General features: G+C 42.8%; 53 protein-coding genes (1 of these 53 cut by a window edge). 43 read left to right on the top strand and 10 right to left on the bottom strand.

Translation table 11 applies throughout. The features are described from left to right. Window positions 1-141, bottom strand: the 5' end (the start) of a protein-coding gene (locus K5R16_RS04385; RefSeq protein WP_220736320.1) for a pseudouridine synthase. It extends 513 nt beyond the left edge of the window; only the first 141 of its 654 coding nucleotides appear in the window; the start codon lies at window positions 139-141; the stop codon falls past the left edge of the window. A 225-nt stretch (window positions 142-366) separates the two neighbouring features. Continuing rightward, a complete protein-coding gene (locus K5R16_RS04380; protein ID WP_220736319.1) occupies window positions 367-960 on the bottom strand; it encodes an ACP phosphodiesterase in 594 nt (197 codons plus the stop codon). A 154-nt stretch (window positions 961-1,114) separates the two neighbouring features. Between K5R16_RS04380 and K5R16_RS04375 the strand changes: the two genes are divergently transcribed. The 11 genes from K5R16_RS04375 to K5R16_RS04325 all read left to right on the top strand — a co-directional run bounded on the left by K5R16_RS04375 (window position 1,115) and on the right by K5R16_RS04325 (window position 10,402). Next, complete coding sequence (locus K5R16_RS04375) at window positions 1,115-1,276, top strand: hypothetical protein (protein ID WP_220736318.1); 162 nt, start codon at window positions 1,115-1,117, stop codon at window positions 1,274-1,276. Window positions 1,277-1,415: 139 nt separating this feature from the next. Continuing rightward, window positions 1,416-2,453 (top strand): tRNA preQ1(34) S-adenosylmethionine ribosyltransferase-isomerase QueA, encoded by a 1,038-nt coding sequence (gene queA / locus K5R16_RS04370; protein WP_220736317.1) that lies wholly within the window; start codon window positions 1,416-1,418, stop codon window positions 2,451-2,453. Between the two features lie 183 nt (window positions 2,454-2,636). Continuing rightward, a complete protein-coding gene (gene tgt / locus K5R16_RS04365; protein ID WP_220736316.1) occupies window positions 2,637-3,770 on the top strand; it encodes a tRNA guanosine(34) transglycosylase Tgt in 1,134 nt (377 codons plus the stop codon). Window positions 3,771-3,800: 30 nt separating this feature from the next. Further along, window positions 3,801-4,133 carry a preprotein translocase subunit YajC gene (yajC, locus tag K5R16_RS04360; protein WP_220736315.1) on the top strand — a complete coding sequence of 111 codons (333 nt, stop codon included), beginning with the start codon at window positions 3,801-3,803 and terminating at the stop codon, window positions 4,131-4,133. Window positions 4,134-4,150: 17 nt separating this feature from the next. Continuing rightward, window positions 4,151-6,001, top strand: a complete 1,851-nt coding sequence (secD, locus tag K5R16_RS04355; protein ID WP_220736314.1) for a protein translocase subunit SecD — start codon at window positions 4,151-4,153, stop codon at window positions 5,999-6,001. Window positions 6,002-6,013: 12 nt separating this feature from the next. Further along, a complete protein-coding gene (gene secF, locus K5R16_RS04350; RefSeq protein ID WP_220736313.1) occupies window positions 6,014-6,961 on the top strand; it encodes a protein translocase subunit SecF in 948 nt (315 codons plus the stop codon). A 289-nt stretch (window positions 6,962-7,250) separates the two neighbouring features. Beyond that, window positions 7,251-7,568 carry a putative signal transducing protein gene (locus K5R16_RS04345; protein WP_220736312.1) on the top strand — a complete coding sequence of 106 codons (318 nt, stop codon included), beginning with the start codon at window positions 7,251-7,253 and terminating at the stop codon, window positions 7,566-7,568. Next, the gene (locus K5R16_RS04340) at window positions 7,568-7,927 is read left to right on the top strand and encodes a rhodanese-like domain-containing protein (RefSeq protein WP_220736311.1); all 360 of its coding nucleotides are present in this window, start codon (window positions 7,568-7,570) and stop codon (window positions 7,925-7,927) included. Before K5R16_RS04345 ends, K5R16_RS04340 begins: the two co-directional genes overlap by 1 nt. Before the next feature lie 45 nt (window positions 7,928-7,972). Next, window positions 7,973-8,884, top strand: a complete 912-nt coding sequence (locus tag K5R16_RS04335; protein ID WP_220736310.1) for a bifunctional precorrin-2 dehydrogenase/sirohydrochlorin ferrochelatase — start codon at window positions 7,973-7,975, stop codon at window positions 8,882-8,884. Window positions 8,885-9,001: 117 nt separating this feature from the next. Next, window positions 9,002-9,547 carry a YaeQ family protein gene (locus tag K5R16_RS04330; RefSeq protein WP_220736309.1) on the top strand — a complete coding sequence of 182 codons (546 nt, stop codon included), beginning with the start codon at window positions 9,002-9,004 and terminating at the stop codon, window positions 9,545-9,547. A gap of 612 nt (window positions 9,548-10,159) precedes the next feature. Then, on the top strand, window positions 10,160-10,402 hold the full coding sequence (locus K5R16_RS04325) for a YecH family metal-binding protein (RefSeq protein ID WP_220736308.1): 243 nt from the start codon (window positions 10,160-10,162) through the stop codon (window positions 10,400-10,402). Between the two features lie 88 nt (window positions 10,403-10,490). On the opposite strand, the gene K5R16_RS04320 is transcribed toward K5R16_RS04325, so the two are convergent. Then, entirely contained in the window at window positions 10,491-10,895 is a 405-nt protein-coding gene (locus K5R16_RS04320) for a phosphate-starvation-inducible protein PsiE (RefSeq protein WP_220736307.1), read from the bottom strand. A gap of 513 nt (window positions 10,896-11,408) precedes the next feature. After that, a complete protein-coding gene (suhB, locus tag K5R16_RS04315) occupies window positions 11,409-12,212 on the bottom strand; it encodes an inositol-1-monophosphatase (protein ID WP_220736306.1) in 804 nt (267 codons plus the stop codon). A gap of 158 nt (window positions 12,213-12,370) precedes the next feature. On the opposite strand from suhB, the gene trmJ reads away from it, so the two are divergent. From trmJ to K5R16_RS04250, 13 genes are all read left to right on the top strand, one after another. Then, complete coding sequence (gene trmJ, locus K5R16_RS04310; protein ID WP_220736305.1) at window positions 12,371-13,135, top strand: tRNA (cytosine(32)/uridine(32)-2'-O)-methyltransferase TrmJ; 765 nt, start codon at window positions 12,371-12,373, stop codon at window positions 13,133-13,135. A 15-nt stretch (window positions 13,136-13,150) separates the two neighbouring features. Then, on the top strand, window positions 13,151-13,972 hold the full coding sequence (gene cysE / locus K5R16_RS04305) for a serine O-acetyltransferase (RefSeq protein ID WP_220736304.1): 822 nt from the start codon (window positions 13,151-13,153) through the stop codon (window positions 13,970-13,972). Between the two features lie 197 nt (window positions 13,973-14,169). After that, window positions 14,170-14,631: a Fe-S cluster assembly transcriptional regulator IscR gene (gene iscR, locus K5R16_RS04300; RefSeq protein ID WP_020911844.1), complete on the top strand. Its 462-nt coding sequence runs from the start codon at window positions 14,170-14,172 to the stop codon at window positions 14,629-14,631. 83 nt (window positions 14,632-14,714) lie between these two features. Further along, entirely contained in the window at window positions 14,715-15,929 is a 1,215-nt protein-coding gene (locus tag K5R16_RS04295) for an IscS subfamily cysteine desulfurase (RefSeq protein WP_220736303.1), read from the top strand. 40 nt (window positions 15,930-15,969) lie between these two features. Further along, window positions 15,970-16,353, top strand: coding sequence for a Fe-S cluster assembly scaffold IscU (gene iscU, locus K5R16_RS04290; RefSeq protein WP_020911846.1), 384 nt, complete (start codon window positions 15,970-15,972; stop codon window positions 16,351-16,353). 14 nt (window positions 16,354-16,367) lie between these two features. Continuing rightward, window positions 16,368-16,691 carry an iron-sulfur cluster assembly protein IscA gene (iscA, locus tag K5R16_RS04285; protein WP_220736302.1) on the top strand — a complete coding sequence of 108 codons (324 nt, stop codon included), beginning with the start codon at window positions 16,368-16,370 and terminating at the stop codon, window positions 16,689-16,691. 17 nt (window positions 16,692-16,708) lie between these two features. After that, a complete protein-coding gene (hscB, locus tag K5R16_RS04280; protein WP_220736301.1) occupies window positions 16,709-17,233 on the top strand; it encodes a co-chaperone HscB in 525 nt (174 codons plus the stop codon). A gap of 72 nt (window positions 17,234-17,305) precedes the next feature. Continuing rightward, on the top strand, window positions 17,306-19,168 hold the full coding sequence (hscA, locus tag K5R16_RS04275) for a Fe-S protein assembly chaperone HscA (protein ID WP_220736300.1): 1,863 nt from the start codon (window positions 17,306-17,308) through the stop codon (window positions 19,166-19,168). 8 nt (window positions 19,169-19,176) lie between these two features. Then, complete coding sequence (fdx, locus tag K5R16_RS04270; RefSeq protein ID WP_220736299.1) at window positions 19,177-19,515, top strand: ISC system 2Fe-2S type ferredoxin; 339 nt, start codon at window positions 19,177-19,179, stop codon at window positions 19,513-19,515. Window positions 19,516-19,653: 138 nt separating this feature from the next. Further along, on the top strand, window positions 19,654-19,851 hold the full coding sequence (iscX, locus tag K5R16_RS04265; RefSeq protein ID WP_220736298.1) for a Fe-S cluster assembly protein IscX: 198 nt from the start codon (window positions 19,654-19,656) through the stop codon (window positions 19,849-19,851). 198 nt (window positions 19,852-20,049) lie between these two features. Continuing rightward, window positions 20,050-20,220, top strand: coding sequence for a hypothetical protein (locus tag K5R16_RS04260; RefSeq protein WP_220736297.1), 171 nt, complete (start codon window positions 20,050-20,052; stop codon window positions 20,218-20,220). Between the two features lie 214 nt (window positions 20,221-20,434). Then, the gene (gene ndk / locus K5R16_RS04255; RefSeq protein WP_020911854.1) at window positions 20,435-20,866 is read left to right on the top strand and encodes a nucleoside-diphosphate kinase; all 432 of its coding nucleotides are present in this window, start codon (window positions 20,435-20,437) and stop codon (window positions 20,864-20,866) included. 1,531 nt (window positions 20,867-22,397) lie between these two features. Further along, window positions 22,398-25,157 (top strand): TonB-dependent siderophore receptor, encoded by a 2,760-nt coding sequence (locus tag K5R16_RS04250; protein WP_220736296.1) that lies wholly within the window; start codon window positions 22,398-22,400, stop codon window positions 25,155-25,157. Window positions 25,158-25,241: 84 nt separating this feature from the next. Here K5R16_RS04250 and K5R16_RS04245 read toward each other — a convergent pair whose 3' ends face one another. Beyond that, window positions 25,242-25,598 (bottom strand): TraR/DksA C4-type zinc finger protein, encoded by a 357-nt coding sequence (locus tag K5R16_RS04245; RefSeq protein ID WP_220736295.1) that lies wholly within the window; start codon window positions 25,596-25,598, stop codon window positions 25,242-25,244. A gap of 115 nt (window positions 25,599-25,713) precedes the next feature. Continuing rightward, a complete protein-coding gene (gene dusC / locus K5R16_RS04240; RefSeq protein WP_220736294.1) occupies window positions 25,714-26,670 on the bottom strand; it encodes a tRNA dihydrouridine(16) synthase DusC in 957 nt (318 codons plus the stop codon). Between the two features lie 384 nt (window positions 26,671-27,054). Between dusC and K5R16_RS04235 the strand changes: the two genes are divergently transcribed. The 14 genes from K5R16_RS04235 (at window position 27,055) to K5R16_RS04170 (ending at window position 41,973) form a co-directional block, all read left to right on the top strand. Continuing rightward, window positions 27,055-27,492: a hypothetical protein gene (locus K5R16_RS04235; RefSeq protein ID WP_220736293.1), complete on the top strand. Its 438-nt coding sequence runs from the start codon at window positions 27,055-27,057 to the stop codon at window positions 27,490-27,492. A 78-nt stretch (window positions 27,493-27,570) separates the two neighbouring features. Then, on the top strand, window positions 27,571-28,407 hold the full coding sequence (locus K5R16_RS04230; RefSeq protein ID WP_220736292.1) for a DUF692 domain-containing protein: 837 nt from the start codon (window positions 27,571-27,573) through the stop codon (window positions 28,405-28,407). Beyond that, window positions 28,407-29,168: a DUF2063 domain-containing protein gene (locus K5R16_RS04225; RefSeq protein WP_220736291.1), complete on the top strand. Its 762-nt coding sequence runs from the start codon at window positions 28,407-28,409 to the stop codon at window positions 29,166-29,168. Before K5R16_RS04230 ends, K5R16_RS04225 begins: the two co-directional genes overlap by 1 nt. 62 nt (window positions 29,169-29,230) lie before the next feature. After that, a complete protein-coding gene (locus tag K5R16_RS04220) occupies window positions 29,231-29,380 on the top strand; it encodes a hypothetical protein (protein WP_220736333.1) in 150 nt (49 codons plus the stop codon). 71 nt (window positions 29,381-29,451) lie between these two features. Beyond that, window positions 29,452-29,820 carry a YbaN family protein gene (locus K5R16_RS04215; RefSeq protein ID WP_220736290.1) on the top strand — a complete coding sequence of 123 codons (369 nt, stop codon included), beginning with the start codon at window positions 29,452-29,454 and terminating at the stop codon, window positions 29,818-29,820. A gap of 250 nt (window positions 29,821-30,070) precedes the next feature. Beyond that, window positions 30,071-30,622: an adenine phosphoribosyltransferase gene (apt, locus tag K5R16_RS04210; RefSeq protein WP_220736289.1), complete on the top strand. Its 552-nt coding sequence runs from the start codon at window positions 30,071-30,073 to the stop codon at window positions 30,620-30,622. Between the two features lie 429 nt (window positions 30,623-31,051). Then, a complete protein-coding gene (gene dnaX, locus K5R16_RS04205) occupies window positions 31,052-33,898 on the top strand; it encodes a DNA polymerase III subunit gamma/tau (protein WP_220736288.1) in 2,847 nt (948 codons plus the stop codon). A 100-nt stretch (window positions 33,899-33,998) separates the two neighbouring features. Further along, window positions 33,999-34,328, top strand: a complete 330-nt coding sequence (locus K5R16_RS04200; protein WP_020911867.1) for a YbaB/EbfC family nucleoid-associated protein — start codon at window positions 33,999-34,001, stop codon at window positions 34,326-34,328. A 270-nt stretch (window positions 34,329-34,598) separates the two neighbouring features. After that, entirely contained in the window at window positions 34,599-35,198 is a 600-nt protein-coding gene (recR, locus tag K5R16_RS04195) for a recombination mediator RecR (RefSeq protein WP_220736287.1), read from the top strand. Between the two features lie 171 nt (window positions 35,199-35,369). Next, window positions 35,370-37,286, top strand: a complete 1,917-nt coding sequence (gene htpG, locus K5R16_RS04190) for a molecular chaperone HtpG (protein ID WP_220736286.1) — start codon at window positions 35,370-35,372, stop codon at window positions 37,284-37,286. Window positions 37,287-37,347: 61 nt separating this feature from the next. Continuing rightward, complete coding sequence (locus tag K5R16_RS04185; RefSeq protein ID WP_220736285.1) at window positions 37,348-38,193, top strand: tetratricopeptide repeat protein; 846 nt, start codon at window positions 37,348-37,350, stop codon at window positions 38,191-38,193. A 188-nt stretch (window positions 38,194-38,381) separates the two neighbouring features. Then, the gene (adk, locus tag K5R16_RS04180) at window positions 38,382-39,026 is read left to right on the top strand and encodes an adenylate kinase (RefSeq protein WP_220736284.1); all 645 of its coding nucleotides are present in this window, start codon (window positions 38,382-38,384) and stop codon (window positions 39,024-39,026) included. A 394-nt stretch (window positions 39,027-39,420) separates the two neighbouring features. Next, window positions 39,421-40,416 (top strand): ferrochelatase, encoded by a 996-nt coding sequence (gene hemH / locus K5R16_RS04175; protein WP_220736283.1) that lies wholly within the window; start codon window positions 39,421-39,423, stop codon window positions 40,414-40,416. A 252-nt stretch (window positions 40,417-40,668) separates the two neighbouring features. Continuing rightward, window positions 40,669-41,973 (top strand): inosine/guanosine kinase, encoded by a 1,305-nt coding sequence (locus K5R16_RS04170; RefSeq protein ID WP_220736282.1) that lies wholly within the window; start codon window positions 40,669-40,671, stop codon window positions 41,971-41,973. Between the two features lie 317 nt (window positions 41,974-42,290). Here K5R16_RS04170 and K5R16_RS04165 read toward each other — a convergent pair whose 3' ends face one another. Further along, on the bottom strand, window positions 42,291-43,607 hold the full coding sequence (locus K5R16_RS04165; RefSeq protein ID WP_220736281.1) for a dicarboxylate/amino acid:cation symporter: 1,317 nt from the start codon (window positions 43,605-43,607) through the stop codon (window positions 42,291-42,293). A 218-nt stretch (window positions 43,608-43,825) separates the two neighbouring features. Here K5R16_RS04165 and K5R16_RS04160 point away from each other — a divergent pair, with 218 nt between their 5' ends. Further along, entirely contained in the window at window positions 43,826-46,249 is a 2,424-nt protein-coding gene (locus K5R16_RS04160; protein WP_220736280.1) for an Ig-like domain-containing protein, read from the top strand. Between the two features lie 383 nt (window positions 46,250-46,632). On the opposite strand, the gene astB is transcribed toward K5R16_RS04160, so the two are convergent. Next, complete coding sequence (astB, locus tag K5R16_RS04155; RefSeq protein WP_220736279.1) at window positions 46,633-47,970, bottom strand: N-succinylarginine dihydrolase; 1,338 nt, start codon at window positions 47,968-47,970, stop codon at window positions 46,633-46,635. Between the two features lie 334 nt (window positions 47,971-48,304). On the opposite strand from astB, the gene topA reads away from it, so the two are divergent. Then, on the top strand, window positions 48,305-50,998 hold the full coding sequence (gene topA / locus K5R16_RS04150; protein WP_220736278.1) for a type I DNA topoisomerase: 2,694 nt from the start codon (window positions 48,305-48,307) through the stop codon (window positions 50,996-50,998). 1,119 nt (window positions 50,999-52,117) lie between these two features. Here topA and K5R16_RS04145 read toward each other — a convergent pair. Then, a complete protein-coding gene (locus K5R16_RS04145) occupies window positions 52,118-52,894 on the bottom strand; it encodes a hypothetical protein (RefSeq protein WP_220736277.1) in 777 nt (258 codons plus the stop codon). Window positions 52,895-53,120: 226 nt separating this feature from the next. On the opposite strand from K5R16_RS04145, the gene cysB reads away from it, so the two are divergent. Continuing rightward, window positions 53,121-54,095, top strand: a complete 975-nt coding sequence (gene cysB / locus K5R16_RS04140) for an HTH-type transcriptional regulator CysB (RefSeq protein ID WP_020911894.1) — start codon at window positions 53,121-53,123, stop codon at window positions 54,093-54,095. Window positions 54,096-54,161: 66 nt separating this feature from the next. Here the strand turns inward: cysB and K5R16_RS04135 are convergent, their stop codons facing one another. Further along, window positions 54,162-55,538: an L-serine ammonia-lyase gene (locus K5R16_RS04135; RefSeq protein ID WP_220736276.1), complete on the bottom strand. Its 1,377-nt coding sequence runs from the start codon at window positions 55,536-55,538 to the stop codon at window positions 54,162-54,164. A gap of 403 nt (window positions 55,539-55,941) precedes the next feature. On the opposite strand from K5R16_RS04135, the gene nagZ reads away from it, so the two are divergent. Continuing rightward, window positions 55,942-56,955 carry a beta-N-acetylhexosaminidase gene (gene nagZ, locus K5R16_RS04130; protein WP_220736275.1) on the top strand — a complete coding sequence of 338 codons (1,014 nt, stop codon included), beginning with the start codon at window positions 55,942-55,944 and terminating at the stop codon, window positions 56,953-56,955. Between the two features lie 78 nt (window positions 56,956-57,033). Further along, entirely contained in the window at window positions 57,034-57,573 is a 540-nt protein-coding gene (gene ycfP, locus K5R16_RS04125) for an alpha/beta hydrolase YcfP (RefSeq protein WP_220736274.1), read from the top strand. Window positions 57,574-57,671: the final 98 nt, after the last annotated feature.

Genomic DNA, 57,671 nt, shown 5'->3' with positions numbered 1-57,671 from the left:
CAATGCACAGTCATGGGTATAATCAGCTATGCCGGGGTTAGACAGTAAACCTGAAGGTTTATTTATGATGATAATGTCCCGATCGACATAACGAAGATCTAACCAAGGAATAGTAGGGGGCTGATAAGTAAATATTTGCATGGGTTCTCCTGTTACGCCGCGATTTTAGCAAAATGATGGTCTAAGACAAGCCGTTATTGCATTAATGGTTCATATGCAATCGATTTGAGTCTGTATCTTGAAAGGAATACGGTTAACGTAGGGTTTCGAGTGTTGTAGGTGATGGAGTCAAACTATGATACAGCGCCTTTTAACAAGTCATGTTATATAAGACACTGCTACAAATAGTTATTTCATTGCTTAAGGTTAAAGATACTCGGTTGGTGTATTACGTGTCCACAGACGACTATATGCCATCAGTTGAGGATAAAAAGTACGGAAAGCTGTCTCTATTTCGATATCTAACTTTTTTACCGTTTCTTGCGCACCATTAAATATTTCAGGCTTTGAAACACGTTTAGCCACAGAAGCTAGGGTCTGATTTAGACCTTTACGGCTTTGGTAGGCAACCAGCCAGTTCTCTTTGCGTATCTTTGGCGCTATCGATACCAATCCTTCGGGCAAATCGTCACATTCGTCAATTGCATTATAGGCTTTAGTCGCAAATGCTTCGAGGCTTAGATGATGATACTCATCCCAATACTTCGCCAACATATGATCAAAACAGATATCAATGATAATTGGCGCTGCTCGAGTGAGTGATTTTGGGAATTTTTGTAACAACTCTTTGGTGAGCTCATGAGAATCGGTTAGTTGATCTATTTGCCTGTGTAACCAGATCCCCTGCTGTAGGTGTTTTGGAAAGTGTTCGATACTGCCTTTGGCGAAATCGCCAGCAATGTTTGCTGCTAAAGAGGTCTGACTGACGTCAGCTAAATGTAGGTGGGCAAGAAAGTTCATATTTTATACTTGGTGATATGAGTACTTTCACGGTAACATGCAGCGCGATGCGAAGGAAATTCTTTATTACAAATTTTAATTTGAAGAGTGATTTCATGGATGTGCATCGCTTTATAGCAATTTTCCCTTTCTATTAACGGTTTGAGGATCAAGGATGATGTGGAACTGGTTATCAAAAAAGATCGCTCGTACTGAGCGGCCACAGCGTAGAAAAGTAGACATAGATATACCCTTTGAGCAGCATAGCTATCGTATTGAGGATTTTGATATAGATTCTGAAACAACAGTTGAAGAACCTAAGCAGGATAAAGCTTAAAGAGCTAACAAAATACCAGTAAAAAACGTTAGCAGTTCTACATTAGCAGAATTATGCGGAATAAATGTACTTCAATTGTTGATCTTCATTCTCTCTAGTCATAGACTGGCCGCCGATTTAGAGACAGTAGAGACTTTCCATGCGTGTTGCAGATTTTTCTTTTGAACTTCCCGATGAGCTTATTGCGCGTTATCCGACGGCAGAGCGCACAGCTTCGAGGCTTTTATCGTTAGATGGTAATAGCGGCAGATTAGCCGATTTGCAATTTACCGCAATACTAGAAAAAGTACAGCCTGGTGATTTAATGGTATTTAACAATACCCGAGTTATCCCTGCGCGCTTATTTGGTAAAAAACAGTCTGGTGGTAAGTTAGAAATGCTCGTAGAGCGGATGCTTGATGACAAGCGTATTCTTGCCCACGTCCGTTGCTCTAAGTCACCCAAAGTCGATAATATCATTTGTCTTGATAACGGTTACGAAATGAAGATGTGTGCCCGTCACGATGCTTTATTCGAACTCGAGTTACAATCAGATAAAACTATTTTAGAGGTATTGGAAGAAGTAGGGCATATGCCACTACCACCTTATATAGATAGACCTGATGAGGATGCAGATAAAGAGCGTTATCAGACGGTCTACAACCAAACCCCAGGCGCAGTGGCTGCACCAACCGCGGGGTTGCACTTTGATGATGCGATGCTAGCAGCACTTAAAGACAAAGGTGTAAACACGGCGTTTGTTACCTTGCATGTCGGCGCAGGCACTTTTCAGCCTGTACGAGTTGATGAGATCCTAGATCATAAAATGCATTCTGAGTGGGCTGAAGTTTCGCAAGATGTCGTTGACCTCATTGCGTCAACTAAAGCGAAGGGGCATCGAGTGATTTCTGTTGGTACAACATCAGTGCGTTCACTAGAAAGTGCCGCGAGAGCATCAGCTGCAGAGTTAGAGGCATTTAGTGGTGATACTGATATCTTTATCTATCCGGGTTACCAGTTCCAAGTAGTCGATGCAATGGTGACAAATTTTCATCTGCCAGAGTCGACGTTAATTATGTTGCTTAGTGCATTCGCTGGCTTCGATGAGGTAAAAAACGCCTATCAGCATGCGATTGCTCAAAAATACCGCTTCTTTAGCTATGGCGACGCCATGTTTGTGACTAAAAAAGCGAACTAATCTTTAAATATGCTTTAAAATACCCACCCAAACAGATGAGGTGGGTATTTTTTTATCCTCATTTTGGTACTTATTTTATTGATAAGGGTTGATACTTAATCTGTCGCCCTTATCTCTAGTGTTAATCTACAACTCATTTGATGAGTTAACTCAGGTCAGACTGTTTCTCTGGCGAGGTGAATAATGAAATTTGAATTAGATACAACCCAAGGTCGTGCTCGTCGCGGCCGTTTAGTGTTTGAGCGCGGAACCGTTGAAACTCCAGCGTTTATGCCTGTAGGTACCTACGGTACAGTTAAAGGGATGACGCCTGAAGAAGTACGTGAAACCGGCGCTGATATACTACTCGGTAATACCTTTCACCTGTGGCTACGTCCAGGTGAAGAGATAATGCGTAAGCATGGCGACCTACATGACTTTATGAATTGGCAGCGTCCGATTTTGACCGATTCAGGTGGGTTCCAAGTGTTCAGCTTGGGGGATATCCGTAAGATCACCGAAGAGGGTGTGCATTTCCGTTCACCGATTAATGGAGAAAAGGTTTTCCTCGACCCAGAAAAATCGATGCAGATCCAAAACTCTTTGGGTAGTGATGTGGTGATGATTTTTGATGAGTGCACACCTTACCCTGCAACAGAAGACGAAGCGCGTAAATCGATGCAGATGTCACTGCGTTGGGCGCAGCGTTCACGAGATGAATTCGACAAGCTTGAAAATCCGAACTCTTTATTTGGCATTATTCAAGGCGGTGTTTATGAAGACCTACGTGACGAAAGCCTTGATGGCCTAGTTAACATCGGTTTTGATGGATACGCGGTCGGTGGACTCGCTGTTGGTGAGCCTAAGGAAGATATGCATCGTATCCTCGAGCATGTTTGCCCTAAAATCCCAACGGATAAGCCACGTTACTTGATGGGGGTCGGTAAACCTGAGGATTTAGTTGAAGGCGTACGTCGCGGCGTAGATATGTTTGACTGTGTTATGCCAACACGTAATGCTCGAAACGGTCACTTGTTTACCAGTGAAGGTGTTATCAAGATCCGTAATGCACGGCATCGCGATGATACTTCAACACTCGATGATAAGTGTGATTGTTATACCTGTAAAAATTATTCACGGGCATACCTTTACCACTTAGATCGTTGTAATGAGATTCTAGGCGCTCGATTAAACACTATTCATAACCTTCGTTATTACCAAAGATTGATGGAAGGTTTGCGTGGTGCGATTGAGACAGGTACATTAGACGACTTTGTTACAGAGTTCTATACCAGCCAAGGCCGGGAAGTACCTGAAGTTCCTGAATTAACCGATTAATTTTTACTCAGACAATAAGAAGAGACAACTATGTTTATTTCAAATGCATATGCAGCAGATGCACCTGTAGGCGGCGCTGGCGGCACTATGGAACTTATTTTCATGTTGGTCATTTTTGGCCTTATCTTTTACTTTATGATTTTCCGCCCGCAATCTAAGCGTGTAAAAGAGCATAAGAACCTGATGGGCTCTTTGAGCAAAGGTGATGAAGTGCTAACCAGCGGTGGCATTTTAGGTAAGATTGCTAAGATCAGTGATGAGAACGACTACGTTTTGTTGGCGATTAACGAAACTAGCGAAATCACCATTAAAAAGGATTACATTGCGGCGGTATTGCCTAAAGGCTCTATTAAGTCACTTTAAGCCAAGAGGGCTATGGCGTGTTAAATAAATACCCAATGTGGAAAAACCTTATGGTGGTGATAATCATCGCCATAGGTGGATTCTATGCGATACCAAACCTTTTCGGTGAGGACCATGCTGTGCAGGTGGTTGCAACCCGTGGAGCTGAGGTGACAGCGTCGACTCAGTCGGCAGTAAATGATGTATTAGTAAGCCAAGGTATTGCTGTTAAGCGATCTGAGCTTGAAAATGGTCAATTATTAGTTCGTGTTGGCAATGGTGAAGATCAATTGCTTGCTAAAGAAGCTATTGCCGATGCTCTTGGCGATAAGTTTACTGTAGCGCTAAACCTTGCACCTGCAACACCTGAGTGGCTAGAAGCCATGGGCGGTTCGCCTATGAAACTTGGTCTTGATTTACGTGGTGGTGTTCACTTCTTGATGGAAGTCGACATGGGTGAAGCCGTGCGTAAAATGACCGAAGCTAAAGTCGCTGATTTCAGAACTGATTTACGCGCTGAGAGAATTCGCTATGCGGGTATTCGTAACGGCGCCAAAGGCATCGAAATCAAGTTCCGTGATGCAGAAACGTTAGCGAATGCTGAGCGTTTCTTAAAATCACGTAGCGCTGACATGGTCTTTACCGATCGCTCTTCTGGTAGTGATTATTTTCTTGTTGCAAATCCTAGTGATGTTTATTTAAAACAGATCAAGGAAGAAGCACTGCAGCAAAACATTACCACTTTACGTAATCGTGTTAATGAACTTGGTGTTGCCGAGCCAGTAGTACAGCGTCAAGGTGCTGAGCGTATTATTGTAGAACTTCCTGGTGTTCAAGACACAGCTCGTGCAAAAGAGATTTTAAGTGCGACGGCGTCAATTGAGTTCCATATGGTTGATCAAAATGCTGATGCTCAAGCCGCAGCAAGTGGTCGTGTTCCTGCTGGTTCTGAAGTTTATCAGCGCCGTGAAGGTGGTCCGGTCGTGCTTAAAAAGGCAGTGATGCTAACGGGCGATCACATCCAAGGTGCACAACCAAGCTACGATGAGTACAGTCGCCCACAAGTGTCTATTAACTTAGACTCTAAAGGTGGCTCTATCTTTTCAAATGTGACTAAAGACAACATAGGTAACCCTATGGCGACTTTATTCATTGAGTATAAAGATACTGGTGAGAAGAACGCTGATGGCAGCGTTAAAATGAAGAAGATTGAAGAAGTAATTTCAGTTGCTACGATTCAAGCTCGTCTTGGTCGTAACTTCGTCATCACTGGTCTTGGTCATGCTGAATCACAAAATCTTGCGTTACTACTGCGTGCTGGTGCGCTGATTGCGCCAGTATACATTGTTGAAGAGCGTACTATTGGTCCAAGCCTTGGTCAGGAAAATATTGAAAACGGTGTGCAAGCTATGATTTGGGGAATGGCAGTCGTGCTTCTCTTCATGTTGGTTTACTACCGTGGTTTTGGTCTTATTGCTAACCTTGCATTAACAGCTAACCTAGTGATGGTTGTGGGTGTTATGTCGATGATCCCAGGCGCGGTATTAACGCTGCCAGGTATTGCAGGCATGGTGCTAACTGTTGGTATGGCGGTCGACGGTAACGTGCTTATTTACGAACGTATTCGTGAAGAGTTGCGTAATGGTCGTAGCGTTCAGCAAGCTATTCATGAAGGTTACGGTAATGCGTTTTCAACCATTGCCGATGCTAACATTACGACCTTTATGACTGCACTTATCTTATTTGCGGTTGGTACGGGTGCTGTTAAAGGCTTTGCGGTTACCTTAATGATTGGTATCGCCACGTCGATGTTTACCTCTATTGTCGGAACTCGTTCTATTGTGAACGCGATCTGGGGTGGTAAGCGCGTGAAGAAACTGTCTATCTAAGGGGAAGTTGAAATGTTTCAGATTTTAAATATCAAAGGCTCTATCAACTTCCTGCGCCATGCTGTACCTATTAGTATCCTTTCTGCGATATTAGTGCTTGGATCCCTCGGGTCTCTAGCGACAAAAGGTATTAATTGGGGCTTGGATTTCACTGGTGGTACGGTTGTTGAACTCGAGTTTTCTAAACCAGCTAATTTAGTGGCAATCCGTGAAGGACTTTCTACAGAAGAAACTGACGGTGCAGTGGTTCAAAACTTCGGTTCGAGCCGCGACATACTTATCCGACTTCCAGTTAAGGAAGGCGTAAAAAGTGACACTCAAGTTGCTCATGTGATGGAAGGCGTGACTCAACTCGACCCTGCTGTAATTCAAAAGCGTGTTGAGTTTGTTGGTCCTCAAGTCGGTAAAGAGCTTGCTGAACAAGGTGGTTTAGCGGTTCTAGTGGCGTTGATATGTATTCTTATATATGTCTCTTTCCGCTTCGAATGGCGCCTAGCGTTAGGTTCTGTGGCGGCGTTGGCTCATGACGTAATCATTACGCTTGGGGTATTTTCAATATTCCAACTAGAGTTTGATTTGACCGTACTGGCTGGTTTGTTAACCGTTGTCGGTTACTCACTCAACGATACCATTGTTGTTTTTGACCGTATTCGTGAAAACTTTCTCAAGTTACGTAAAGGTAGCCCTGAAGAAGTGGTCAATACCTCAATCACTCAGACTATGAGTCGAACGATTATTACTACGGGTACCACGCTTGTCGTTGTTGTTGCGTTGTTCCTTAAGGGCGGCACAATGATCCATGGCTTTGCAACTGCTCTGCTTATGGGTATTTTCGTTGGTACGTTCTCATCAATCTATGTCGCAAGTTTCTTAGCGATTAAACTTGGGATCAATCGTGAACACATGATGCCAGTAGAGATTGAAAAAGAGGGCGCAGATCAAGACACCTTGATGCCATAAAGTACTGCTATTATCTGCAAAGGCCACCTAATATAGGTGGCCTTTTTGTTTTTTGTGCTGGATGCTTATTGTTTATGAGTTGAAGTTGCTAACGAATCTAGCTGATTGTGGTGATTTGTATTAAAGCTTAAAACAGCGCTCGACAGTGATAATGTTTTAGCAGTAGCATGGAAGGCTATTTTATGACGATCTAAAATAGCGAAACCTGACTAATAATAACCACTAATCTGGGTGTTATTAGCCGTTGTAGTTATTAGATGCCAATAGAGCAATTGCAGTAGGAAATAACATGGATGACAAAATGCGGTTACTTGCAGCTGGGAATTTATTAGAAGCCCACACTTGGAAAGGCATGCTTGAATCAAGTGGCATGGCAGTAGAGCTAAAAGGTGAGGCGCTGTTAGGTGGTGTAGGAGAATTACCGACAGGGATCCAAAATGTCGAGCTTTGGGTAGCAGAAATTGACTACGTGAATGCTAAAACGCAGATGGCTTCTATTAATGCAGAGAGACCACAATGGAAATGTGTGAATTGCCATGAAGTTAATGAAGCCAGTTTTGAGCTTTGTTGGAATTGCAGCGCAGAAAGAAGTGAGAAATACAGCTGATGAAACATAACCCCGCATTTTTAGCTTTAGTTGAGAGTATTCTTCCTCAGATCACTGAAGTAACGATTGAGCATTACCAGGCTAATCAAAAATATACGCTTATTGATGTTCGTGAAGATCATGAATGGAATAAAGGTCATCTACCAAAAGCTCACCATTTGGGGAAGGGGATTATCGAAAGAGATATTGAAACTCGATTTCCAGATAAGGATATGCCACTAGCACTATATTGCGGAGGAGGTTATCGCTCTGCGATGGCAGCTTTAAACTTGCAAGTTATGGGTTATTCCGAAGTCGTCTCAGTAGCGGGTGGTTATAAAGCTTGGCTTGAGAGACAATTGCCGCTTGAAACAGATTAACTCTTCCACAAACCTATCACATCGCCCCTGAGGTATTTTAGTTAAATGCAGTATTTTCCATTGTTTGTAGATACCCAGTCTTTAAAAGTTTTGATTGTTGGCGCAGGAGAAGTGGCTAGTCGCAAGCTTGATCTACTGTGTCGGACTGATGCAGACATTCATGTGATAGCAAGAGATTGCAGCAATGAAGTGCTGGCATATCAGCATAAGGGGCGTATTAGCCTTGAGGAGCGCGAAGTTAACTCTGAGGATGTTAATGGCTGGGACTTAGTCTATCTAGCGACTGCAGATAAGGCGCTAAATGAACAGTTAGCAACATTGGCACAGCTGCGCGGTATATGGGTAAACGTTGTCGACAACCCTGAATTTTGTCGGTTTATAACACCGTCAATTATAGACAGGGGTCGTTTACAGATAGCAATCAGCACCGCTGGCGCTGCGCCCGTTTTTGCTCGAGAGCTTAGATCTAGGCTTGAGTCATGGTTACCGCAATCTATTGCACCGCTATTTGATTTTATCGCCGAGCGTCGCAGCGATGTTCAGCAACGGTTACCCGTGTTTAAAGAAAGACGAGTATTTTGGGAACGTTTTTTCAAGCTTAACCAGTCTCGTTTTGATGCTGAAACCGCAAAGCATTATCAAGATAGTTTTTCTCTATCTAAGGTAAAAGGAGAGCTGATACTGCTAGACTCAGAAATAGAAGCCGAGCTGCTTCCTATCGCTGCGATGCCATATTTACAAAAGCTAGACACCATTTTCAGCAGTGTTAGGTTACCCGATGCGCTTAATGAGTTGCTTCGACGTGACGCAGCAAGAGAAACGGCAGTTAAAGATAGAGAACTTGCACAAACTCTAGATAATGGGGAACATTGCTTGGTGTATGCAGATCCTGATGAAATCAACCGATTATCAGTATTATTTCCACAAGCAATACGTTTTAAAATGGGATCTATTTAACGGTTACAGTGTCCGAGTAATTAATTACTATCTCAAAGGCTACAGAGTCTTTATGTTTAGTCCATTAAGGCTAAATATAAGGTACACTTAGTCGCAAATATCTCCTCGAAAACTCTCATGGCCTTAAAAGCAACCGTATTCAAAGTCTCTATTCAAATCGCCGATATAGATCGTGGCTACTATAATGATCATCAACTTATGCTCGCGCAGCACCCGTCAGAGACTGACGAGCGCATGATGGTGAGGTTGCTTGCTTTCGCGATGAATGCCAGCGAATCACTCGCTTTTAGTAAAGGCATGTGTGTTGAAGATGAGCCTGAGCTTTGGGACAGAACACTATCTGGAGAAATTGATCTTTGGGTCGAGTTTGGTCAAAGTGATGAAAAATGGTTACGTAAAGCTTGTGGTCGCTCTAAACAGGTTTTGCTTATTACTTATGGTGGCCGAAGCGTACCAATATGGTGGAAGCAAAACGAAGCCGCATTCGAGCGTTATGATAATCTAACGGTAACCAATATTCCCGAAGATGCAGTTAAAGCAATGGGGCAACTAGTGGGTAAGAATATGGCTTTGCAGATCAATATCTGTGAAGGGCAAATTTGGATCTCAGATGATAATGATAGCGTGTTAGTTGAACCTGAATGGTTAAAAGGCGAACTGTAGTGGACTAATTAGTCACTCCTTTCCAATAAGAAAGCCAGTCATATGATTGGCTTTTTAATGTCTGAAGTACTCCGGCTTATCGAGTGGCGACGATTCATCGGTATCTAATACCAATCGGTATAAAGATTTGCTCGCTCAGCGAGAGTTTAGCGGTTTTGAGGCAAGGTCATTAAATGCTCCTCGGTAACCGCTCCTGCGTTACTCTACCTCCTATATCAATATAGTCGTGCATGAATGACATTCACCACATCTGACCTCCAAGGATGGAGGGAATGCCTTAAGCATGTCAGGAACATGCTAGGCCATGTGGTTTGCAATGAGTGAAAGTAGATAGTTATTCTACGTTCAAGCTCATTAACGCAGCATCAGAGCTGCTAAAACTCGCCTGTAAGGAGCGTTTTTGGCTCCCTATTTCGGTGTTGGATAAAGGCAAAAGGGAACAACCATTCTGTCAATTATCCGCCTTGAATGAGTTCGCCAAAAACACTCAGAGTAGACCACCTACTTATGTCGATTAATATAATGACTAAACATTGTTACTTAGATCAAAGTTTGCTGGTAAAACTTCGCGTATAAAGTGCTTTATAAATACAGCTTAACTGTCGGAGAATTATGTCAGAGTCAATACACGGTCACCAAGTGATGGAAATGATGCTAGAGCATGGCGAGTCGTTAACGCCACAGGCATTAAAGGAGTTAATGCATGCTAAGTTTGGTGCAGACGCCCATTATCATACTTGTTCAGCTCAAGAGATGGATGCGGACGCGCTCATTGCATTTCTAGAAAAGAAAGGTAAGTTTATTCACTCTGAAGCGGGGATTGCAACTGCTGCCGATCGCATTTGTAGTCATTAAACTAGCAGGCTAGACCTTATATGAGTGTATAAAAAATGCTCAAAGCGGAAGCTTTGAGCATTTTTGTATCAAAAGTGTAAGGTGAAGACTAAACATCATCCTTTGGGCGTGGATAAGGTAACTTCAATTGCCCCCAACGGATCACGATAACGGTGGACGCTAAAATAAGCGTAGAGAATGAGATTGCTGCTATACGCCAATCATCCATCGCTTTCATATCTAAAATGAGATAGCGGGCTAACGCAACAATAGCAATATAGAGTGGCATCCTGATCGGTAGTTTGCCAGACTCAGCGTAATGAGACACCATTGCTAATACTTCTAAATAGATAAACAGCAATAGCAAATCTGCTAATGCTACTTCGCCAGCTTTAAATATATGTACAATTTCTTGTCCAATCGCAACAATCGTCGCGATGGCAATAATGATTAATACTAAATGTTCAACGGCTTTAATACTGGTAATACCGTATTTTCGATACATTTTATCCATGTTGTTCCCTAATGCAGTCGTTTCATAAAGAGTACCAGTAATTGCTGCAAATGCGACATTGGCTATGTGATGCTTTTCACAGTTGCGAGTTTTTTATAGCGAAGTCAGTGTTTTAATCTCTGTTCAGCTAAAAGTTTGATCAATTCAAAAATTCTCAGCGGACTATCAATTTTAAGCTCGTTGTTGAAGAAATGGGTCTTAGCTTTTGATACAACACAACGCAGTCATGAATGTCCTGAGAAGCTCACTGTATGCGACTGTTGTATAAGGTATAGCAAAATTTTTTAATACAGCGCATATAGCTTTAGATATAACATAAATATACCAGTGGCTTGATTGTCTAAAGTGATTTTAACTGCAGCTGAAGGGACAACTATTTAATGGAATGGTATAGCTGGGCGTTTATGTGCAAGTCGACAGGGTAGAGCTAAATGTTGCAGTTATAAAAAAGCCGCCAATAGAGGCGGCTTCCCATCACTGACGTCTAAATTGACTTAGACGCAGAAGGCATTTTTAGCGTTTAAGCGCTTCGCTCAATAATGGGCGGAATGACTTAACCAGTGCAGTGGTTGTCTTTGGCGAACCAGCAACGATATTACCTGATGCTAAGTAACCGTGGTTGCCAGTAAAGTCTGTCACTGTACCGCCTGCTTCACGAACGATCAAATCACCAGCAGCGATGTCCCAAGGCTTAAGGCCAATCTCAAAGAAACCATCAACGCGGCCAGCGGCAAGGTAAGCAAGATCAAGAGCTGCAGAGCCTGCACGACGTAGATCAGCGCATTGCGTGAATGTTGACGCAAAAAGCTTCATATAAGTTTCGGTGTGTTGCTTCGCTTTGAATGGGAATCCTGTAGCGATGATGTTTTCACTTAGATCATTTGAAGGTTTAACACGGATACGGAAGTCATTCAGTTTAGCGCCTTTACCACGAACAGCTGAGAACAGCTCATCACGGATTGGGTCATAAACAACAGCGACTTCAGTCTTGCCTTTAAACTGCATCGCGATAGATACAGCAAAGTGAGGAATACCTCTGACGAAGTTATTAGTGCCATCCAGAGGGTCAACGATCCAGACGTAATCTTTGTTAGCGCCTTTGTTCTCACCAGTCTCTTCACCAATGATAGTGTGGTCTGGGTAAGCTTTACGGATCTGATAGGTAATTGCAGCTTCTGCTTCTTTATCTACGTTAGTTACAAAGTCGTTAGTCCCTTTTGAAGTTACTTCAATACGGTCTAATTCTGCATAAGCACGTATAATCGTTTGGCCGGCAGCGCGAGCGGCGCGCACAGCAATAGTATGCATTGGAAGCATTGCAAATCCCCTGGATGTAAAAGAACAGATATAAATTATCGGAGCAGAATTATACGCGTTTTTTCGGTTATATCAAATGCTGATTTTTGTGTAAGTAAAAATAGTAGGCTTGTGGTAACATATTTTTCAAGTGTTCTCTCAATTAGTAAAGTAATTTCATGCTCAGCAATATTCGCGTCGTTCTTGTCGGTACATCCCACCCTGGGAATATAGGTTCAACTGCCCGTGCTATGAAAACCATGGGGTTATCCACGTTATATCTAGCTGAACCTAAGGTCGCACCTGATGGTCATTCGGTGGCATTAGCTGCGGGGGCTTCAGATATTTTAAAACATGCAATTACAGTCAACTCAGTTGAAGAAGCAATTGCTGATTGTAGTTTAGTGATTGCTACAAGCGCACGTAGTCGCACGTTAGATTGGCCGATGTTGGAGCCGAGAGAAGCGGGGGAAAAACTGGTTGAATCTTCACTTAAAGGCCCGGTTGCAATCGTGTTTGGTCGAGAGAATAATGGCCTTTCTAATGAAGAACTGCAGCGCTGTGATTATCATGTCGCCATCCCTGCGAATCCTGAATACACTTCGCTTAATTTAGCTCAAGCAGTTCAAATCATCTGTTATGAAGCACGTGTTGCACACTTAGCTCAAGTGCAAAAAGAGTTTGAAAGTAATAAACCTGAAGGGTTTATTGAGCCTGATAATGAATACCCATTCTCAAAAGAGCGTGAAAATTTCTTCGAGCACATGGAGAATACGCTGCTTTCGACCAATTTTATTGTCAAACAGCATCCCGGTCAGGTCATGACCAAGTTACGCCGACTGTTTAGCCGTGCAAGGATTGAGCGTCAAGAGATGAATATCTTGCGCGGAATTCTGACTTCGGTAGATAAGATTGTTGCCAAAAAAGACACTAACGATAAGTAAAGGGAAGTAGCTAGCATGGGTGTTATCGCGAGACTAAAAGATGATATAGCGTCTATTTACCATAGAGACCCTGCAGCAAATGGGACACTTGAAATACTGTTCAATTACCCAGGAATGCAAGCAATATGGATCCACAGGATCAGTAATAAGCTTTGGGTTCGCAAATGGCGTCTGTTATCGCGATGTTTGTCAACATTTTCTCGTTGGTTAACTGGAGTCGAAATCCATCCCGGTGCCACGATTGGTGATCGTTTTTTTATTGACCATGGTATGGGCGTCGTGATTGGCGAAACTGCAGAAATCGGTAATGATTGTACGCTTTACCATGGGGTTACGCTCGGTGGTACCACATGGCAGTCTGGAAAACGTCACCCTACGTTAGGCAATAATGTTGTTATTGGTGCAGGTGCAAAGATTCTGGGCCCGATTACGATGCATGACGGGGCGCGTGTTGGCTCAAACTCGGTGGTTGTCAAAGATGTGCCTATTGATACCACTGTAGTGGGGATCCCAGGCCGAGCTGTCGCCAGTCCTACAGAGCAATCTAAAGAGCAGACTGACCGACGTACAGAGATGGCAAAGAAGTATGGCTTTGATGCCTATGCTGTTGCACCAGACAATCCAGATCCTGTAGCTAATGCGATTGGCCAAATGCTAGATCACATGCACTTGATGGACTCGAAAGTGCAAGAAGTCTGTCAAGCTGTACAAACTTTGGGCGGTAGCGTTTGCACAGAGAAGCTCCCTGAACTTGAAGTTGATGAGTTTAGTGAAGCCGAATTAGCCGCGGCGCAGAAACGTCAGAAGTCAATAGATGAGTTTGATCCCATTATCTAGCTTTATGTGCGCCATTTTTGATAAATGGCATTGAATCTTGCCTAATAAACAGGTTAAATACCCCAGCAAAATGACGGGGTATTTAATTCCTGCCATGATCCTTAATAATACTTGACCAAACCACTAGGTTTAATACTTGACTAAATTACTCGGGTATGATGAAATTAGCCTATGCTTTTTTGGGAGACGTAGTAGCAATGAAACTTACATCAAAAGGTCGATATGCAGTCACTGCAATGCTAGACGTTGCAATGCACTCAACTGATGGTCCAGTACCATTAGCCGACATTTCAGAGCGCCAAGGGATCTCTCTATCTTACCTAGAACAACTTTTCGCTAAGCTAAGAAAAAATGGTCTTGTATCGAGCGTCCGAGGCCCTGGTGGCGGATATCGCTTGGGCACAGATGCATGCGAAATTTCTGTCGGTATGGTTGTACGAGCCGTTGATGAATCAGTTGACGCCACACGCTGCCAAGGGCAGGGGAATTGTCAGAGCGGAACGCGATGCCTGACTCATTCTTTATGGGGCGACCTGAGTTCACAGATTTCTGATTTTTTAAACGGCATTTCGCTTGCCGGATTAATGCGAAAGAGAGATGTGCAATTTATCTCGGTAAAACAAGATAAATTGCAGCAGGAACAGAGAATAAGCATTTAGCCGTCTCTGTTATTAATATAAAAATAATTTTTTGTACGTTGTAAGTGGTAGCACAATGGCTACCACAAAGTACGGAGTGTGTGATGAAGCTACCTATCTATTTAGATTATGCTGCGACAACGCCGGTTGATCCTCGTGTTGCAGAGAAAATGATGCAGTGTATGACTATGGACGGCATTTTTGGTAATCCAGCGTCTCGTTCTCACCGTTACGGCTGGCAAGCTGAAGAAGCTGTTGATATTGCTCGTAACCAGATTGCAGAGCTTATCAACGCCGATCCACGTGAAATCGTATTCACCTCTGGTGCGACTGAATCTGACAACCTAGCGATTAAAGGTGTTGCTCACTTCTATCAAAAGAAGGGCAAGCATATTATCACTAGCAAGACTGAACATAAGGCTGTTTTAGACACCTGTCGTCAGTTAGAACGTGAAGGTTATGAAGTGACTTACCTTCAACCTGAAGCTAACGGTCTAATTCCGGTAGCAATGATTGAAGCTGCAATGCGTGAAGATACCTTGCTTGTTAGTATTATGCAGGTTAACAACGAAATTGGTGTTATCCAAGATATCGATGCAATCGGTGAGCTTTGTCGTTCACGCAAAATCGTGTTCCATGTTGATGCAGCGCAGAGTGTTGGCAAAATGCCAGTCGATGTGCAGAAGACAAAAGTTGATTTGATGTCGATTTCTGCTCATAAAATGTACGGGCCGAAAGGCATTGGTGCATTGTATGTTAGCCGTAAGCCTCGTATTCGCCTAGAAGCAGCAATGCACGGTGGTGGACATGAACGTGGTATGCGCAGCGGTACTTTAGCTACTCATCAAATTGTTGGTTTCGGTGAAGCGGCCGCTATTGCCAAAACTGATATGGATTCTGATAACGAGCGTATCCGTCGTCTGCGTGACAAGTTGTGGAATGGTATCAACCACATTGAAGAGACTTATATTAACGGTGATATGGAGCAAAGACATTGCGGTAGCTTAAATGTCAGCTTTAATTTCGTTGAAGGTGAGTCTTTGATGATGGCACTTAAAGATTTAGCTGTTTCATCTGGTTCAGCATGTACTTCTGCAAGTCTTGAGCCTAGCTACGTTCTTCGCGCACTTGGCTTAAATGATGAGATGGCACATAGCTCAATTCGATTCTCAATTGGTCGCTTTACGACTGATGAAGAGATCGAACATGCAATAGAAACAATTAAAGAATCTATTGGTAACTTAAGGGAAATGTCTCCGCTTTGGGAAATGTTCAAAGACGGTGTAGATCTGGATTCAGTCCAGTGGGCACATCACTAACCTTAACGACATTAACGAATAGATAAATTGGAGTAGTATCATGGCTTATAGCGAAAAAGTAATCGATCATTATGAGAACCCACGTAACGTTGGTTCATTTGATAAAAACGATTCTTCAGTGGTAACTGGAATGGTTGGCGCACCGGCTTGTGGTGACGTAATGAAACTGCAGTTGCGTATTGATGATAATGGTATTATCGAAGATGCTAAATTTAAGACATATGGCTGCGGTAGTGCGATTGCATCTAGCTCACTAGTGACTGAATGGGTTAAGGGCAAAACAGTAGAAGAAGCGGGTGCAATTAAAAACACCGATATCGCTGAAGAACTGGCACTTCCACCGGTTAAAATTCATTGTTCGATTTTGGCTGAAGATGCCATTAAAGCGGCTCTGGATGAGTATAAAACAAAGCAATCGAAGTAAAACCTGGAGTTAAGATGGCAATTAGTATCACTCCCGCTGCGGCAGAACGCGTTAAAAGCTTTTTAGTTAGCCGCGGCAAAGGTCTAGGTCTGCGTTTAGGACTAAGAACATCAGGTTGCTCAGGTATGGCATACGTACTTGAGTTTGTTGATGACTTGAATGACGACGATGAACTTTATGATATTGATGGTGTAAAGATCATTATCGATGCCAAAAGCTTTATCTATCTTCAAGGGATTGAGTTGGACTTCGTTAAAGAAGGCCTTAACGAAGGTTTCCAATTTAATAACCCTAACGCGAAAGGTGAATGTGGTTGCGGTGAAAGTTTCACCGTATAAGCTTTTAAAGTTAAACTATGAATTATTTTGAGCTGTTTAGTTTATCTCCTTCCTATGATGTCGACACCGCCATTCTTGCAGAGCGCTACCGCGATCTGCAAAGGGCGGTTCATCCCGACAAATTTGCTAACGCTAGCGAACAAGATAAACGATTATCTGTACAACGTACTGCGCAGATCAATGATGCCTTTCAAACATTGAAAAACCCGATTCAACGTGCAGAGCACATACTCGCCCTTAAGGGGCTAGAGTTAAGTCATGAGTCTACTACGCTTAAAGACACGCAGTTTCTGATGCAACAGATGGAGTGGCGTGAATCGCTTGAAGAAATTAGCGACAGCGACGATCCCGATGCAGAAATAGAAGCGCTTTATGACTCATTTGACACGTTTGCAAAGCAGATCACAGCGGTACTAAAAGTGCAGTTGGAGAGTGATTTAGCGTCTGAACATTTGCAGGCGGCTGACCAAATTCGTAAACTTAAGTTTATGGCAAAATTACAAGACGAGTTAGCTAGAGCTGAAGATGCTCTCTTAGGTTAATAGACTCGTTGTTATTTTCTAATTCTGTTGGCTCAATATGCTTGAGCCAACATTTTTTTAAGTTGGATATATATGGCACTTTTGCAGATAGCAGAGCCTGGGCTGACCGCAGCTCCTCATCAGCACCGCTTAGCGGTGGGTATAGATTTAGGCACGACAAACTCTCTAGTTGCCGCCGTTAGAAGTGGTGTAGCCAATACATTGGCTGATGAGAGTGCTCAGCATTCGTTACCTTCAGTTGTTCGCTATACCCAAGACTCCGTATTTGTTGGGCGTGAAGCTGAAGCCTTTTCAGCGCAAGATCCACAAAATACTATCATTTCAGTAAAACGATTTATGGGTCGCAGCCTTGATGATATTCAATCCGGTAGCCAAACATTCCCATACACCTTTGAAGCCAGTGATAATGGATTGCCCATTTTTATTACGCCTCAGGGTAAAGTTAACCCAATACAAGTATCTGCTGATATTCTTAAACCGCTCGTTGAACGTGCTGAATCTACATTAGGTGGCACGTTAGAAGGCGTCGTTATTACTGTGCCTGCGTATTTTGATGATGCACAGCGCCAAGGTACCAAGGATGCTGCGGCGCTTGTTGGCGTTAAAGTGCTTAGACTACTCAATGAACCAACTGCAGCGGCAATTGCTTACGGACTCGATTCTGGTCAGGAAGGGGTTATTGCTGTTTATGATCTTGGTGGCGGTACATTTGATATCTCAATTCTTCGATTGAATAAAGGCGTGTTTGAAGTACTGGCTACAGGCGGAGATAGCGCGCTTGGCGGCGATGATTTCGATCATATGTTACAAGCGCATTTCCAACAGCAGTGGTCATTAGATGAGGTGAGTGCAGGTTTAAGCCGCATGCTGCTTATCGAAGCTCGTAAGGTCAAAGAAGCATTAACTGACAGCGACAGCACAACTGCAAATGTTACCGATGATAACGGTAATGACTTATCCCTGAACGTTTCTCGTGCAACCTTTGATGAGATGATTAGCAAGTTAGTCAAAAAGACCGTTTCAAGTTGCCGCCGTGCGCTTAGAGATGCAGGTGTTAGCACTGATGAAGTGATCGAGACTGTGATGGTCGGCGGCTCAACTCGTGTGCCTTTGGTGCGGGAAGAAGTGGCTAATTTCTTTGGTAAAACACCGTTAACATCAATTGACCCCGATAGAGTCGTTGCAATCGGAGCCGCAATTCAAGCTGACATTTTGGTCGGTAACAAGCCAGATTCAGACCTATTACTTTTAGATGTCATCCCGCTGTCTTTAGGTATTGAGACCATGGGCGGACTGGTGGAAAAAGTGGTTTCTCGTAATACCACTATCCCCGTTGCTCGTGCTCAAGAGTTCACCACTTTTAAAGATGGCCAGACTGCAATGGCATTCCATGTGGTGCAAGGCGAACGTGAACTCGTTGCTGATTGCCGTTCACTTGCTAGATTCACGCTTAATGGGATCCCTCCGCTAGCGGCAGGTGCAGCCCATATACGAGTGACTTTTCAAGTTGATGCTGATGGTCTGTTAAGTGTGACGGCTATGGAAAAATCAACCGGCGTGAAAACAACCATTCAGGTGAAACCATCGTTTGGTCTATCAGATGCAGAAATCGGTGGCATGCTTAAAGATTCAATGGCAAATGCAAAAGAGGATATCTCTCGTCGCATGTTAGCCGAGAAGCAAGTTGAAGCCGCAAGGGTATTAGAGTCGTTGAATGCAGCGTTAAATAAAGATGGTCAATTGTTAGCTGCTGACGAACTAAGCACCATTCAGGGCGCTATGGCGTCGCTTGCACAGCTTGCAGATGAAAAAGACACCGATGCTATCGAACAAGCAATCGAAGCATTAGATGCCGCGACGCAGGACTTTGCTGCTAAGCGTATGGATAATTCAATCAAGTTGGCGCTTAAAGGCCAGTCTGTTGACAATATATAGGTTTCAATATGCCACAAATAGTTTTTTTACCTCATGAAGATTTATGCCCGGATGGCGCTGTAGTTGAAGCCAATGAAGGCGAAACAGTTTTAGATGTTGCACTACGTAACGGAATAATGATCGAACATGCTTGTGAAAAGTCTTGTGCATGTACGACGTGTCATTGCATCGTGCGTGAAGGATTCGATGAACTAGAAGAGAGTGATGAGCTAGAAGATGACATGCTTGATAAAGCGTGGGGGCTCGAGCCTGAGAGCCGTTTGTCTTGCCAAGCAAAAGTCCCTGAGAGTGATTTGGTTGTCGAAATACCAAAGTACACCATTAACATGGTAAGTGAAGGCCACTAGGCAGTCATTACCAATATAAAAACCAGTAGTGAAGCTACTGGTTTTTTTTTGCAAGATTTTTGATAATTCTACAGAAGCAATCTTGTCGGTATTAAATTTGGTTTATACTCAATTTATGTTGATTTGATGGGGTACGGTATGGGACTTAAATGGGTTGACTCACAAGACATTGCACTAGAACTTTTAGAACATTATCCGGATACAGAACCTGAGACTCTTCGTTTTACTGATCTTTGTGAATGGGTGATCAAATTAGCGGCATTTGACGATGATCCTAATCATTGCAATGAGCGTGTATTAGAAGCAATCCAAGCTCGCTGGATTGATGAGAAGTGAGACAAATTGTCATCAATTGCTTAAGTGGATGTGATCTAAATCATGTAACTTGGGATCTAATAAGTGAAAGAATGGTAGGATTGATCAACATCAAGTTCACTTACTTTGTTTAATTCTAGGCTAGCTAAATAGAAAGCACTTTACTGAGCATTAAAGTAAAAGTGATATGTTTCAGCCGTTAAATAAAGGGACGTCAATATGAGTAGGTTTCTAATACTTGCTACTGCTTTACTCACTCCAACTCTCGCATTTGCACATGAAGGTCATGGTGGCGTTGGGTTATTCCACCATTTTATGGATCTAGCTCCTGCCCTGGCATTGTTAGTCGTCATTGCTGCCGGTGTTATGTGGGTTAAAAATCGCAAGTAACCCTCTCTAATAGGGAACTTGTTAATCCGAAAGCGTTATGTTTGAAGCCATATTTAGACCACGTTCAGCATTGAATTGTGATCCATTTGGCTTTTCTGTATTTCTAAAACCGACTTATCTCTATTTGATAGCACTATAAGGGTAGGCAATTAGGCATTAATTTCGTATAATCCGCGCGAAATTAAAACCCGTTTATCTAAGAAGGAAGCTTTTCATGGCTATCGAACGTACTTTTTCTATCATTAAGCCTGATGCTGTTGCAAAAAACCACATTGGCGCTATCTACAACCGTTTTGAAACTGCTGGCCTGAAAATCATCGCTTCTAAAATGGTACACCTAAGCCAAGAACAAGCTGAAGGCTTTTACGCTGAGCACAGCGAACGTCCTTTCTTTGGTGCACTAGTTGCATTTATGACTTCTGGTCCTATCATGGTTCAGACTCTTGAAGGCGAGAACGCTGTTCTAGCACACCGTGAAATTCTAGGTGCTACTAACCCAGCTGAAGCTGCGGAAGGTACTATCCGTGCAGATTTCGCTGAAAGCATTGATGAGAACGCTGCACACGGTTCTGATTCAGTTGCTTCTGCTGAGCGTGAAGTTGCATACTTCTTCAGCACTGAAGAGCTTTGCCCACGTACTCGTTAATATGAGGCGTTGCTAAGTTTAAAAAAGGAGCCTTATGGCTCCTTTTTTATGGATGCTCTTTCTTGCAACCCGTAATGGGGTCACAATCATTATCATTGATTAAGTTTAACTCAAACGCCCCGTTGCTCTCAGGCTGGTATCAATAGAAATTCAGTTTGTTACAAATGTAATAAGTTTCCGCTCGCTCAGTATCAGTTACAAACGGCAATGCAAGATGTTGACTTGACAACCAATCGTTATTTTCACTGAACCTTCTCTACACACTGTCATTATTATTCCAATCGTATCAAGTATCTGTTTATTGAGTGGGAATCCAAGGCAGTGAAGGCGAGCCTAAAACTTGAAGCCATGCGTTATCCTCGGCTCTGGCACCTCTTAGTCCCACCGTCGGCATCCATGCAGCCGTATATCATGAGTTTTCGTTGCAGCATACAGTGCTTTGTTATTATCCGTTAAGGTCAGTCCTCAAAAGGAATCCACTTTTGCTTTACATTAGCCCCAAGCAAATAACCATTCTTGCTCTAATGTGTATTGAATTGAAAATCCTGGGCATTCTGGATTGACTGAATGCTGAATGCTGAATGCTGAATGCTGAATGCTGAATGCTGAATGCTGAATGCAATTGGTATTGCTCACTAGAATGCTCACATAGACCCTTTTCTCCACTTAGCACCTTCATTTCCTATTTTTATTGTGAATCAGTGTAACTCTAGCTTTACACTGTTAAAGAATGTTTTAATAAAGGAAACACTAGATAGTTCCAGTTTCAGAATTATGGTTGTTGATTTAAGTTATTGTAAATTTGTATTTTTAAAATAAATTGGAGTGCTAGATTGAGAGTGGTTGGAATAAAAAATGCTCATTTTATATTTGCTCTTGTTCGTATTTAACAATGAGTCAGTCACTTTACTTTAACTCCATATCATCATCTTTCATTGCAAAGCATTTACAGGGTATTTACAAAACGATTGGTTTTGTATCTTTGGGGTTGTTGTTTATTTGAGCTGTATTTTGTTTTTATTTTACTTGTATTATTTTTCTACTTGTTTTAAAACTAGTTTTCATTATGAATACTGTATACAAAAAGCATTTGCTTTATTAGGTAATTAAAATGTTGCGAATGCTTTTCTTTATTCAGTATTTTTTTAAATTTATTTCGTCACTTAAGTTGACTGTTGTTTTAATTTATTGTTAGGAGCGTTTTACTGTGGCGGCTAGGAGTTTGATATTTAATCAAATGTTAAAATTGATATACTTAAAATTTTGTTGTTGGTTTAGTTTTATTTAATAATAACTTATCGAGCCTTCTTATTAAGTTATTGATATTAATCGTTTTTTTGCTTGTTTTCTGTGTTTGTTTCTTTTGTGATCTGTATCAATTTATATCAATAAGGTTATTATTTTGTAATAAAGCTTGACTCTTTTTGTGGTATTTAACAGTATTAGCACCAAGAAGTTAACTTCTTATTAATAACAAAACAAAAAATATAACTATTCCTAAATTGATTATTGGGATTTGAAGGGGAAAAATATGAACTCGTTGACCTTAACTGCAAGTGCCATTCGCAAAAGTTTTATTGCGGTAGCTGCAAGTAGTGTCGCTTTATCGGGGTTTGCTTTGGCTGATGACGCTGTCGATGGAAATACAGCGGAAGAGAAAGTTGAACGTATACAAGTTACCGGTTCACGTATTAAGCGTGCTGATATGGAAACATCTAGCCCAGTAAGTGTGATTGATGCTTCCGCAATTATCGCATCTGGTGCTACATCTATTGATGATGTTCTACAGAAAATGACTGCATCTGGTGGCGCGATGACTAACGCCGCAGTTAACAACGGCTCAGGTGGTAATGCTCGAGTTAACTTACGTGGACTTGGCTCAAACCGTACTTTGGTATTAGTAAACGGTCGCCGCATGATTGCATCTGGAACAGGTGCAGCTTCGTCAGTTGATTTGAACACTATTCCAGTATCGATGATTCAACGTGTTGAAGTACTAAAAGATGGCGCATCGGCGGTATATGGTACTGACGCAATCGCAGGTGTTGTAAACGTTATTTTGAAGCGTGATTTTGAAGGCTTTGAGATGAACGTTCAAACAGGTATGTCTGGTCAAGGTGATGCAGACGAAACAAGCATCGACTTTACCGTTGGTAACACGTTTGATAAAGGCAACGTTGTCATTAACGCTCAGTACACTAAGCGTGGTGAAGCGAGTCAAGCAGATCGTGATTTTTCAAATTGTCCAATCGCTGAAACTGGTGATGCTGGAGCCAAGACTCTTTACTGTGGTGGTAGTTCATACGCTCAAGGCGGACACATTTGGGGCGATAGAAACCATGGCATCGTAGGTACTGGTGAAGATGGTGCTTACGCTATCGGAGACAGTGGTTATTATGGTCACTATGTTGCTGGTGACGATGGCAAGCCAAAGTATGCGTACTTAGATCCAAACAAGACTGAAGCAGACTTAAGTGGTCGTGGTGGTGAATACCATGATTTCACCAATGAAGATAAATACAACTATTCAAAAGATAGCTACCTTTCAACGCCAATGGAGCGCTTGAATCTATCTTTCTCTGGTACTTATGAGCTATCAGATTCAATCATGTTCTTCTCTGAAGCGATGTACTCTAAGCGTTGGTCTGATCAACAAATGGCGCCGCAGCCAATTTGGAACAGCACTGCATGGGCATACGATTCTTCTTGGATGAATAAAGAGTTAGTAGGTTCAGTACAAGAAGGCGAAAAGTTAGATTATGGTCGTCGTGTGGTTGAATCAGGTACTCGTGATTTCTCTCAAGTTGTAGATACAGTTCGTGTAGTTGTTGGCCTTGAAGGTGAGTTCGACAATGGCTGGACATGGGATGCATCATACAACAAAGGTAAGAACGATTCAGTTGATACCCTTGCAAACCTGCATAACCTAGGTTCAATTAATGATGCAGTTTTAGATAAAAGCTTTGATCCATTTACTCAGTCTTCTTGGGAAGGCGATAGCATTGCTCCATACATCTACACTGAAATTAATAGCGGTGGAAGTGAACTAGATATTGCAGCAGCAACACTTTCTGGTGAGATCTTTGAACTTCCTGCTGGTATTGTTGGCTTTGCAGCAGGTTATGAGTACCGTAAAGAATCTGCACATTACACGCCTGACTCGTTGACTTCACAAGGTCTTGCTAATGATCCACGAGTTGAAGCAACTGCTGGTTCGTTCGACGTAAACGAAGCATATGCTGAGATTGCAATTCCATTGTTGAGCGATTTGCCACTTGCACAGCAGGTTGACCTAAGCGCAGCTATTCGTTACTTCGATTACAGCACATTTGGTTCAGATAATACTTGGAAGCTTGGTTTAACATGGCGCATGACGGATGACTTGATGCTTCGTGGTGGTTTGTCTACTGCATTCCGTGCTCCTACTGTAAGTGAGCTATACGGCGGAAAGTCACCATCATTTGACCAAATCAAGCATCCAGCAACAGATCAAACACAAGCTGAAGTGACTGTTGGTGGTAACCCTGATTTAACGCCTGAACAAGCAGATATAACCACACTAGGTTTGGTTTACTCTCCAAGCTTTGTAGAAGGTCTATCTTTCACTGTTGATTACTATGATATCGAAATCAGTAACACTATTACTGCAGTAGATTCAAACTACATTGCTAACCAGTGTCTTGATGCAAGCGGTAACAAGATTAATACTGAAACAGCGCTATGTCAGTCTTCAAATATCGAAATCGATGGTACTGGTCGCATATCGTTTGACAACGGTCTACAAAACATCGGTCAAACAAATGCAGCAGGCTACGACATCAACGTAGCATACGTATTTGAAGGATTAGGTTTAGATTGGAAAGCAGGCTTAGATACGTCGATTCTTGATAAATATGTAGAGTTCGATCAAGACGGTGTAGCTGTTGATTACCGTGGCTACATTACTGGTGGTTCAGGTGCATACGCTAAGTTGAAAACTAACTTTAACCTAAGTGCTACTGGCGATAGCTGGAGTGCTACATACGAAGCGCGTTATATTGACGGAATGGATTCATTTGCATGTCAAGATGATCCATCAGATTGTTACGCTCCTACAGTCGATAGCATCGTGTATCACGATCTGTCAGCGACTTATGATGTAACTAATACTGTTCGTCTATCTGGCGGTGTTAATAACATCTTAGATGAAGATGCTCCATATTACTCAGGTAATAATGACTCAAATACCGATCCGTACACTTATGATGTACTAGGTCGTTACTTCTTCGTAAGAGCAAGTGTTAAGTTCTAAAGTTACTTTTTAGACAATAAAAAACCTCCTTAATTGGAGGTTTTTTTATATCTTCGATTAATCAAATAATAGAATGTAGTAATGCTAATGATTCAATCTCAGTTCTTGTCGGTGCTCACGCTTGTGCAAGTTATTACAGCTTAAGCATCGTTGCTCGAGAGGATCTGCAGCCAAAAGTTCCGCTTCGATATTCTCTTCACAGTCTGAGCACACACCATACAAACCAATTTCAAGTTGACAACGCGCAGCGTCTAGTTGCATCAACTTGAAAAATAATGGATGGTCGCATAAATGTGCTTGGGTCATTATCTCGATGAGCTCACACAGGGAATAATTATGCTGTTCCATTAGCTTGGCTTGCAACTCTGGGTGCGCACCAATCTTCTGCCTTAATTCCAATTCAATATCGGAAAGGGTTTGTTTGATTTGGTTCGTACTCACGGTTCTGCCTACAATTATTGATTTCACGGTTTACCAGTCTAAACGCGTTACAATTGCAGGTAATGACTAAGATCAAATCTGCGGCCATTATTACTAATAATTACCAATTATTCTGTTAATCAACCTGTTGATGGTACAGATTGGTATTAGCTGTTTGCAGAGCATCAATAATTTCTTCGGCAGTCTTAAAAATTCTAAGCTCACGAAATAGCGTATCAGCCTCAGGATATTGGCGATTTAGGTAATTGAACCATTGTTTAATTCGAGCTGGGTAATAGGTACTTTTACGGCCAGCAAGCTCTCGATTGGTGTATTCAAGCATCAGTGCTAGTGACTGCTGCCATGTATAGGGTGTTTCACCTTTAATACTAGCAGCCAAGTTAGGTAGCGAAATGGCGCCGCGACCAACCATGATGCTGTCACAACCGGTAAGCTCCATACAGCGACGTGCGTCATTGGCATTCCATATCTCACCGTTAGCAATAACCGGAATCGGCAGCTTGGCATTTATATCGGTGATGTACTCCCAGTAAGCGGGTGGTTTATAACCGTCAACTTTACTTCTTGCATGTACAGCAAGCTCACTTGCACCAGCTTCATATATCGCTTGTGCATTTTCCATATAAAGAGACTTATCGTTAAACCCAAGACGGATTTTAGCGGTAACAGGGTGCTGCTCTGGCACCGCTTCCCGCATGGCCTTAACCACGTTATAGAGTTGTTCAGGGTATTGCAGCATTACTGCGCCACCGTTACTGCGGTTGACCATTTTGGCAGGACAACCAAAATTAACATCAACGCCTTTTGATCCCATCTCTATCGCTCTAATAGCATTTTCTGCCATCCACCCAGGCTCTTGACCCAATAATTGCACTCTAACAGGCGTTCCTGATGCCGTTTCGCCATTGGTTTTAAGCTCAGGACAGATCCGGTAAAACACTTTTTCTGGCAATAACTGGTCAACGACACGTACAAATTCGGTCACCATTAAATCGTAGGGATTAATAGCCGAAAGAATTTCACGCATTAAATCATCAACAACACCTTCCATAGGCGCCAAAATTATTCGCACAGAACTATCCACTCATCAAGTTTTAAAAGGCGCTGCATTCTACATCATGCACTCTGTGGTACCAAACGAAAGTGAATTTAGCGTGATCTTAAATCAAGCTAATTCCGTATTGCCAGCAAACTGTCTGTTTTTTGTTCGGTTGGTATTCATAGCTATGAAAGCCTTTTTCATTGCTGTTATATACCAAATTTAACGAAAAATGGTGCTGAACTGCGGCTAATAGGTATAAACAATGTTTGCACTATCAGCTTTTTTGCGCCATAAATGTGATAGTTGTAGAAAAAATGAAATTAAATTGTTGGTGCTCAGGTCTCTTTAAGCAAGCCAGCAAAATACATTGTTGGTAACCGAAATACTGTAGATTAAATCAAGAAGGAAGATATTATGAAACTAGTTAATAAGACTGCTGTTACTGTTGCTGTTGGCGCTGTTGTTCTTGGAAGCTCTTTGGCTGCATCTGTTCAAGCAAGCCCATTCGGCTTTAGTGAAATGCAAGCCGGTTACCAGTTAGTTGAAGGCGAAGGTAAGTGTGGTGAAGGTAAGTGCGGCGCAGACAAAAAGAAAGCCAAAGAAGGCAAGTGCGGCGAAGGTAAATGCGGCGAAGATAAAATGAAAGCCAAAGAAGGTAAGTGTGGCGAAGGTAAATGCGGCGAAGATAAGATGAAAGCCAAAGAAGGTAAGTGTGGTGAAGGTAAATGTGGCGGCGATAAAGCCAAGTCAAAAGCCAAAGAAGGTAAGTGTGGCGAAGGCAAGTGCGGCGGCGACAAAAAAGCTAAGAAAGAAGGTAAGTGTGGTGAAGGTAAATGCGGTGGTTCTAAGTAAGCTTTCTATATAGTGAAACGGGGTCAGCGTTTGCTGGCCCTATTTGTTAATTCAACCCAAAACTGACGGGCGAGCGGTATGACAAATAAAGGACAAGTAGGTCTCGGTCTTAGACGAGAAATGTTGGATGAGTTCTGCCAAAGTGTTCCATCTGGCATCGATTTTTTCGAGGTGGCACCGGAAAATTGGATGACGCTGGGTGGTAAGTTTGGCCGTCAATTTCGAGAATTAACAGAAAAGCATGAGTTCTACTGCCATGGTCTGTCATTATCAATAGGTAGTCCTGCACCGCTTGATGTGCAGTTTGTCAAAAATGTTAAAAATTTTCTTGATCAACATCAGATAAAAATATACTCCGAGCATTTGAGCTACTGTTCTGGCTCCGGGCATATGTATGACTTAATGCCTATCCCGTTTACAGGTGAAGCGGTGCGACATGTGGCGCAGCGGGTCAAACAAGTGGAAGATATTATTGAGCGACCACTAATATTAGAGAATGTTTCTTTTTATGCAGCCCCAGGCGCAGAGATGTCTGAGCTTGAGTTTGTCAGCGCAGTCTTGCAAGAGGCTAATTGTAAGATGTTGTTGGACGTTAATAATATATATGTTAACTCCATCAACCATCAATATGATGCACTTGAATATTTAAAAGCGATGCCAACGGATAGAATCCAGTACTTGCATATAGCGGGTCACTATGAAGAAGAAGAAGATCTAGTGGTTGATACCCATGGTGCTGATATCATTGACCCCGTGTGGAAGTTACTTGATGCGTGCCATCAATATCATGGCGCTTTTCCAACGCTATTAGAGCGAGATTTTAATATTCCTGCCACCAGTGAGTTGATGCTAGAGATTAATCAGATCCATGATTATCAAAATCGTCATATCGCCAGTTTAAAAAGGAGTGCTTGATGAGTTTCATCGAAACCCAGCAGAACTTCATGGATTACATTAAAGATCCATCAAATCCCTTACCAGAGGGGATTGAAGCTCGGCGAATGAAAATTTACCGAGAACTGTTCTTTAATAATGTTGATGGGTTTGTGTCTAATGCTTTTCCTGTATTGAAAAGTTTATACAGTGAACAAGACTGGCAGCAAAGAGTACAGCTGTTTTTTGTTGAGCATGACTGTCACACACCGATATTTATTGAAATCGCGCAAGAATTCTTACTGTTTTTGCAGACAGAATATACAGCAACAGAGCAAGACCCTGCTTTTATGCTTGAGCTGGCTCATTATGAGTGGCTCGAACTTGTAGTTGCTGTCGCTCAAGAGAGCTCACAGCAGAAGATCATTAATGTGGCTGATATTGATACTGATGCAATAACTAAAATGTCGCTCAGTGTTTCGTCAACGTCACAAATTGCCCAATACACTTTCGATGTGCAGCATATTAGTAAAGATTATCGCCCAGATACGCCCACCGAAGCACCACAGTTTTTCTGCATTTACGCTGATTTCGATGATGAAGTGAGCTTTTTACAGCTCAACCCACTAACGGCGCAAGTATTGGCATACATGTCGCAATTTGAATCAGTACAATATTCCGAACTAATTGATTGGTTATTAGAGACTTTCACAAATATCGAATCTGAGGTTTTACAGCAAGGTTGCATTGAGCTTTTACTTCAGCTGAGTGATAAAGGGATTATTCGACAGTTTATTGGGTAATAGGCTTTCTATCGGCGTGATGAAACTCTATAATGGCGCAAAAAATTGATCTAGATCAATAAATGTCGTTAACAACAGTCGTAGAGGAAGTCATGAGTCAGCCGTTTAAAGACCCATTTAACATTGTTTATTTTATTGGTTTTATTCTAGTGATGTTGTTACCGACATTGCCAGCAAGCTTGTCTTGGCTAAAGATTATGGGGCTAATTTAAGCTCTCTTTAATTTTTGCTGAGGTATACTAGCCACTCTTTATGAGTGGCTTTTTGTTTTTAGGTGATTTTGATGGCGTTAAAACGTGGTTTCTTTCTGTTGGCTGGTCTTTGCAGTTTAGCATTAGGCTTGATTGGTATTTTGCTACCTATACTGCCAACGGTACCGTTTATTTTGTTGGCGGCGTACTGTTTTGCTCGATCTAGTGACAGACTTTATCAGTGGTTGATGACCCATCCATGGTTTTCTGAAGCGCTGCGAGATTGGCAAGCAAAGGGGGCGATTAAAAAAGGCTTAAAGAAGAAGGCATACATTGTCAGTAGCCTCAGTTTTGTTGTGAGTATCGCTATTGTGCCGCTGATCTGGGTAAAAGTGATGTTGGTATGTATTGGTACTGGACTGATTGTTTATTTAAGAAGTATCCCAGAAATTGAAGATTAAGCACCTTACTGTATTGCAGCATACTACTGAATATAAAAGTTAAATCGAGCTAGTCGAGATAGCTCTTTTTGAAAGTGAACAATAGTAGCAACATTTAGCAGTGGCTTAGGCAACAGTTCTTGCGATCCATTGTTGCAACTGGACATAAAGCGGCTTAAGCTTTATGCCGATTTTTACACTTCGATGACATTCTGCCAACGCGTTACTTTGGCGTTTGTCAGCAAAACTAAATAAGATAAAGTAAATAATTATGGTAATGAATACTGACAGCTTGGCACTAATAAAGAACAGCATTAAAACCATCCCTAACTACCCTAAAGAGGGTATTTTATTTAGAGATGTGACCAGTTTATTAGAAGATCCACAAGCGTATAAACTTACAATTGGTCTTTTAGTTGAACACTATAAGGAGCAAGGTTTTACTAAAGTTGTCGGCACTGAAGCCCGTGGTTTCTTATTTGGCGCACCTTTAGCACTCGAGTTAGGTATAGGTTTTGTTCCCGTACGTAAGCCTGGCAAACTACCAAGAGAGACTATCTCTGAAAGTTACGAGCTAGAGTATGGTCACGATGTGTTAGAAATACATGTTGATGCTATTACCAAGGAAGATAAAGTATTGGTTGTTGATGATTTATTAGCAACTGGCGGTACGATTGAAGCGACTGTAAAGCTTATTCGTAATCTTGGCGGCCAAGTTAATCATGCAGCATTCGTTATTTCACTGCCTGATCTTGGTGGTGAGAAGCGTTTAGAGACAATGGATTTAGAATTACTCAGCCTGTGTGAATTCGAAGGCGAATAATCAAACACATTGATTAGGGGCTGTAGATCTTTCGAGCTTAGTTTTTGTTCGGTTCTTTACCGTAAGGAATAATGTTTCTAGTACAAGGCTTGAGCGATGAAGCTTCGCTGGCTAAGTGAAAAGCTCATAACGCCGTAATAGAAGCATTGAATCGACCCCGAAGGGCCGCGTTTCTTGACTATTTTTACTGTGTTGTAGACTATTTGTGGAGAATGACTAAACAGCATAGCCTCCGCCTTGTCAAAATAGCCAATAAACTGCGGCAAAAACAACCGTGAAAGATCACAGCCCCTAGATTAAGGTGATTTAATCACCGCCAAACCGCTCCTTGAACGCTTGATATAGCATGTAAAACCTTTGCATGCTATTGTTCAAATAAGTCGAGGAGCGTGCTCCCGTAATCATATTCATGACACGTTGGGGAGTTCCATGTCATATCAGGTGTTGGCCAGAAAGTGGCGCCCTGCCAAATTTGAGCAAATGGTTGGTCAGTCGCATGTTTTACATGCATTAACCAATGCGCTCACTCAGCAAAGATTGCACCATGCTTATCTGTTTTCTGGCACACGAGGAGTTGGTAAAACCAGTCTTGCACGTCTTTTCGCCAAAGGCTTAAATTGTGAACAAGGTGTCACAGCTTCGCCCTGTGGTCAGTGTTCTGCGTGTGTAGAAATCGCAGAAGGGCGTTTTGTTGATCTTATTGAGGTTGATGCGGCGTCGCGCACCAAAGTTGATGATACTCGAGAGCTTCTTGATAATGTTCAGTATCGTCCCAGCCGTGGCCGTTATAAAGTCTACCTGATTGATGAAGTGCATATGCTGTCTCGCAGTAGTTTTAATGCACTGCTCAAAACGCTTGAAGAGCCCCCAGAACATGTAAAGTTCCTGCTAGCGACAACCGATCCTCAACGACTACCGGTAACGGTATTGTCACGTTGCTTGCAGTTTAACTTGAAAAGTCTAACCCAAGATGAAATCAGTGCTCAGTTAGCCAATGTGTTAACCGCTGAATCGTTAGAATTTGAAGCCTCAGCATTAGCGCTACTTGCAAAAGCCGCCAACGGCAGTATGCGTGACGCATTGAGTTTGACCGATCAAGCGATAGCGTTTGGTGCTGGGCAAGTGAAACTTGAGTTGGTGCAAACAATGCTTGGTAGCATTGATGAAAAGCAGGTTATTGCCTTGCTTGAAGCACTCGCAAAAGCTGACGTTATGGCACTGATGCAAGTCAGCGCTGGTGTATTGTCTTTTGGCGCTGAACCTGAAGAGGTATTACGCAGCTTATTAGAGTTACTGCATCAAATTACTTTGACCCAATTTGCTCCCGCCGCGGCACAAATGTCGCTTTATAGTGAGCAGATAAAAGCATTTGCACAGCAGCTATCACCGGAGCAGGTGCAACTGTATTACCAGCTGTTACTGACTGGGCGTAAAGACTTACCTCATGCGCCAGACCCTAAATCTGGGCTAGAGATGGCACTACTTAGAGCCGTTACATTTGTGCCAGAGCAACCTGTTAGCAAATGGATGACTGAAAGTCCAGCATCGATAGCTATTCCACAGGCAACAACACCTGCAATAACACCATTGTCTGAGCCTGCCGAGCCGCAAGCAATAGTTGCTCCAAAGGCGCAAGTTAACGTCGTGCCAGCTGAAGAGGTGGCAGAAAAAAAAACAGTTTTAACCGCTAGTAGCGTCGATGGTAAGCAGCCGAGTCAAGATCCTGTTGCTGCAACTAAGCCAGATCCTGAGTTAGCAGCCATTGAAGCCAGCGCAGCCGCGCCTGTATCCAGTACGCTTGAGAGTATGAATAGCGAAATGGCGGTCATACTCAGTCAAGCACAGAGCCAAGGCTTTTCAAACTCAGACACGTCAGAGACTAAAAACCTTAGTGCAGAGCAGACCCTGAACGAGGTTAAGCTTCCTGTTAAAGATCAACAGCGTGCTGCGACGACTACTTCGGATGGCGCTGCAGTAATAAGCAGTACTCAAGAGCAATTGCTTGAGCCAAGCGACACTGACTCAACTTTAAATAACACTGTCGTTGACAATGCTAGTGTTAAATTGGACGTACAACAGGGCAAGCAGATTCAAGATAGCCAATTTGATGGCGACGATGATCTATCTGCATACTCGCAATACGCGGGTGCATACGATACCGACATTGATAACAGCGACTTTGATTTTCAGCCGCTTCAACCTGATTCTTTACAACAGGACATCGAGGCCGAAACGCAAAGTGCTGCAATATCGAGTTCACAATCAACAGCATCAACTTCGCTTGAAAGTGAAGCTAGCTCTGCTGCAAGCGCAGCAAGTGACGACATTTTAGATGCTGTATTAGCCGCTAGAGATTCATTACTCGACGGAATAGGTGAAGAAGATCCTCTGGAGAGTTCAGCAAAAAAGTCCGTGGCTGAACGAAAACCTTTTGCACCACCTGTCAAAAAGCCTAAACCAGAATCTGAAATAGAAGATAGTGATCCTGCAACAATTGGCGCTAGCAGCGATCAACCGCAGGAAAATATAGAAGCAGTGGCTGTAAACAGCCAAGAGGAGACTGTTGACCGGCCACCTTGGGAAGAACCTCACGCGCAGGACCCCACACCTAGGTTTGATGACGTAGCCGTTGACAAAGAAGCTGATAAAACAGTCAATAAAACTGCTGACAATGTCGCTGTTGAATCGAAACAAACGGCTCAGCCACAAAATCAAGCAGAGCAGCAGAGCAAACCGCCAGTTACATCGCTTGATTCAACTTCAGTTCAGGATGTTGAGTTAAACTTACCAGCACTGCCTAGTGGTGAGATAACTGGTAACGATATCGACCTTAAATGGTATCGGTTCATGGCTGACCTTGAAGTGGGTGGTCGAGTAAGGCAACTCGCGGTTAACTCCGTTTGCCACCAGTTTGAGCAGCCTCTGTCGTTGTTACTCAAACCGGATCAAAAGCATCTTAGCGCTGATGTTGCTATTAAGCAGCTAGAAGAGGCGATGAGTAAAGCACTCGGGCAACCAAGTGAAGTGCGGATCTCTGTTGGAGTCGATAGCTCGCGTGAGACTCCACTTGAGGTGAGACGTCGTTTTCACAAAGAGATATTAGCGCAAGCGCATCACGGGATGATAACCGATGATAACGTGCGCTGGTTGAGCGAACACATGGGCGCACAATTGACGCCAGACTCACTATCTTATGCGCCAGAATTGCTGGTTAATAAGGGAAAATCGATAGAATTGGTCGATATGTCGAACTTTAAGCGGTTACCTGAGTCATAATTTTACAATTGAAATTTCAGCTTTCATTGCTAATCGTTCTATATTTAGTAAGATTAGCGCAGTTTATTTGTTGTGATAAATAATAGAAGAGAATCAGAGTATGTTTGGAAAAGGCGGTATGGGCAACTTGATGAAGCAAGCCCAGCAGATGCAAGACAAAATGGCTAAAGTGCAAGAAGAGATTGCACGTATGGAAGTCACTGGCGAAGCTGGTGCTGGCCTAGTAAAAGTCACCATGACAGGTTCTCACAGTGTGCGCAAAGTCGACATTGATGCAAGCTTGCTTGAAGACGATAAAGAGATGCTAGAAGATCTTATCGCAGCTGCATGTAACGATGCTGCTCGTCGTGTTGAAGAGAATCAAAAAGACAAAATGGCTGAAGTGACTGGCGGAATGCAACTTCCACCAGGCATGAAGATGCCGTTCTAAGGCAAGGTTTATAGGCTGCTAATTACAGTCAAAATGTGTCTGTTGAAGTTAAGAGCCCAATTTAGATTGGGCTTTTTTGTGGTTGTTTCATAAGCTCTTTGCAATAGAGGGCACTAGCTTGCTGTGAATTTAGCTGCTGTCGCATTTTTCTATGCTAATATTCGCGACTCATTTGTTTGGGTGTGCGTAGGGCTTTAACGTCGTCAGTGCCACTTCAAAATCAATATTATTATTTTAGGCTGCTAACTGCCTTGTTATACGGAATGTTAAATGAAATTTAGTCCACTTGTTGATGAGCTTATCCAATCACTTAAATGCCTCCCGGGCGTGGGGCCTAAATCTGCGCAGCGTATGGCATTTCAACTATTAGAGCGCGATCGTAAGGCGGGTAGTAAACTGGCTGACTCGCTCGGTAAAGCCATGTCAGAGGTGGGTCATTGTCAGTCTTGCCGTACATTTACCGAAGAAACTTACTGCCCGATATGTGTCAGCACTAAACGCGGTCATTCAAGTATAATTTGTGTGGTTGAAACGCCCGCAGACGTGCTTGCCATCGAAGCTGGAGGCCATTTTAGTGGTCGCTACTTTGTACTGCTTGGCCACCTGTCACCGCTTGATGGAGTAGGACCTGATGAACTGGGGTTGGCGTTGTTAGAGACTCATTTAGCGTCAGGGGAAGTGACAGAACTTATTTTAGCCACCAATCCAACGGTTGAAGGTGACGCTACCGCACACTATATTGCAGATATGGCAAAGAATCATGAGTTAGCCGTCAGCCGTATTGCTCATGGTGTACCCGTGGGAGGCGAGCTTGAATATGTTGATAGCACTACCTTAGCACTTTCATTTAATGGTCGTTTGCCGATCTAGTGTGACTTTACTGCTTGCTTAGTGAGAACAAATCCAGTTAATGGCACCGCCTTAACTGGATTTTTTTTGCGCAATCAAAATCAATGTACCTCTTAGCCCTTGAAAAGTATTTTTATAGCCCCATTTCTAGTTACAAGCTCAACTTAAACCGAATTTTAAAGGGAACATTTCATGTCACAACAAGAGACTCATGGCTTTCAAACTGAAGTCAAACAACTACTACATTTGATGATCCACTCTTTGTATTCAAACAAAGAAATTTTCTTACGCGAACTGGTTTCTAATGCAGCTGATGCGGCAGATAAATTACGCTATGAAGCACTAACAAACAATGACCTTTATGAAGGTGAAGGCGAGTTACGTGTTCGCATCAGTGCTGATAAAGACAAAGGCACTGTGACCATTTCTGATAATGGTATTGGTATGACTCGTGATGGTGTGATTGAACACTTAGGTACGATTGCCAAATCTGGCACTGCTGATTTCTTCAAGAACTTGTCAGGTGATGATTCAAAAGACTCACAGCTGATTGGTCAGTTTGGTGTTGGTTTTTACTCGGCATTTATTGTTGCTGATAAAGTGACTGTTCGCACCCGCGCAGCAGGACATAGTAGCGATGAAGGTGTGCTGTGGGAATCTGCTGGTGAAGGTGACTTCACCGTCGAAACTATCTCTAAGCAGACTCGTGGTACTGAAATTACGCTGCATTTAAGAGATGACGAGAAAGAGTTTGCTGATGATTACCGTCTGCGCTCTATTGTTACTAAGTACTCAGATCATATCTCTGTGGCCGTTGAGATGTTTGAAGATGGCACGCCAGCAGTTGAAGCGACTGAAGACAGTGAAGCTGTTGCTGCAACTGAAGGTAGCTGGAAGCCAATGAACAAGGCGACAGCACTTTGGACTCGTAACAAGAGTGACGTGACTAAAGAAGAGTACCAAGAGTTTTACAAACATATCTCACATGACTACACCGATCCGCTAGTGTGGAGCCATAACCGTGTTGAAGGTAAGCAGGAATACACCAGCCTACTTTATATTCCAGCGAAAGCGCCATTTGATATGTGGAACCGCGATCGTAAGCACGGCCTAAAACTGTTTGTACAACGCGTATTCGTAATGGATGACGCAGAGCAATTCATGCCAAGTTACCTGCGTTTTGTGCAAGGTTTGATTGACTCAAATGACTTGCCATTGAACGTATCGCGTGAAATTTTGCAAGACAACAAGGTGACGACATCACTGCGTACTGCTGTGACTAAGCGCGTGTTAGGCATGTTAGAAAAACTGGCTAAAAACGATGCTGAAAAATACCTGTCTTTCTGGGCTGAATTTGGCCAAGTACTTAAAGAAGGCCCTGCAGAAGATTTTGCAAACAAAGAACGTATTGCTGGTTTGCTGCGTTTTGCATCAACTCACACCGGTGAAGCAACGCCTGATGTCGCATTAGCTGACTATGTTGAGCGTATGCAAGAAGGTCAAACTAAGATCTACTACATCGTTGCTGATAGCCATGAAGCGGCGGCAAATAGCCCGCATCTAGAGCTACTGCGTAAGAAGGGCATCGAAGTATTACTGATGTCTGAGCGTATTGATGAGTGGTTGATTAACCACCTTACCGAGTTTGATGGTAAGCAGATGCACTCTGTGACTCGTGGCGATCTTGAACTTGGTGAGCTAGAAGATGCTGGTGAGAAAGAAGCGCAAGAGAAGCTTGAAACAGAATCTGAAGGCCTAGTTAAGCGTGTTAAAGACAGCTTAGGCGACAAAGTGTCTGAAGTTAAGGTGACAACACGCCTAACCGATACACCAGCGTGTGTTGTTGCCGGTGAAGGTGAAATGTCGACGCAGATGATTAAGTTGATGCAAGCGGCTGGTCAAGCAGTTCCTGAGTCTAAGCCTACTTTTGAGCTTAACCCAGAGCATCCATTAGTTGCTCGTCTTAACGATGAGCAAGATGAAGAGTCATTCGCACAGTGGTCTGATCTATTACTGCAACAGGCACTACTGTCTGAAAAGGGTAGCTTAGCGGACCCGTCAGCGTTCATTAAACTAATGAACCAGATGTTGCTAGCAAACGTTAAGTAGTAATTAACTATAATAAGGGGGCAGTTAATCTGCCTCTTTTTTTTATGGCTAAAGGAAAGTTATGGAAAATATTCTAGAACTGACTAAAGAAAACATACAGCAAGTTGTTGATGCTTCTATGGAGCAGGTCATTGTGTTGGCGTTTTGGGCGAGCCAAAGCCCTGAAAGCTTGACCTTGATGCAAACTCTTGAGAGCTTGTCGCAACAGCAAAACGGCCGTTTTGTGCTCGCAAAAGTCAACTGCGAGACAGAGATGGAGATAGCGAACTATTTTCAGATCCAGAATTTGCCAACCACCTTAGTGTTGCATGAAGGAAAACCGATAGACGGTTTTGCCGGTGTGCAAGACGCGGCGCAAATTACTGAAATGCTCGATAAGCACCTGCCTGCACAGTGGCAGTTAAAGCTAAACCAAGCACGGGTGTTTTTATCTGAGCAAAATGCTATTGGCGCACTGCCACTGTTAAAAGATGCCTACGCTGACCAACCCATAGCAGAGATAGCACTGGCGTTAGCGGATGTTTATTTGTCTTTAGGGGCGTTAGAAGATGGCAAAGCCTTGCTCGATAGTGTCGGCCTTGCCGATCAAGACAGCTACTACCAAAGCTTAAAGGCAAAGTTAGCATTGGCACTTGATGCTGCTGATACGCCGGAGATCAGGAAGCTACAAGTAGATTTCGACCAAGCGCCAAATGATATGGCGACGTTGCTTGAGCTTGCTAAAGCACTGCATCAAGCAAAACGTAATGATGAAGCGCTAGAGCTATTGTTTACGCCACTGCAAAAAGATGTGGCAGCGTTAGATGGCAAGGTCAAAGGATTATTTTTAGAGATCTTAACCGCGCTAGGGCAGGGAAACACTCTAGCTAACCAGTATCGACGTAAACTTTACACCTTACTTTACTGATAAAGGTCAATATCGCGACTTATTTGCGCTGACTGAGGCTAAAGTCGAAGGTAAATCGCTTCAAAATGGCGGCTATTTATGCGAAAATCGCCGCCCTAAACATAATAATACCAATCGCGTGACCACACTTTAGACATTTGTCTGCGTTAGAGGTTGGTATAACAATGCGAAATAAGAGGAAGATTGAGATGCGCATTATGCTATTAGGTGCCCCAGGTGCCGGTAAAGGTACCCAAGCCCAATTCATCATGGAAAAGTACGGTATTCCTCAAATTTCAACGGGTGACATGCTGCGAGCTGCAGTAAAAGCTGGCACTCCACTTGGCCAAGAAGCTAAGAAAGTGATGGACGCTGGTCAACTGGTTTCTGACGAGTTAATTATTGGTCTTGTGAAAGAGCGTGTTGCACAAGATGATTGCGCTAAAGGTTTCCTACTCGATGGTTTCCCACGCACAATTCCTCAAGCTGACGCGATGGCTGCTGGTGGCATTGCTATCGACCACGTTGTTGAGATTGACGTGCCGGACGAAGAGATTGTTAAGCGCATGGGCGGCCGTCGTGTTCATCCTGGTTCTGGTCGTGTTTACCATATTGTTTTCAACCAGCCTAAGGTTGAAGGTAAAGATGATGTAACCGGCGAAGATCTTGCTATTCGTCCAGACGACGAAGAAACAACAGTCCGTAAGCGTCTAGATATTTACCATGAGCAAACTAAGCCATTGGTAGAATACTACGGTGCGGTAGCAGCAAAAGGTGAAGCGACTTACAACAAGTTCGACGGCACGCAAACTGTTGCTAAAGTTAGCGAAGAGATCGTTGCTGCACTTAGCTAATACCAATTAGTATAAGAAGTTGATCTACTCAGAGTGTTTTTGGCGAACTAATTCAAGGCGAATGAATGACATAATGGCTGTTCCCTTATGAGTTCATTCAACACCGAAGTAGGAAGCCAAAACACTCCATACTGGTGAGTTTTAGCGGCTATGATGCTGCGCTAACGAGCTAAAACGTAGAGTAACTATGCTTTTCACGCGTTGGCTTACCTCAGAGCCGTTAAAATCTCACCGAAGGATCAAATCTTTATACTGATTGGTATGAATTTACACAAAATAACTGTGTGTTCATGAGCTAGTTCTCATATTTAATAAAGCCCATGTAAGTGGGCTTTTTTTATGCTTTTCCCAATGATAGCCTGACGCAGAATATCTTGGTTAAAAGAGAGAAAATGTGAACGACACAAGCTCCCCATTCGGTGTTTTATTGGTTAACCTTGGCACGCCAGATTCCCCAACCGCACCAGATGTAAAAAAATTCTTAAAGCAGTTTCTTAGCGACCCTCGTGTTGTCGATATCTCTCCTTGGATCTGGAAGCCGATCCTCAATGGCATCATTTTAAATACCCGTCCAGCCAAAGTCGCTAAACTCTACGAGTCTATCTGGTGGGATAATGGGTCGCCGTTAATGGTGATCAGCCAGCAACAGCGCGACAAATTAGCGCAATCTTTACAAACAAGTTTTGGCTTTAATGTGCCGGTTGAACTTGGCATGAGCTACGGTAATCCGTCATTAGATTCAGGCCTTAATAAGCTGAAAGCCCAAGGCGTGAGTAAGGTCTTTGTGCTGCCTTTGTATGCGCAGTACTCATGCTCAACCGTAGCACCAGTATTTGACGCGATAAGTGATCTACATAAAACTAAGCGCGATTTCCCAGAGCTACGGATCAACAAAGAATACTTCGCTCACCCTGCATATATTGCCGCGCTTGCTGAATCAGTCAAACAGCATTGGACGGATAAAGGCCGAGGCGATGTATTACTCATGTCCTTTCACGGCGTGCCTGTTCGCTATGTGACGGAAGGTGACCCTTATCAAATGCAGTGTCAGAGCACTGCCGAGCTGGTGGCCGAGTCATTAGGTTTAACGGCTGAGCAATGGCGGATCTGCTTTCAATCTCAATTTGGTAAAGAGGAGTGGTTAACGCCAGCAACGGATCAATTACTTGAGTCACTACCTGAGCAAGGGATTAAATCTGTTGATATTATGTGTCCGGCATTTTCTTCTGATTGCTTAGAAACACTGGAAGAGATCTCACAAGAGGGTAAAGAGAGTTTCATATCCGCGGGCGGAGAGCGCTACGAGTTTATCGGCTGTTTAAACGATTCAGATGGTCATATCGAGCTATTACAGCAAATAGTTAAGCAACAAACCTTAGGTTGGTGCTAAATTTAATGGCTAGTCAGTGATTTCAACTGGCGTAAGAGGCTGGGTATGGTAGAATTCCCCGCCTTTTTTGTCTCTGCTTATGATTTAGCACTGAGAGTGTTTGGTCATGGTTAATTTATGAGACGCGTTAGTATTTTAGGCTGCTAGAATTTTAAAACCATGAGTTATTTGTTAAAGCTAAGCGCAATAACTTGTGATTACTTACCCGTATAATTATCTTTTGCATGGATGCCGAATGAAAGAGAGCTCAATATGAAGTTTCCAGGTCAGCGTAAGTCTAAACATTATTTTCCAGTTAAAAACCGTGATCCGCTATTAGCACAGTTGATCCAGCAGCCTCAGCCAATTTCTACCTATGTGTCTGGTATCGACCAAACATTAGTAGACATTGAAGCCAAAGTGGAAGATGAGTTACTGAGTCGCTATGAGTTACCGAAGGGCAATTCGACTTTGATAGATGATGACAAGGCGCACGCTTTGTATAACGAATTAAAAGATCGTGAACTTGTCAGTGACGAGTTTGCGGGTGGAACCATCGGCAACACAGTACACAACTATTCGATTCTTGCCGATGATCGCTCTGTTCTGTTTGGCGTTATGAGCCGAAACATCGAGATCGGTAGCTACGCCTATCGCTACCTTTGCAATACTTCATCAAAAGTCGACTTGAACCAACTACAGCCAGTTGCAGGTCCTATCGGCCGTTGCTTCACTTTGATTTCAGAATGCGGTGAGCGTACTTTTGCTATCAGCAAAGGTTCAATGGATAAATTGACGCCAGAGTATATCGATAAAGATATTGTTCAAGGTGGTTCAGCACTGATCTTAACGGCATATCTAATGCGCGCCAGTGGTGAAGATAAAATCACTGATGCAGCGATGAAAGCAATTGAATACGCTAAAGCGGCCGAAGTGCCAGTAGTCCTTACTTTAGGCACGCGTTTCTTAATTGAAGAAGATCCTAAATGGTGGCAGCGCTTTATTCAGGAACATGTAACGATTCTTGCGATGAATGAAGATGAAGGCGAAGCATTAACGGGCTTTAAAGATCCGCTACAAGCCAGTGAAGCTGCTTTAGAGTGGTGTGACATGGTATTAACCACAGCAGGGCCTTTAGGGCTTTATACTGCAGGTTATACTGAAGATTCAGAAAAACGTGAAACAAGTCATACCTTGTTACCTGGCGCAATTCCAGAGTTCAACCGTTATGAGTTCTCTCGTCCTAAGTTGAAAGCTGATTGTGAGTCACCGCTTAAAGTGTACGCGCATATTTCACCGTATATGGGCGGTCCAGAAAAAATCCGTAACACTAATGGTGCTGGAGATGGTGCATTAGCAGCGTTATTGCATGATCTAGCGTCTAATCGATTCCATAAGACCAACGTGCCGGGCTCAAGTAAACATAATCGTGATGGTCTATGCTATTCGTCGTTCTCGCAGATCTGTAAGTACGCTAACCGCGTTGCATATGAGGTACTTGCACAGCACAGCCCAAGATTATCACGCGGCTTACCAGAGCGTGAAGATAGCCTAGAAGAGTCATACTGGGAACGTTAACACTACAGTCTTTTTGACGGGTTAGAGATAGATTAATTGAAAGGCATAACTTGATGAACAAGTTATGCCTTTTTGGTATCTAAGAGTTAATGCTAGTCATTAGGGCGAAGGGGGTCATTACACGCTCTGCAATACCATACTGATAAGTGTTTATCGCAATAGTCTTTAAAGTCGCGCACAGTGCTACTGCAAGAGACATATGAGCCTGACTGTTGAGAGGCTTAATATTGTCATATCGCTAAATTGAGGAACTCGCAGCTAAAAAAGCGCAATAAAAAAGGCGCCACAGAGGCGCCTTTTTTCATGCTAAATTAGTATTACTTTTCTTCAGCATGAACCTGTGCGTTAAAACCTGGTGCAACTTTACCTGCTTGAGTGTCGTTGAAAACTTTTTCATCAAACTCATTTTCAGATTTAGCAATGACCACGGTTGCTACCGTATCACCAGTAACGTTCACCGCAGTACGCACCATATCAAGTAGTCTGTCCACGCCGATAATCAATGCGATACCTTCTACAGGAAGACCTACTTGGTTTAGCACCATTGCCAGCATAATAAGACCAACACCAGGCACACCCGCTGTACCGATTGAAGCAAGAGTCGCAGTTACAACGACCATCGCATAATCAGTAATGGTCAATTCAATACCAAATACTTGGGCGATAAATACCGTTGCAACACCTTGCATAATCGCGGTGCCATCCATGTTGATGGTTGCACCAAGTGGCAGAGTGAATGAAGCAATCTTATTATCGACACCCATACGGTGCTCAGCCGTTTCAATCGTTACTGGTAAGGTTGCGTTTGAACTTGCGGTACTGAATGCGAATAGCTGTACGTCACGAATTTTACGGATGAAGGTAAATGGACTTAAACCAGAGAATACTTTTAGTAATGTTGGATACACGATGAAGGCATGGATAAGTAATACACCCAGTACCACAAAGAAGTATTGCACCACACTACCAAAGGTTTCCATACCGAGCGTTAATGCTAGCTTTGCCATCAAAGCAAATACACCATAAGGCGCAAGTTGCATGATTAGCGTAACTACGCGCATGATAACTTCGTTAAGGTCTGTAAATAGCGCTGCAACGCGTTTTCCGCGTTCACCGATATGTGAGATAGCAAAACCAAAAATAACCGCAAATATGATGATTTGAAGCATGTTGCCTTCACTCATCGCCTGCAGAGGGTTGGTTGGCACGATATTAATGATCACATCAGCCAAGCTTGGCGCCTGTTTAGCATCAAAATGCATGCTCTCAGTTACCAAGGTCGCATGACCTGGATGAACTGCAATTGCGATGAGGATCGCCATTGAAAGTGCAATCGCGGTGGTAAAAAGGTAGAACGCGATGGTCTTGCCACCGAGTCGACCTAACTTAGACGGTTCGCTTAACGAACATGTACCACAAACTAGCGATACAAATACTAAGGGGACAACTAACATTTTCAAACTTGAGATGAAGATAGTACCGATGACATTTAAGAAGCCTTCGGTGATGTAATCTTTGATGAATTCACTTTCAGGGAAAAGATTACGAAGAAGTAACCCTAAAACAATACCTGAGAACATGCCGAGTAAAATTTTACTCGTTAGCCCAAGCTTTTTTGATTTCGTAGCAGACATAGTGCTTCCTGTATAATTTTTATGCTTTTCAATTTGCGCATTAAAGCCTAGCAAGAAAGAGCCCCAGTTGAAATGGTGTTAAAGTTAAAGTTTTTGATGAAATTTAGAAATTTACTACCTTTCGTGGTAGATAAGTTGCTAGTAAATTGTGTAGTGTTGTCATCTAGGTAATCAGATAATTACCAGATATTATAATCAGAGTAACAGGGAGTCTGACAATGAAGTCAGCTTATAGTGTTTTTATTGCGTTAATATGGTCGTTTTTTCTCGTTGGTTGTGGAGGTGGTGGAAGTCTTTCTGCTGATCCTGATGATGGAGGAACGCCGAGCCCAGTCACAATATCGGTAGCATTAAGTACTACAAACACGAAAATTTCGGTTGATAATAACGCTGAGATTACGGCAAAAGTAACGGACTCAAATGGTACTGCAATAAGTACTTTAGTGTCCTTTAAACTAAATAATGACACCTATGGCACATTTGATCCGGCTACAGGAGATGTGTCAACTGACACTGATGGAGTAGCTAAGATTGAATTGAATACCGGTTCCATAGCTACTGGTGCAGAGATAACTGCAACTATCTCTTCGGGTGAAAAGGCTACAATCCCTGTCACTATGGTTGGCAATGGCGGCGAGGCCGATGGTAATGGCCCTTCCGTTGCAATAACACTGGTCGATGAAAACGGTGAACTTACATCGGGCATTAGCAGTTTATCACCTGGTTTTTTAGTCGCGAAAGTTACAGGGCTTTCTAAAGAAACTATTGTAACTTTTTCTACAAGTCGTGGGGAGATCCCTATTAACACTGCAGTAACTAAAGAGGGAGAGGCATCAGTGCAAATATTGGCAGGAGCAGATCCTGGGGCCGCTAATGCAACTGTGACGTTGTTATCAGGTGAAACCGCTAGTTTACCATTTACTATTGGCGCCACAAATGTGCTTATGGGTAGTGGCACCCCTTTTGAATCAGGCGTAGCTTCGATTTCTCCAGTTAGCGTGTCAGCTGGTGGTACCGCAAGTATTTCTGTATCACTCCAAGATGATGAAGGAAAGATATTTACAGAGCCTGCCGAAGTTATTTTTTCATCGGTATGCTCTGCTAAATCTTCACCAGAAGCTGAAATTAGCTCACCTGTTATCGCTGTCAATGGTATTGCTACTAGTACATATCTATCTAAAGGTTGTGTTGGTGAAGATACCGTAAACGTCAGCGCTAATGTAGGAGGCAAAGCTCTGTCGGCATCAGGTCAATTAACAGTGTTACCTGCTAGTGTTGGAAGTGTCTATTTTGTTGAAGCGGTGCCGGAGAATATTCGCTTAAAGGGCACCGGAGGTACAGAAGCTTCAACTGTCAAATTTAAAGTGCTCGATAGTAATGGTAATCCGGTTAAAAATCAGCGTGTTAATTTCTCACTCAATACTATGACGGGTAATATTGAATTAGATCCTGAATATGCTACAACAGATGCAAGCGGTATTGCACAAACTGTTGTTAACTCAGGTTCAGTTGCAACATCTGTGAGAGTTACAGCATTAGTGGAGGGGAAAATACCTGAAATTTCAAGTCAGTCAAACCTCCTCGTTATTTCTACAGGCTTGCCAGATCAAGACAGTTTTTCATTATCTGTTGATAATGCTACTCCAGAAGCTTGGGATTATGACGGTACTGAAGTTAACGTTACTGCCAGGCTTGCAGATGCTTTTAATAACCCAGTACCAGACGGGACTGCTGTGTCATTTACAACGGAAGGTGGCTCAATTGAACCATCTTGTGTGACATTGAATGGCAAATGTTCTGTTAAATGGACGAGTCAAAATCCAAGGCCGACTGGTGCAATATTAGATGGAGAACCTTCACTTGCTCCTCAATTAGGTCAGCCTTATGGTGGGCGTGTTACTATACTAGCAACAGCGATAGGAGAGGAATCGTTCCCTGATACAAATGGTAATGGGCGTTTTGATGCTGCTGAAGAATCTGATTTTAAAACAAAACCTGATGTTTCAGGTCAGAGTTTCGACTTATCAGAAGCATTTGTTGATCACAATGAAGATACTGTTTATAACCCAAAAGTAACACGCGAAGAAGGTGGTGATTTAGAAACGTTTGTTGATTTTAATAACAATGGCGTTTTTGATAATGCAGATGGCTTGTATAACGGTAGTTTATGTGCACTTGATGTCAATGGGACGGCTCATTCTGGATGTTCAATAAACAAGTCATTAAACGTTCGAGCTAGCGCTGTTATTGTGATGGCTGGTAGTGCAGCCTATGCATCGACTCCAGTGATATCCGATAGTTGTATCGACGAAGCTGGTGAAGATGATGTTTGCGACGGTCTTAATGACAATAGCACACTCGATATTATAGGTAAGTCTACTGGTGGGGTATCTATTATAGTGAGCGATTTACATAACCAACCGTTACCGTCGGGGACTATTTTAACCTTTAAACCGTCAATTGGCGAATTGGCAAGTAACGGTACGTTCACGATTGCTTCTACTAACAGAAATGGCGCTTTATCTTATAGTGTTGTGATAAAAGGTGCTGATGAACCCGAATCTGGTTCACTTGTTATTGAAGCAGTAACTCTGAAAGGTGATATAACACTCATAGCCACTATACCTATGACTATACATTAATAGATTCGTGCCTAGCAGCTTTGTAAGTTGAGATATCTAGATTGCTTGATGAAAATATAGTTACCTAGTTGGTGAAGAATAAATCCTTATCAGTTTTCTGTTAGGGATTTTTTATTCCATAGAAATGCTAATTAGTTCAATCTGTTGTGGGGGCAGGGTTTGTGATTCTATAACGTGTTATTAGAACACCGTTGATTTTGAACGTCGCGTTTTTTTGGTACGCGTTTTAGTTGGCGTGCCAAAAATATCTGGATACTAATTAAATTGATAGATAATTATAACGACGCTTGACCAAGCTATTTATGACTAATAATAAAGAGAAGGTACTGAATATATCGACGCACGGTGCCCTCTCTACTTATCCGAATAAGTTTAAGACAGATTTATCTCTGGAACTGATAAACACTGCCAAGCTTCATGATCTGGGTAAGCTCATCAAGCGCTGTACGTGATTCCATTACCAATTGTGGATCAGCGAGATCCGCCACGCTTAAACGGTCACGATAATGCTTATCAACCCAAAGGTTAAGACGTGCGAATAGTGCATCGTTCATCATAGTGTTTTGGTTTACTGCAGCAACTTCATCTTGATTCATCGCCACTCGAAGACGCAAACACGCGGGGCCACCGCCATTTTGCATACTCTGCTTCACATCAAAGTAGTGCACTTGTTTGATAGGCGAGCCTAATGTCACTAGCTCATTTAAGTATGCATGAACTGCTGGGTTTTCTTGACAGTTTGTTGGCGCGATAATCGCCATTTCACCTGAAGGTAATGTCACTACTTGAGTGTTAAACAGGTAGCTCTTAACTGCATCCTGAATCGCCACTTTAGCGGTTGGCACTTCAACAAAATGCAGTGGTGATTCACCAAACTTACGCTTTATCTCTTCAAGTTTGGCTTGGGTATTTAAAAATGCTTGCTCATGGTAGAACAGTACATTTTGGTTACCAACAGCAATAACGTCGTTATGGAATACACCTTGATCGATGATATCAGGATTTTGTTGCATGTACACCGTACCGTCATCATCTAGCTGGTGAAGACGAGCAATGGCTTGTGAGGCTTCTAGGGTCTGGCGTGCAGGAAACTTTTGTGGTTTTGGTGCCGAAGGATTCGTCGCTTCTTGGCCATAAACGAATAACTCGATGCCTGCATGGCCATACTCACTACAAAGACGTGTATGGTTGGCTGCGCCCTCATCACCAAAACTAGTATGTTCTGGTAAATGTTGGTGGTGTTTGAAATAGCGGCTATCGTTAAACGTAGCTTGCAGAATATTTCCAGTAGTGACAGGCTCAATACTACGATGCAGTTTGTCGACTAAGTTTGCAGGGGTAAAATGCAGTTTACCATCGTGAGTATCGGCACTAGGTGATACTGTTGCTGCATTAGCTGTCCACATACTTGAAGCACTGCAGCATGCACGTAACAGCGCAGGAGCCTCTTTGGCGGCTTTATTTAATACTTCAGCATCAGAGCCGGTAAAACCGATTCTACGCAGTGTGTGAAGGTCTGGGCGCTCTTGAGGAGCAAACATGCCTTGTACTAAACCTAAGTCTGCAAGTGCTTTGGCTTTTTTGATCCCTTGTTTGGCAGCATCTTTAGGGCTAGATGTCGCGGCAGCGTTGTTTAAAGAGGCAACGTTTCCGAATGACAAACCCGCGTAATTATGTGTCGGGCCAACGAGTCCGTCGAAATTGGCTTCAAAATGCTTCATTCTTTATCCTTTAGGGTAGCTCAGGTGTTATTTCCATTCCTGAGTTGTAATTATTGAGCTCAGTATACTTAAGCTCAAAGGCTAAACAAGGTAGGGGTTTTTTCTCAAAACAGTGTATTTGCATCAAAATGCACAACTAATACTTGCTTGATGACTAATAATGAAATATTAGTTTTTAAATAAGCACTAATTTTTTTCACATTTATTTCAAAAACGGTTAAAAAATGGTACTCCAGTACAAATAAAAGAGGGATTAGCTTGAAAGTCTTTACACAACCCTCTATATATGGAGCCAATTTTCAGATTTTTGAAACTTGTTGGCGCAAATAAATATATGGGTAAATCGCTAGTAATCGTCGAATCACCGGCCAAAGCCAAGACTATTAATAAATATCTAGGCAAAGATTTCATCGTTAAGTCGAGTGTAGGTCACATCCGTGATCTGCCTACATCGTCGAGTCCAGACGCAAAGGTGGTGAGCAAAACACCTGCTGAAGTCAAGAAGATGTCTCCAGAGGAGAAGGCTGAGTATAAGAGTCTAAAAGCGAAGCAAGCTTTAGTTGCCCGCATGGGAGTAGACCCCGAAAAAGGCTGGAAAGCGAAGTACCAAACGCTTCCTGGCAAAGAGAAAGTCGTAAAAGAATTACAAACACTTGCTGAGTCAGCCGACCACATCTATCTCGCAACCGATTTGGATAGAGAGGGGGAGGCGATCGCTTGGCATCTTCAACAGGTTATTGGTGGAGATGAATCTCGCTATCAACGCGTAGTGTTTAACGAAATTACTAAATCAGCCATTCAGGATGCATTTAGTCAGCCATCTGTGCTCGACACTAATATGGTCAATGCGCAGCAAGCACGTCGATTCTTAGACCGTGTCGTTGGCTTTATGGCATCACCACTGTTGTGGAAGAAAGTTGCTCGAGGTTTATCTGCGGGACGTGTGCAATCTGTTGCAGTACGTTTGGTTGTTGAGCGTGAAGGCGAAATTAAGGCGTTCGTACCAGAAGAGTTCTGGGATGTTCATGCTGAGCTAAATACCTTAACCAATGATCTGCTTAAAATGCAGGTGGTTAAGTATCAAGACAAAGCTTTTAATCCAGTAAATCAAGCCCAAGCTGACAGTGCGGTTAGTGCATTATCGCAATCAAGCTTTGTGGTTGCAGCGCGAGAAGATCGTGCAACGCAAAGTAAGCCATCAGCACCATATATCACTTCAACACTGCAACAAGCGGCAAGTACGCGCTTAGGTTTTGGTGTTAAGAAGACCATGATGATGGCGCAGCGCTTATATGAAGCGGGTCATATTACCTACATGCGTACTGACTCGACTAACTTAAGTCAAGAAGCGTTAGACAATGTGCGTGAGATGATTGCTAAAGATTTTGGAGATAAGTATTTACCTGAATCTCCACTGCGTTACGGTAGCAAAGAGGGCGCGCAAGAGGCGCACGAAGCGATTCGTCCTTCAAATGTAAAAGTAACCGCAGCATCTCTAAGCGATATGGAGCGTGATGCTCAACGTTTATATGAGTTGATCTGGCGTCAGTTTGTTTCATGTCAGATGACACCTGCAAAGTATGATGCAACGCGTCTAACTGTTAAAGCGGGTGACTACGAGCTAAAAGCAACAGGGCGTACACTACGTTTTGATGGTTGGACGCGCGTACAAACTGCGATTAAGAAAAAGAACGAAGAAGACAATACGCTGCCTGTCGTTGCTAAAGGTGATGCGATGACACTGCAAGAGCTAACGCCTAAGCAGCACTTTACCAAGCCACCTGCTCGTTACAGCGAAGCCTCTTTGGTTAAAGAGCTTGAAAAACGTGGGATTGGTCGTCCGTCTACCTATGCAACCATTATTTCAACCATTCAGGATCGAGGTTACGTTAAAGTCGATAACCGCCGATTCTACGCTGAGAAAATGGGCGAAATCGTTAGCGACAGGTTAGTCGGTAGTTTCCAGGATTTAATGAGCTATGACTTTACCGCAAGCATGGAGCAAACATTGGATGATGTTGCTCAAGGTAAGCTTGACTGGAAAAAAGTACTCAATGGATTCTACAAAGACTTCACTAAGCAGTTAGAGAATGCAGAGTTACCACCTGAAGAGGGCGGAATGCGCCCGAATGAGATGGTGATTACTGACATTAAATGCCCTACCTGTGGACGCCCTATGGGGATCCGCACCGGTAGTACTGGGGTATTCTTAGGTTGTTCAGGATATGCGCTGCCACCTAAAGAACGTTGTAAGACGACGCTGAACTTAACACCGGGTGAAGAAGCGGTAAGTGAAAGTGGTGAAGACGCCGAAACTGAAGCGTTAAGAGCAAAACATCGTTGTGGCATATGTGGCACAGCAATGGATAGCTACCTTATCGATGAAACCCGTAAGTTACACATCTGCGGTAATAATCCGACGTGTGAAGGCTTTGAAGTTGAAGCGGGTCAGTTTAAGATCAAAGGTTATGAAGGCCCAATTATTGAGTGCGATCGTTGTCAAAACGATATGGAACTTAAAAATGGCCGCTTTGGTAAGTATTTTGGTTGTACCAATTCTGAATGTAAGAATACGCGTAAACTGCTGAAAAGCGGCGAAGCGGCGCCACCAAAAGAAGATCCTATTCATCTTCCTGACCTTAAATGTACCAAGTCAGATGCATACTTTGTATTAAGAGATGGCGCTGCGGGGATTTTCCTTGCTGCTAGCACTTTCCCTAAATCACGTGAAACACGTGGTCCATTGGTCGAAGAGTTGGTGAAGTATCGTGAGCTGTTGTGGCCTAAGTATGCTTACCTTGCTGATGCACCTGTTGCTGATGATGATGGTAACTTAGCGTCAGTGCGCTTTAGTCGTAAGACCAAAGAACAATATGTCGCGACGGATGTCGATGGTAAAGCGACAGGCTGGACCGCCAAGTTTATTGACGGTAAGTGGGTTGCTGAAGCAAAAGCGAAGGCAAAACCGAAAGCTAAAGCTAAACCAAAAGCTAAGCCAAAGGCGAAAGCAAAACCTAAAGCTGAGTAATCTGTAAGCTTTATAAGCGTAAAAGGCCTCGAGTATATCGGGGCTTTTTAATGTCTGCTGTTAGGAGTTTGAGGTCAAGAATAGGCCGAATATGTCGGCTGTTATGATATTTTTCTGGGGGGCTAGTCGCAAATTTATTAAGGAGAGTCAGTGGTTCTTTTTAAGGTTATTGAGCTGGCATAATCACTGCCTATCTTGCTTATGGAGCTTTAAGCTTTGGCTGGCGATAAGAATTTTATCTTAATTTCGGTAGGTTTTTGAGGTCAAGAACAGGCCGAATATACCCGCTGTTAAGATATTTTTCTGGGTGGTTAGTCGTAAATTCCTTAACGAGAGTCAGCGGTTCTTTTTAAGGTTATTGAGCTGGCATAATCACTGCCTATCTTGCCTATGGAGCTTTAAGCTTTGGCTGGCGATAAGAATTTTATCTTAATAGCAGTTAGGTTTTTGAGATCAATAATAGGCCGAATATACCCGCTGTTAAGATATTTTTCTGGGTGGTTAGTAACAAATTCCTTAAGGAGAGTCAGTGGTTCTTTTTAAGGTTATTGAGCTGGCATAATCACTGCCTATCTTGCCTATGGCTTTTTAAACTTTCGCTGACGATAAGAATTTTATCTTAATAGCAGTTAGGTTTTTGAGGTCAAGACTAGGCCGAATATGTCAGTTGTTATGATATTTGTCTGGGTAGGCTAATCGCAAACTCCTTAACGAGAGTCTGTGATTATTTTTAAGGTTATTGAGCTGGCATAACCACTGCCTATCTTGCCGATGGCTCTTTAAACTTTGGCTGGCGATAAGGATTTCATCTTAATTTCGGTAGGTTTTTGAGGTCAAGAACAGGCCGAATATACCCGCTGTTAAGATATTTTTCTGGGTGGTTAGTAACAAATTCCTTAAGGAGAGTCAGTGGTTCTTTTTAAGGTTATTGAGCTGGCATAATCACTGCCTATCTTGCCTATGGCTTTTTAAGCTTTCGCTGACGATAAGAATTTTATCTTAATAGCAGTTAGGTTTTTGAGGTCAATAAAAAGCCCCGAATATATCAGGGCTTTTTATATCTGTAATCTTGTGCTGCTTAGTGAATAAAACTAATACCTAGGGCAAAGGCCAATCAACTTACCACTTACGCTTGGGCTGAAATAGCACATCAATGTCATCTTCATCTTCTTTCAACGCAGCAACTTGAGGTTGAGCCATTTTTTGTGCGCCCATGATTTCATCGAGCATGGTTTTAGCTTCATCTACTTTCTTGGCAATGAAAGGGTCGTTTGGCGTTTGGGCTTTTATAGTGTGCAAGGTTGATAAGGCTTTAGTGACCATCTGCTTAGCTGAGCCATATTGTTTCATAAAACAAGCGGCTCTGCCCCTCGCCAGCATAGAGTCCACGTTAATTCGCAGTTGAAGGCTATCGATACGTAGCTCTTCCTGAGCAAAGGTGTTGGGCTCGACTCTGCCTTTGTTGTGCTCAGCTCTTAGTATCGCTTTCATCTTTTTAAGTGTTTGAACTAAGGTGAGCACTTGCCTGTCATTGTCTGGCAGTCTGAACATCTCAATGGCAGGTGCTGACTTAGGCGCATTATTCAATGCTTCTATTTGTGCGCGTAAATCAAATAAGCGACGTTCGTAGTCATTCTTTTGCGCTGGAGACAAAGAGGCGGCAATAACGAGCGCTTCTTCAATTCTTTTATACAGTATTAATACGATGTTACTGGAGCAGGGGATAAGCCCCGTGTTTGAAAGCACGCCCTCGGTTTCATCAATGATCGCTCTTTGTCGAGCCAGCTCTGTGCGCCTTTCAGCTTCAACACGGGCTTTTTGTTGTTGAATGATGCTAATGCCGATAATAAGGAGTAGCAATACACCGATCAAAACAAAGACGGAAACGATTATCATAAAGGGTCCAGATATTTTTTAATGCTTTTAATGCTACTATAAATCAACATTCTAGGATAGTAATCTTCATCATGGTTTGATGATTATCAGTTCGCAGAGTTTGACAATTGTGCTATATTCCATTTGATTAAATTATTTCGTTGTACTATAACGAATAATTATACTTAAATGTGTCATTGCTTATCTATTCAAAGATCTGTAAGCCTACCAAAGAGAAGGACTAAAGATGAAGTTGCAGCAACTTAGATATATTGCAGAGGTGGTTAACCATAACCTCAACGTTTCTGCGACCGCAGAGAACCTCTATACTTCTCAACCGGGTATTAGTAAACAAGTGCGTATGCTTGAAGATGAACTCGGTATTCAGATTTTTGGACGTAGCGGTAAACATCTCACCCATGTCACTCCTGCTGGCCTGCAAGTGATTAGTATTGCAAATGACATCTTGGGCAAAGTAGAAAGTATTAAAAAAGTGGCTGAAGAGTACACTAAGCCCGATCAAGGTGAACTCAATATCGCAACGACTGATACGCAAGCACGTTATGCATTGCCGCATATTATTCAAGGCTTTATTGACCGGTATCCTAAAGTTAATTTGCATATGCATCAGGGGACACCATCGCAAATTAGTGAGTTAGCTGCTCGTGGCGATGCTGACTTTGCTATTGCAACGGAGGCTATGCACCTTTATAACGACTTAATTATGTTGCCGTGTTACCACTGGAACCGCTCTATTGTGGTGACTCGTGACCATCCACTGGCTTCACGAAGCCATATCAGCATTGAAGATCTTGGTCGATTCCCATTAGTCACTTATGTATTTGGTTTTGATCGCGCCTCAGAGATTGAAAAATCATTTAACCGCGCAGGATTAGAGCCAAGAGTAGTATTTAGTGCAACAAGTGCCGACGTGCTGAAAACCTACGTCAGACTTGGTCTAGGTGTAGGTGTTATCGCTTCCATGGCTATCGATGAGCATATGGACAAAGATTTGGTTGCAATCGATGCCAGCCATTTGTTTGCACATAGCACTACTAAAATTGGTTTCAGAAAGGGTAATTTCTTAAGAACTTACATGTACGATTTTATCGAAAATTTTGCACCGCACCTGACCCGTACTGTTGTGGAAAAGGCTGTTGCGTTAAGAGATGCTCAGCAAATTGAAGCGATGTTTGAAGATATTCAATTGCCGGTTAGATAGTCGCTATTAACTGGCAATAAAAAACCTCGCGAATGCGAGGTTTTTTTATGGAAAATTATAGGGTGTTTAACACTCTACGATATTCACAGCCAAACCGCCTTTTGCAGTTTCTTTATATTTACTACGCATATCTTTACCGGTATCCATCATGGTTTTGATGACTTTATCTAAAGACACCTTATGGTTACCGTCGCCGCGCATAGCCATACGTGAGGCGTTAATTGCTTTAACGGCCCCCATAGCATTACGTTCAATGCATGGAACTTGAACTAGGCCGCCTACAGGGTCACAGGTTAAGCCTAAATTATGCTCCATACCGATCTCGGCAGCATTCTCTACATGCTCAACCGTACCACCCATAATTTCAGTGAGTGCAGCCGCTGCCATCGAACAAGCAACGCCCACTTCGCCTTGGCAACCTACTTCAGCGCCAGAAATCGAGGCATTCTTCTTATACAGAATACCAATGGCAGCAGCAGTTAATAGATAACGGCAACACACATCCATGTCGACCTCTTGCACAAACATGTCGTAATAGCTTAATACCGCCGGAATAATGCCTGCAGCACCGTTAGTCGGTGCGGTAACAACACGGTCACCAGCAGCATTTTGCTCATTAACGGACAGTGCAAATAGGTCGACCCAGTCCATTGCAGTCAACGGATCGACAACACTTTTACCTTCTGCTTTTAGGCGGCGATAAAGTGACGGTGCACGGCGGCGCAATTTGAGACCACCGGGTAAAATCCCCTCTTTTTGATAACCGCGTTCAACACAGGTTTTCATGGTCTGCCAAATTTCCCACAGTTGCTGCTGTATAGCTTCTGTGTCTGCAATACTCAGTTCGTTGGCCATCATTAACGATGAGATACTAAAACCATGCTCAGTACACAACTCAAGTAGCTGCTGAGCAGAATCAAAATCATAAGGGGCTGACTTAATAGGCGCAGCAGGGGAGGCATCTTGCGCTTTAATTTCATCTTCATCTAAAATGAAACCGCCACCAACAGAGTAGTAGGTGCGCTCATAAATGCATTTTCCTTCAGCATAAGCATAAAGGGTCATTGCATTGGCATGAGCTGGCAGGCTTTTACGTCGATGGTATGTAATACCATTAGCGCGAGAAAATAGTACCTCACGACCATTGTTCAGTATTAGTTTTTCATCATTGCTGACGTTTTCTAGTATGGCGTCAATCTTATCGGTATCGACGGTATCAGGTGCTTCTCCCATCAAGCCGAGGATCACGGCTTTACCTGTACCGTGGCCTTTACCGGTCTGGCCTAACGAGCCGAAAAGCTCTGAACGCATCTCATCGGTAGCGTCATAAAGACCTTGTTTAGTCAGGTCTTCAATAAATATGTTACCCGCTTTCATCGGGCCTACAGTGTGTGAACTTGATGGGCCAATGCCTATCTTGAACATGTCGAATACACTAATCATGCTAAAACCTTTTTACTCTCGTTGTTATTGCTTTAGTTGTTATTGTTTTAACCAATTTGACTTAGACTATATGCTGCACGCGAATTGAGTTGATCGATGTTTATGTCGATTATTCGGCGTAAAAAACTTAAGCTTAATGCTAATCTTAGTCGCTTGCATTGATTGGTGTAAAAAGTATCCCATACTTTAGCGTTATATCTAGCATTAGATTTTTTGCACTGACGATAAAAGCATTAGATAAACTAATTTTATTATTTGGATTTTAGTTTTCGGGTTATGGTTTGGCTGTTTTATTATTTTCTATATTAAATAACGACTTAATGTTGTTTTTTATCTTTCAAGCAGTTTTTTTAGCCCCGCTATTCTTTATATGTATTACTAACGATAATTATTTTGAGGTTATATGAGTTATTTGATGTTAGATGTTGAATCAACAATTTTGAGCGATGCAGAGCGAGAGCAGTTGTCCCACCCAATGATTGGTGGGCTTATCTTGTTTAGCCGAAATTACGCTAACCGCAGCCAACTTATACAGCTTGTTCAGTCAATAAGAGCCGTTCGTGCTGACATCTTAATTGCCGTCGACCAAGAGGGCGGTCGAGTGCAGCGTTTTAGAGATGACTTTACTGTTTTGCCTGCGATGGGAGATATATTGCCAGCAGCGCAAGGAGATCTGACTTTAGCTAAGTCTTGGGCTACTGAGCTTGGCTTTTTAATGGCAATAGAGTTGTTAGCTGTTGATATTGATTTGAGCTTTGCACCAGTACTTGATCTTAATGGCATTAGCCAAGTGATTGGCAAACGCAGCTTTAGTTGTGATAAAGCTGAAGTCGAACAGCTAGCGACAGCATTTATAAAAGGCATGCAACAAGCTGGCATGGCCAGTGTGGGCAAACATTTTCCTGGACACGGCAGTGTTGAGGCTGATTCTCATGTTGCCAAGCCCGTTGATTTAAGAAGTAAAGAACAGATATTTGCTAATGATATTCAACCTTTCAAGCAGCTTATCGCTAAAGAAAGGTTACAAGGGATCATGCCTGCGCATGTTATCTACCCCAATGTAGATGCTAATCCTGCAGGCTTTTCCCCCTATTGGCTACAAGATGTTCTGCGTAAAGAATTAGGTTTTAACGGGGTAATTTTTTCAGATGATCTTGGAATGAAAGGTGCGGCTGTTGCTGGCGGTTATTGTGAGCGAGCACAAGCGGCTATCGATGCCGGCTGTAACATGGTTTTGGTATGTAACGACAGTGTCGGTGCCACTGAAGTACTGCATGGCGTTAATTGGCCAGTAGCTGAACAACAAGTCACGGCCAATCTGCTAAAACCTGATTTTGCGATGGTGGCTAATGCGCTACAAAATAGTGACCGTTGGGAAAAAGCTAAAGTGATAGCGGCTCAAATTTTAGAAAATTGATTTAGCGCAACGAATTATCCTACTTAGCTTGGTAGGTTAACTATCATTAGTACACTCGCATAAACAATGGAGCCATATATGATCCTGTATTTACATGGATTTGATGCTACTAGTCCAGGTAATCACGACAAAATGCGCCAATTGCAGTTTATTGACGAAGACGTACGCTTGGTGAGCTACAGTACCCAGCATCCTAAAAACGATATGCAGTATTTACTTAATGAAGTGAGCAAGCATATTTCAGCCTCTGATGATAAGTCACCATTGATTATTGGTGTTGGTTTAGGGGCTTTTTGGGCTGAGAGGATTGGTTTCTTAAATAGCATAAAGTCAGTGTTGATTAATCCTAATTTGGCGCCTCAGCATAATATGAGCGACAAAATTGACCGTCCCGAAGAGTATGCCGATATCACCAGTAAATGCGTCAACGATTTCCGTGGTCTTAATCGCGATAAAGCGCTTTGTATTTTGGCGCGAAATGATGAGGTTAATAACAATGTTGAAGTCGCAGACTGTTTGCAAAATTACTACAGTGTTGTGTGGGATGAAGAGCAGAGTCATAAATTCAGTTCACTGGCGACTCAGCTAAATAGGATTAAGGCCTTTAAGTCTGCTTAAATCAAATTTTGTCGTCAGTTTCTAGCCCGCTAAAGACAGTCATCTTCAGTGGGCTTTTTATTGCATCAAACACTTTGCTCATTTGGCTCGTATGCGCT

This window comes from Shewanella sp. c952 (assembly GCF_019654975.1).
Lineage (GTDB): Bacteria > Pseudomonadota > Gammaproteobacteria > Enterobacterales > Shewanellaceae > Shewanella.
Note: the sequence above shows the minus strand (reverse complement) of the source record. Positions and strands in the feature narration are given on the sequence as shown.

Excerpts from the sequence above, each read along its gene's own strand:
- K5R16_RS04380 (WP_220736319.1), bottom strand. The coding sequence starts at position 960 with ATGAACTTTCTTGCCCACCTACATTTAGCTGACGTCAGTCAGACCTCT.
- K5R16_RS04375 (WP_220736318.1), top strand. The coding sequence starts at position 1,115 with ATGATGTGGAACTGGTTATCAAAAAAGATCGCTCGTACTGAGCGGCCA.
- queA (WP_220736317.1), top strand. The coding sequence starts at position 1,416 with ATGCGTGTTGCAGATTTTTCTTTTGAACTTCCCGATGAGCTTATTGCG.
- tgt (WP_220736316.1), top strand. The coding sequence starts at position 2,637 with ATGAAATTTGAATTAGATACAACCCAAGGTCGTGCTCGTCGCGGCCGT.
- yajC (WP_220736315.1), top strand. The coding sequence starts at position 3,801 with ATGTTTATTTCAAATGCATATGCAGCAGATGCACCTGTAGGCGGCGCT.
- secF (WP_220736313.1), top strand. The coding sequence starts at position 6,014 with ATGTTTCAGATTTTAAATATCAAAGGCTCTATCAACTTCCTGCGCCAT.
- K5R16_RS04345 (WP_220736312.1), top strand. The coding sequence starts at position 7,251 with ATGGATGACAAAATGCGGTTACTTGCAGCTGGGAATTTATTAGAAGCC.
- K5R16_RS04340 (WP_220736311.1), top strand. The coding sequence starts at position 7,568 with ATGAAACATAACCCCGCATTTTTAGCTTTAGTTGAGAGTATTCTTCCT.
- K5R16_RS04335 (WP_220736310.1), top strand. The coding sequence starts at position 7,973 with ATGCAGTATTTTCCATTGTTTGTAGATACCCAGTCTTTAAAAGTTTTG.
- K5R16_RS04330 (WP_220736309.1), top strand. The coding sequence starts at position 9,002 with ATGGCCTTAAAAGCAACCGTATTCAAAGTCTCTATTCAAATCGCCGAT.
- K5R16_RS04325 (WP_220736308.1), top strand. The coding sequence starts at position 10,160 with ATGTCAGAGTCAATACACGGTCACCAAGTGATGGAAATGATGCTAGAG.
- K5R16_RS04320 (WP_220736307.1), bottom strand. The coding sequence starts at position 10,895 with ATGGATAAAATGTATCGAAAATACGGTATTACCAGTATTAAAGCCGTT.
- suhB (WP_220736306.1), bottom strand. The coding sequence starts at position 12,212 with ATGCTTCCAATGCATACTATTGCTGTGCGCGCCGCTCGCGCTGCCGGC.
- trmJ (WP_220736305.1), top strand. The coding sequence starts at position 12,371 with ATGCTCAGCAATATTCGCGTCGTTCTTGTCGGTACATCCCACCCTGGG.
- cysE (WP_220736304.1), top strand. The coding sequence starts at position 13,151 with ATGGGTGTTATCGCGAGACTAAAAGATGATATAGCGTCTATTTACCAT.
- iscR (WP_020911844.1), top strand. The coding sequence starts at position 14,170 with ATGAAACTTACATCAAAAGGTCGATATGCAGTCACTGCAATGCTAGAC.
- K5R16_RS04295 (WP_220736303.1), top strand. The coding sequence starts at position 14,715 with ATGAAGCTACCTATCTATTTAGATTATGCTGCGACAACGCCGGTTGAT.
- iscU (WP_020911846.1), top strand. The coding sequence starts at position 15,970 with ATGGCTTATAGCGAAAAAGTAATCGATCATTATGAGAACCCACGTAAC.
- iscA (WP_220736302.1), top strand. The coding sequence starts at position 16,368 with ATGGCAATTAGTATCACTCCCGCTGCGGCAGAACGCGTTAAAAGCTTT.
- hscB (WP_220736301.1), top strand. The coding sequence starts at position 16,709 with ATGAATTATTTTGAGCTGTTTAGTTTATCTCCTTCCTATGATGTCGAC.
- hscA (WP_220736300.1), top strand. The coding sequence starts at position 17,306 with ATGGCACTTTTGCAGATAGCAGAGCCTGGGCTGACCGCAGCTCCTCAT.
- fdx (WP_220736299.1), top strand. The coding sequence starts at position 19,177 with ATGCCACAAATAGTTTTTTTACCTCATGAAGATTTATGCCCGGATGGC.
- iscX (WP_220736298.1), top strand. The coding sequence starts at position 19,654 with ATGGGACTTAAATGGGTTGACTCACAAGACATTGCACTAGAACTTTTA.
- K5R16_RS04260 (WP_220736297.1), top strand. The coding sequence starts at position 20,050 with ATGAGTAGGTTTCTAATACTTGCTACTGCTTTACTCACTCCAACTCTC.
- ndk (WP_020911854.1), top strand. The coding sequence starts at position 20,435 with ATGGCTATCGAACGTACTTTTTCTATCATTAAGCCTGATGCTGTTGCA.
- K5R16_RS04250 (WP_220736296.1), top strand. The coding sequence starts at position 22,398 with ATGAACTCGTTGACCTTAACTGCAAGTGCCATTCGCAAAAGTTTTATT.
- K5R16_RS04235 (WP_220736293.1), top strand. The coding sequence starts at position 27,055 with ATGAAACTAGTTAATAAGACTGCTGTTACTGTTGCTGTTGGCGCTGTT.
- K5R16_RS04230 (WP_220736292.1), top strand. The coding sequence starts at position 27,571 with ATGACAAATAAAGGACAAGTAGGTCTCGGTCTTAGACGAGAAATGTTG.
- K5R16_RS04225 (WP_220736291.1), top strand. The coding sequence starts at position 28,407 with ATGAGTTTCATCGAAACCCAGCAGAACTTCATGGATTACATTAAAGAT.
- K5R16_RS04220 (WP_220736333.1), top strand. The coding sequence starts at position 29,231 with ATGTCGTTAACAACAGTCGTAGAGGAAGTCATGAGTCAGCCGTTTAAA.
- K5R16_RS04215 (WP_220736290.1), top strand. The coding sequence starts at position 29,452 with ATGGCGTTAAAACGTGGTTTCTTTCTGTTGGCTGGTCTTTGCAGTTTA.
- apt (WP_220736289.1), top strand. The coding sequence starts at position 30,071 with ATGGTAATGAATACTGACAGCTTGGCACTAATAAAGAACAGCATTAAA.
- dnaX (WP_220736288.1), top strand. The coding sequence starts at position 31,052 with ATGTCATATCAGGTGTTGGCCAGAAAGTGGCGCCCTGCCAAATTTGAG.
- K5R16_RS04200 (WP_020911867.1), top strand. The coding sequence starts at position 33,999 with ATGTTTGGAAAAGGCGGTATGGGCAACTTGATGAAGCAAGCCCAGCAG.
- recR (WP_220736287.1), top strand. The coding sequence starts at position 34,599 with ATGAAATTTAGTCCACTTGTTGATGAGCTTATCCAATCACTTAAATGC.
- htpG (WP_220736286.1), top strand. The coding sequence starts at position 35,370 with ATGTCACAACAAGAGACTCATGGCTTTCAAACTGAAGTCAAACAACTA.
- K5R16_RS04185 (WP_220736285.1), top strand. The coding sequence starts at position 37,348 with ATGGAAAATATTCTAGAACTGACTAAAGAAAACATACAGCAAGTTGTT.
- adk (WP_220736284.1), top strand. The coding sequence starts at position 38,382 with ATGCGCATTATGCTATTAGGTGCCCCAGGTGCCGGTAAAGGTACCCAA.
- K5R16_RS04170 (WP_220736282.1), top strand. The coding sequence starts at position 40,669 with ATGAAGTTTCCAGGTCAGCGTAAGTCTAAACATTATTTTCCAGTTAAA.
- K5R16_RS04165 (WP_220736281.1), bottom strand. The coding sequence starts at position 43,607 with ATGTCTGCTACGAAATCAAAAAAGCTTGGGCTAACGAGTAAAATTTTA.
- K5R16_RS04160 (WP_220736280.1), top strand. The coding sequence starts at position 43,826 with ATGAAGTCAGCTTATAGTGTTTTTATTGCGTTAATATGGTCGTTTTTT.
- astB (WP_220736279.1), bottom strand. The coding sequence starts at position 47,970 with ATGAAGCATTTTGAAGCCAATTTCGACGGACTCGTTGGCCCGACACAT.
- topA (WP_220736278.1), top strand. The coding sequence starts at position 48,305 with ATGGGTAAATCGCTAGTAATCGTCGAATCACCGGCCAAAGCCAAGACT.
- K5R16_RS04145 (WP_220736277.1), bottom strand. The coding sequence starts at position 52,894 with ATGATAATCGTTTCCGTCTTTGTTTTGATCGGTGTATTGCTACTCCTT.
- cysB (WP_020911894.1), top strand. The coding sequence starts at position 53,121 with ATGAAGTTGCAGCAACTTAGATATATTGCAGAGGTGGTTAACCATAAC.
- K5R16_RS04135 (WP_220736276.1), bottom strand. The coding sequence starts at position 55,538 with ATGATTAGTGTATTCGACATGTTCAAGATAGGCATTGGCCCATCAAGT.
- nagZ (WP_220736275.1), top strand. The coding sequence starts at position 55,942 with ATGAGTTATTTGATGTTAGATGTTGAATCAACAATTTTGAGCGATGCA.
- ycfP (WP_220736274.1), top strand. The coding sequence starts at position 57,034 with ATGATCCTGTATTTACATGGATTTGATGCTACTAGTCCAGGTAATCAC.